Origin of the sequence: Ellagibacter sp. (assembly GCF_048412355.1) — a bacterium.
GTDB lineage: Bacteria > Actinomycetota > Coriobacteriia > Coriobacteriales > Eggerthellaceae > Ellagibacter.
Genome location: NZ_DBFSAP010000046.1, coordinates 1 through 43647, shown reverse-complemented (window position 1 = coordinate 43647; position 43647 = coordinate 1). Strand labels below are relative to the sequence as shown.

Annotated in this window: 41 protein-coding genes, 3 tRNA genes, 1 other RNA gene and 1 riboswitch; of the genes, 8 read left to right on the top strand and 37 right to left on the bottom strand. The window is 61.7% G+C overall.

The window, feature by feature from the left end:
• Positions 1 to 582 (top strand): transposase (locus ACMRQN_RS06800; RefSeq protein ID WP_418734350.1); only part of this gene is annotated, 582 nt, incomplete at its 5' end.
• 372 nt (positions 583 to 954) lie between these two features.
• Here ACMRQN_RS06800 and ACMRQN_RS06795 read toward each other — a convergent pair.
• The 6 genes from ACMRQN_RS06795 to ACMRQN_RS06770 form a co-directional block, all read right to left on the bottom strand.
• Positions 955 to 1031: transfer RNA gene (locus ACMRQN_RS06795), tRNA-Glu, on the bottom strand.
• A 23-nt stretch (positions 1032 to 1054) separates the two neighbouring features.
• A tRNA-Gln gene (locus ACMRQN_RS06790) sits at positions 1055 to 1128 on the bottom strand.
• Positions 1129 to 1267: 139 nt separating this feature from the next.
• Positions 1268 to 2053 (bottom strand): bifunctional hydroxymethylpyrimidine kinase/phosphomethylpyrimidine kinase, encoded by a 786-nt coding sequence (gene thiD / locus ACMRQN_RS06785; RefSeq protein WP_418734349.1) that lies wholly within the window; start codon positions 2051 to 2053, stop codon positions 1268 to 1270.
• Positions 2054 to 2062: 9 nt separating this feature from the next.
• Positions 2063 to 2659, bottom strand: a complete 597-nt coding sequence (locus ACMRQN_RS06780; RefSeq protein ID WP_277013540.1) for a cysteine hydrolase family protein — start codon at positions 2657 to 2659, stop codon at positions 2063 to 2065.
• A 21-nt stretch (positions 2660 to 2680) separates the two neighbouring features.
• The gene (gene thiC / locus ACMRQN_RS06775) at positions 2681 to 4012 is read right to left on the bottom strand and encodes a phosphomethylpyrimidine synthase ThiC (protein WP_418734348.1); all 1332 of its coding nucleotides are present in this window, start codon (positions 4010 to 4012) and stop codon (positions 2681 to 2683) included.
• Positions 4004 to 4129: riboswitch (TPP riboswitch) on the bottom strand. It overlaps the preceding gene by 9 nt.
• A 66-nt stretch (positions 4130 to 4195) precedes the next feature.
• Entirely contained in the window at positions 4196 to 4867 is a 672-nt protein-coding gene (locus ACMRQN_RS06770) for a thiamine diphosphokinase (RefSeq protein ID WP_418734347.1), read from the bottom strand.
• A gap of 54 nt (positions 4868 to 4921) precedes the next feature.
• Here ACMRQN_RS06770 and rnpB point away from each other — a divergent pair.
• An RNA gene (gene rnpB, locus ACMRQN_RS06765) (RNase P RNA component class A) lies at positions 4922 to 5261 on the top strand.
• A gap of 84 nt (positions 5262 to 5345) precedes the next feature.
• Here the strand turns inward: rnpB and ACMRQN_RS06760 are convergent.
• The 22 genes from ACMRQN_RS06760 to ACMRQN_RS06655 all read right to left on the bottom strand — a co-directional run bounded on the left by ACMRQN_RS06760 (position 5346) and on the right by ACMRQN_RS06655 (position 30122).
• Complete coding sequence (locus ACMRQN_RS06760) at positions 5346 to 6152, bottom strand: DivIVA domain-containing protein (protein WP_418734346.1); 807 nt, start codon at positions 6150 to 6152, stop codon at positions 5346 to 5348.
• 32 nt (positions 6153 to 6184) lie between these two features.
• Positions 6185 to 6445: a YggT family protein gene (locus ACMRQN_RS06755; RefSeq protein ID WP_158050198.1), complete on the bottom strand. Its 261-nt coding sequence runs from the start codon at positions 6443 to 6445 to the stop codon at positions 6185 to 6187.
• 48 nt (positions 6446 to 6493) lie between these two features.
• Positions 6494 to 7450, bottom strand: coding sequence for a cell division protein SepF (locus ACMRQN_RS06750; RefSeq protein WP_418734345.1), 957 nt, complete (start codon positions 7448 to 7450; stop codon positions 6494 to 6496).
• Positions 7451 to 7559: 109 nt separating this feature from the next.
• The gene (locus ACMRQN_RS06745) at positions 7560 to 8252 is read right to left on the bottom strand and encodes a YggS family pyridoxal phosphate-dependent enzyme (RefSeq protein WP_418734344.1); all 693 of its coding nucleotides are present in this window, start codon (positions 8250 to 8252) and stop codon (positions 7560 to 7562) included.
• 7 nt (positions 8253 to 8259) lie between these two features.
• Positions 8260 to 9102, bottom strand: coding sequence for a polyphenol oxidase family protein (locus tag ACMRQN_RS06740; protein WP_418734343.1), 843 nt, complete (start codon positions 9100 to 9102; stop codon positions 8260 to 8262).
• A gap of 14 nt (positions 9103 to 9116) precedes the next feature.
• On the bottom strand, positions 9117 to 10235 hold the full coding sequence (gene ftsZ / locus ACMRQN_RS06735) for a cell division protein FtsZ (protein ID WP_158050201.1): 1119 nt from the start codon (positions 10233 to 10235) through the stop codon (positions 9117 to 9119).
• A 152-nt stretch (positions 10236 to 10387) separates the two neighbouring features.
• Positions 10388 to 11272 (bottom strand): cell division protein FtsQ/DivIB, encoded by an 885-nt coding sequence (locus ACMRQN_RS06730; protein WP_418734342.1) that lies wholly within the window; start codon positions 11270 to 11272, stop codon positions 10388 to 10390.
• A 76-nt stretch (positions 11273 to 11348) separates the two neighbouring features.
• On the bottom strand, positions 11349 to 12275 hold the full coding sequence (gene murB / locus ACMRQN_RS06725; protein ID WP_418734341.1) for a UDP-N-acetylmuramate dehydrogenase: 927 nt from the start codon (positions 12273 to 12275) through the stop codon (positions 11349 to 11351).
• A gap of 3 nt (positions 12276 to 12278) precedes the next feature.
• Positions 12279 to 13688 carry a UDP-N-acetylmuramate--L-alanine ligase gene (gene murC, locus ACMRQN_RS06720; RefSeq protein WP_418734340.1) on the bottom strand — a complete coding sequence of 470 codons (1410 nt, stop codon included), beginning with the start codon at positions 13686 to 13688 and terminating at the stop codon, positions 12279 to 12281.
• Positions 13689 to 13731: 43 nt separating this feature from the next.
• Positions 13732 to 14853, bottom strand: a complete 1122-nt coding sequence (gene murG, locus ACMRQN_RS06715) for an undecaprenyldiphospho-muramoylpentapeptide beta-N-acetylglucosaminyltransferase (RefSeq protein ID WP_418734339.1) — start codon at positions 14851 to 14853, stop codon at positions 13732 to 13734.
• A gap of 4 nt (positions 14854 to 14857) precedes the next feature.
• A complete protein-coding gene (locus ACMRQN_RS06710) occupies positions 14858 to 16204 on the bottom strand; it encodes an FtsW/RodA/SpoVE family cell cycle protein (protein ID WP_418734338.1) in 1347 nt (448 codons plus the stop codon).
• Between the two features lie 14 nt (positions 16205 to 16218).
• A complete protein-coding gene (gene murD / locus ACMRQN_RS06705) occupies positions 16219 to 17718 on the bottom strand; it encodes a UDP-N-acetylmuramoyl-L-alanine--D-glutamate ligase (protein WP_418734337.1) in 1500 nt (499 codons plus the stop codon).
• A 30-nt stretch (positions 17719 to 17748) separates the two neighbouring features.
• Positions 17749 to 18786 carry a phospho-N-acetylmuramoyl-pentapeptide-transferase gene (gene mraY, locus ACMRQN_RS06700; protein ID WP_418734336.1) on the bottom strand — a complete coding sequence of 346 codons (1038 nt, stop codon included), beginning with the start codon at positions 18784 to 18786 and terminating at the stop codon, positions 17749 to 17751.
• Positions 18786 to 20255 carry a UDP-N-acetylmuramoyl-tripeptide--D-alanyl-D-alanine ligase gene (locus ACMRQN_RS06695; RefSeq protein ID WP_418734335.1) on the bottom strand — a complete coding sequence of 490 codons (1470 nt, stop codon included), beginning with the start codon at positions 20253 to 20255 and terminating at the stop codon, positions 18786 to 18788. Before ACMRQN_RS06695 ends, mraY begins: the two co-directional genes overlap by 1 nt.
• A 1-nt stretch (position 20256) precedes the next feature.
• Positions 20257 to 21756 (bottom strand): UDP-N-acetylmuramoyl-L-alanyl-D-glutamate--2,6-diaminopimelate ligase, encoded by a 1500-nt coding sequence (locus ACMRQN_RS06690; protein ID WP_418734334.1) that lies wholly within the window; start codon positions 21754 to 21756, stop codon positions 20257 to 20259.
• A 10-nt stretch (positions 21757 to 21766) separates the two neighbouring features.
• The gene (locus ACMRQN_RS06685) at positions 21767 to 23419 is read right to left on the bottom strand and encodes a peptidoglycan D,D-transpeptidase FtsI family protein (protein ID WP_296061538.1); all 1653 of its coding nucleotides are present in this window, start codon (positions 23417 to 23419) and stop codon (positions 21767 to 21769) included.
• A gap of 393 nt (positions 23420 to 23812) precedes the next feature.
• Entirely contained in the window at positions 23813 to 24268 is a 456-nt protein-coding gene (locus tag ACMRQN_RS06680) for a cell division protein FtsL (RefSeq protein WP_418734333.1), read from the bottom strand.
• Between the two features lie 78 nt (positions 24269 to 24346).
• Positions 24347 to 25303 carry a 16S rRNA (cytosine(1402)-N(4))-methyltransferase RsmH gene (rsmH, locus tag ACMRQN_RS06675; protein WP_158050219.1) on the bottom strand — a complete coding sequence of 319 codons (957 nt, stop codon included), beginning with the start codon at positions 25301 to 25303 and terminating at the stop codon, positions 24347 to 24349.
• 12 nt (positions 25304 to 25315) lie between these two features.
• Entirely contained in the window at positions 25316 to 25810 is a 495-nt protein-coding gene (locus ACMRQN_RS06670) for a division/cell wall cluster transcriptional repressor MraZ (protein ID WP_418734332.1), read from the bottom strand.
• Between the two features lie 373 nt (positions 25811 to 26183).
• The gene (locus tag ACMRQN_RS06665) at positions 26184 to 27074 is read right to left on the bottom strand and encodes a site-specific tyrosine recombinase (protein WP_418734331.1); all 891 of its coding nucleotides are present in this window, start codon (positions 27072 to 27074) and stop codon (positions 26184 to 26186) included.
• Entirely contained in the window at positions 27067 to 28674 is a 1608-nt protein-coding gene (locus ACMRQN_RS06660; RefSeq protein WP_418734330.1) for a CTP synthase, read from the bottom strand. The genes ACMRQN_RS06665 and ACMRQN_RS06660 overlap by 8 nt, the downstream gene beginning before the upstream one ends.
• A gap of 188 nt (positions 28675 to 28862) precedes the next feature.
• The gene (locus tag ACMRQN_RS06655; RefSeq protein ID WP_418734329.1) at positions 28863 to 30122 is read right to left on the bottom strand and encodes an S-layer homology domain-containing protein; all 1260 of its coding nucleotides are present in this window, start codon (positions 30120 to 30122) and stop codon (positions 28863 to 28865) included.
• Positions 30123 to 30506: 384 nt separating this feature from the next.
• Here ACMRQN_RS06655 and ACMRQN_RS06650 point away from each other — a divergent pair, with 384 nt between their 5' ends.
• From ACMRQN_RS06650 to panD, 4 genes are all read left to right on the top strand, one after another.
• Positions 30507 to 31988: a DUF1846 domain-containing protein gene (locus ACMRQN_RS06650; RefSeq protein WP_418734328.1), complete on the top strand. Its 1482-nt coding sequence runs from the start codon at positions 30507 to 30509 to the stop codon at positions 31986 to 31988.
• Between the two features lie 228 nt (positions 31989 to 32216).
• Positions 32217 to 33053 (top strand): 3-methyl-2-oxobutanoate hydroxymethyltransferase, encoded by an 837-nt coding sequence (gene panB / locus ACMRQN_RS06645; protein WP_418734327.1) that lies wholly within the window; start codon positions 32217 to 32219, stop codon positions 33051 to 33053.
• 24 nt (positions 33054 to 33077) lie between these two features.
• Positions 33078 to 33923, top strand: a complete 846-nt coding sequence (gene panC / locus ACMRQN_RS06640; RefSeq protein WP_418734326.1) for a pantoate--beta-alanine ligase — start codon at positions 33078 to 33080, stop codon at positions 33921 to 33923.
• A gap of 21 nt (positions 33924 to 33944) precedes the next feature.
• Positions 33945 to 34331, top strand: coding sequence for an aspartate 1-decarboxylase (gene panD, locus ACMRQN_RS06635; RefSeq protein ID WP_296061518.1), 387 nt, complete (start codon positions 33945 to 33947; stop codon positions 34329 to 34331).
• A gap of 91 nt (positions 34332 to 34422) precedes the next feature.
• On the opposite strand, the gene ACMRQN_RS06630 is transcribed toward panD, so the two are convergent.
• Positions 34423 to 35388, bottom strand: a complete 966-nt coding sequence (locus tag ACMRQN_RS06630) for an NAD(+)/NADH kinase (RefSeq protein WP_418734325.1) — start codon at positions 35386 to 35388, stop codon at positions 34423 to 34425.
• A gap of 64 nt (positions 35389 to 35452) precedes the next feature.
• Here ACMRQN_RS06630 and murJ point away from each other — a divergent pair, with 64 nt between their 5' ends.
• Together murJ and ACMRQN_RS06620 are read left to right on the top strand one after the other, a co-directional pair.
• Positions 35453 to 37456, top strand: a complete 2004-nt coding sequence (gene murJ / locus ACMRQN_RS06625; protein WP_418734324.1) for a murein biosynthesis integral membrane protein MurJ — start codon at positions 35453 to 35455, stop codon at positions 37454 to 37456.
• A 27-nt stretch (positions 37457 to 37483) separates the two neighbouring features.
• The gene (locus tag ACMRQN_RS06620) at positions 37484 to 38779 is read left to right on the top strand and encodes a carboxylate--amine ligase (protein WP_418734323.1); all 1296 of its coding nucleotides are present in this window, start codon (positions 37484 to 37486) and stop codon (positions 38777 to 38779) included.
• Here the strand turns inward: ACMRQN_RS06620 and map are convergent, their stop codons facing one another.
• The 8 genes from map to tuf form a co-directional block, all read right to left on the bottom strand.
• A complete protein-coding gene (gene map, locus ACMRQN_RS06615; RefSeq protein ID WP_418734322.1) occupies positions 38780 to 39577 on the bottom strand; it encodes a type I methionyl aminopeptidase in 798 nt (265 codons plus the stop codon). It abuts the gene before it with no gap.
• Between the two features lie 107 nt (positions 39578 to 39684).
• Positions 39685 to 40395, bottom strand: coding sequence for a 50S ribosomal protein L1 (gene rplA / locus ACMRQN_RS06610; protein WP_276996039.1), 711 nt, complete (start codon positions 40393 to 40395; stop codon positions 39685 to 39687).
• Between the two features lie 67 nt (positions 40396 to 40462).
• Complete coding sequence (rplK, locus tag ACMRQN_RS06605) at positions 40463 to 40954, bottom strand: 50S ribosomal protein L11 (RefSeq protein WP_158049736.1); 492 nt, start codon at positions 40952 to 40954, stop codon at positions 40463 to 40465.
• 112 nt (positions 40955 to 41066) lie between these two features.
• Complete coding sequence (nusG, locus tag ACMRQN_RS06600) at positions 41067 to 41597, bottom strand: transcription termination/antitermination protein NusG (RefSeq protein WP_158049737.1); 531 nt, start codon at positions 41595 to 41597, stop codon at positions 41067 to 41069.
• Positions 41598 to 41600: 3 nt separating this feature from the next.
• Positions 41601 to 42023: a preprotein translocase subunit SecE gene (secE, locus tag ACMRQN_RS06595; RefSeq protein ID WP_418734321.1), complete on the bottom strand. Its 423-nt coding sequence runs from the start codon at positions 42021 to 42023 to the stop codon at positions 41601 to 41603.
• An 81-nt stretch (positions 42024 to 42104) separates the two neighbouring features.
• Positions 42105 to 42181, bottom strand: a tRNA-Trp gene (locus tag ACMRQN_RS06590).
• Between the two features lie 23 nt (positions 42182 to 42204).
• Positions 42205 to 42354 (bottom strand): 50S ribosomal protein L33, encoded by a 150-nt coding sequence (gene rpmG / locus ACMRQN_RS06585; RefSeq protein ID WP_158049739.1) that lies wholly within the window; start codon positions 42352 to 42354, stop codon positions 42205 to 42207.
• Positions 42355 to 42465: 111 nt separating this feature from the next.
• Positions 42466 to 43647 (bottom strand): elongation factor Tu (gene tuf / locus ACMRQN_RS06580; RefSeq protein WP_418734320.1); only part of this gene is annotated, 1182 nt, incomplete at its 5' end.

Below are 43647 nucleotides of genomic sequence, written 5' to 3'. Positions count from 1 at the left end.
AAGTCGATTTCTTTCGGCGAGAAGGCGGACAACGACGCGCTCGCCTTCTACGTCGACGCGGTGAGGCAGGCCGAGGAGGACAAGAGGCGCTTGGAGAAGCTGGTGGCCGACGAGGCGTCCAAGCCGAGGTGGAGGAAGAGGGTCGACTCCCTGCGGTGCCTGAAGGGCGTCGACGTCATGACCGCGGCCGACATCGTCTTCGAGGCCGGCGAGTTCGCGAGGTTCCGCAACGCGAGGTCGTTCGCCGCGTGGCTCGGGCTCGTCCCCTCCGAGCACTCCAGCGGGGAGAAGGTCGCCCGGGGCGGCATCACCAAGGCCGGCAACAAGCACCTGAGGAGGGTGATGGTGGAGGCGGCGTGGCACTACCTGGCCGCCTCGCCCCATTCGAAGGGCCTGGCCCCGGGCCAAGCCCCCGACCCGGCTGCCAGGCGGCATGCGTCGAAGGGGGTGCGGCGGCTCGCCGGGAGGCGCGCCGCCCTGCTGGAGCGCGGGGTCCACAAGAACAAGGCGAACGTCGCCACCGCGCGCGAGCTGGCGTGCTGGTGCTGGGCCGTGGGCTCGATGGCGGAGGGGGCGCGATAGGACGCGGAAAACCCAGCGAAGACATACAGCGCCGTCCTCTCAAGCCGCGGTCCGATCCGAGGCCGTTGAGGCGAATCCCAGTCTCTTTTTTTGCGAGCGCCGAAGGCGCCACCCGCGTCAACAGACTGTCGAATCGACGAGGTAGCCTCAGCCGTAGCAACGGATTGCCCAGCGAGCGATCGCCACGGGCGGATATTAAACTGCAAAGACGAGCGTCGGAAAGACACGCCGAAGTCGCCACAGCATGGGTCGATATAGAGGAAAGGGCCTGACTCCAGCGAAAAAGCTGGGGCCAGGCCCGATTTTGCCTCTTGACAATGTCCTGCTCAGATTAGAAAAAGGCCAGGGCAAAAGCCCTGGCCTGTTGTTTCTTGGTAGCTCCGAAGGGATTCGAACCCTCGACCTCCGCCTTGAGAGGGCGGCGTCCTAAACCGCTAGACGACGGAGCCACATAAGCGCTTTGGAATCGTAATGGCTGGGGTGGAAGGAGTCGAACCCTCACATACGGCACCAGAAACCGCTGTCCTGCCATTAGACGACACCCCAACTTACTGCCGGTGCGTCTCTTGCTGTTCTGCAAGGCGCAAGCGCAGGAAAGTATATTACGCGCATTTCCCTATGCCGTCAAGCCTTTATTTCAACTTTTTTGAAAAATTTGAAAGGGAACGGCGATACATTACTCTTATCAGGAGTTTTGCCACATATGATCAAGCGGCCCGCTCCCCTTTCCCAGATCGAGGCCCGCCGAGAGTGCGCCCGTGAGGTATTCCTTGGCAGCCGCAACCGCGTCGGAAACGGATAACCCACAGGCAAGACCGCATGCGATGGCGGAAGAAAGCGTGCATCCCGTCCCGTGGGTGTTGCTCGTCGGAATCGCCTCATGGCGGAACCAGTGGACCTCGCCCGAACGGGTTGCGAGGACGTCGTTGGCGTCGTGGGCACCGTGCCCTCCCTTCACCAAGACGTTGACCCCAAGCGAGCGGGCAAGGCTTACAGCCGCGCGCTCACATGATTCCTCGTCCGACAACTCGCAACCGCAAAGGACCTGTGCCTCGGGAATGTTCGGGGTGATGACGCTCGCCCGGGGAAGAATCTCCTCGATAAGCGCCGACACCGCGTCTTCGCCGATAAGGCGCGCGCCGCTCGTCGCCACCATGACGGGATCGACCACGATGTTTTCCGCATGCCACTTGTCGAGGCCGCCGGCAATCGCGCGGATGATCTCGGCCGACGACACCATGCCGACCTTCACCGCATCGGGGCGGATGTCGGAGAAGACCGCGTCGATCTGCTCCGAGACGAACGCGGCGGGCACCTCGTGCACCCCCGTTACCCCAAGCGTATTTTGCGCGGTGAGCGCGGTGATGACCGTCTCGGCGAACAGGTGATGCGCCGCTATCGTCTTGATGTCCGCCTGAATGCCCGCGCCGCCGCTTGAGTCCGATCCGGCTATGCTCACGACCGCCTTCATGCGCGCCCCCTACTTCTCGAGCAGCGCTACGACGTCGTCGGTAGAAAGAACGCAGGCGGCATAGCAGGTCTTGAAGTACTCAAGCCCCTCCTCCTGGTTCCCCACAAGAAACGTCGCCGTCGCGTCGCCCGCAACGATAAGGTTGTAGTTGTTGAAGTACGCGTCGGCAAGCGTATGGCGAACGCAGATGTTAGTATCCATTCCCGTGCAAATGAGCGTGTCGACGCCGAGCTCGTCGAGCAGAAGGCGCAGTCCCGTCTGGAAAAACGCGCTGTAGCGGCGCTTCTCGATGGTGAAATCGCCCTCCTTGGGGTCAAGCAGCGGCGAGGTCTGCGCCTCGGGGGTGCCGGCGATGCCGTGATCGCCCCAGAGCAGCAACTCGCGATCGAGACCGGGGATATGGGCGTCGTTCGTGAAGATGACGGGGATGCCTGCGCGCCGGGCAGCCGCCGCAATGCGGGCGGTGTTCTCAATTGCGGGCAGAAGCGTCTGCTCGAGCGGGGTTCCCGTCGGGTCGCCAAGCTCGTCGATCACGAGCAGTGCCGTCTTCTTCGCATCGAAGTTCGCGAGGTCGAACAGCTCGTTGTTGTTCTCGTCTCCAAGCATTGCGTCTCCCTTCGTCGTTTACTATTCGTTGTCGAGATCGATGACCAGGCCATCCATAATCTTGTTCACCGTGCGGACCGCGCACATCTTGCCGCACATCGTGCAGGTCCCCTCGTTTTCGGGAGGGGCGCTCTCAAACACCTTGCGCGGGCGCACCGGGTCGATCGCAAGCGAGAACTGCTCTTCCCAGTCCATGCGACGACGAGCATCCGACATGCGCGCATCGCGCTCGCGCGCGCCCGGGATACCCTTCGCGATGTCTGCCGCGTGCGCTGCGATCTTCGTCGCGACAAGGCCCTCGCGCACATCATGGGCATCGGGAAGGCGAAGGTGCTCGGCAGGCGTGACGTAGCACAGGAAGTCCGCGCCGGAGCTCGCCGCGATGGCCCCGCCGATAGCTGCGGTGATGTGATCGTATCCAGGGGCGATATCGGTCACGAGCGGGCCGAGCACGTAGAACGGCGCGTTGTGGCACAGACGCTTCTCGAGCTTCATGTTCGCCGCAATCTCGTCGATCGCCATATGCCCCGGCCCCTCGACCATGACCTGCACGCCAGCATCCCACGCGCGCTTGGTGAGCTTGCCGATCTCGATAAGCTCGGAGATCTGGCCGGCATCGGTCGCGTCGTAGTTGCAGCCCGGGCGCATCGCGTCGCCGAGGGAAATGGTCACGTCGTGCTCGTGCAGGATATCGAGCACCTCGTCGTAGTACTCGTAGAACGGGTTCTCGTTGCCCGTCGCCTCCATCCACGCGAAGATGAGCGAGCCGCCGCGCGACACCACGTTCATGAGCCGCCCCGTTTCCTTGAACGATTCGATGGTGCGGCGATTCATGCCCGCATGGATTGTGACGAAGTCGACGCCGTCCTCAGCGTGGCGGCGAACGACGTCGAGGAAGTCCTCGGCAGTGATGGAGATGAGGGCCTTCTCGAGGTAGCCTATGGCGTCGTACATGGGGACGGTGCCGATCATCGCAGGCGACTTCTCGATCAGCCGCGTGCGGAACGACTGCGTCTTCCCACTGTTCGACAAGTCCATGATCGCCTCGGCGCCAAGCTCGAAGGCGATGTCGACCTTCTCCCATTCGACCTGCTCATCGGCAAGATCGCCCGAGATACCCAGGTTCACGTTCACCTTCGTGCGAAGCCCCTCGCCCACGCCTTCGGGAGAAAGCGACGTGTGGTGGATGTTCGCAGGGATGGCAATGCGGCCGGCTGCGACCCCCTCGCGGATGAACTCGGGCGCGCGGCCCTCCTTTTCAGCGACAATGCGCATAGCGGGCGTGATTTCCCCTGCGCGCGCGAAATCGATCTGCGTGATTTTGGTATGCGAAACTACCTGGCTGTTCGCCATTATCCGACTCCCTTCGTTGGCATTATCCACATCAGGTTTCGGGTCGAAGCGAAAGCGCGCTTCCTCTCAGCCCGCCGCGCAGCATAGCGCCACATGCGAGCTCCCCGGTTATGCAAAGATGCTAGGCGAATTATACGACAGAGGGAAAGGTCCGCCGCGCGATCGCCGAAAAGCCGACAAGCGTCACACGGTGGCGGGCGACGGCGCGGTGGCAGCTTCGCCCGTCGCGAGCGGATAGAAGACGTAGAGCGTGCCCTCCTCGACGCTCACCGCCGCCGGCTTCCCCGTAAGCTCGTTTGAGAGCCCAAGCGACGTGCGGTTGGAAAGCGGCTCGTCGTCGAGCGAGTATTCCAGGCCGCGCTCGATGACACCGCGCGCCGTATCGTTCGCCGAGAACACCGACACCACGCCCGTATCGAGCCCCTCGGGCAGCTCGAAGACGTCGGGCCCTGTGACGCAGCGCACCGCGAAGTCGTCTCCTACCCCCGTGACGTAGATGCCCCGCTCGGAGTAGCGCGCGAACAGCTGCAGGTTCGCGATCGTGTGGTCGAGGCGCTTTGCGAGCGCACCGTAGACGAAGAGCTCCTGGTTGTCCCAGAAGACGGCTTTCTCCATAGCGAGCTCCATGTCGCTTTTGTCCTTCTTCACCGGATGACGCGACACGCGACGACACCGGGGCACGTAGCCAAGGGAGTCGAAGTCGCCGATCGCCATATCGGCTTCGCGCCCGATTGCCTCGAGGGAGGCAAACCCGGCATCGACTGCGATTACGAAATCGAAGGCGCCTGCGGCGTCCATCGCCTTGAAATGCTCGGCGTTGAAGTCGACCGCACCGACAAGCGCACAGGTTCCCATGGTTGATTTGTCCTTTCCGTCACTTTGAGCATGCTCGTGGTACACTATTATACGCGAGTGGGCCTGACGGTCGCGCGCCGCAAGGCGTGAGGAAAGTCCGGGCTCCAAAGGGCAAGATGCCAGCTAACGGCTGGGCGGGGCGACCCGACGGATTAGTGCCACAGAAAAGAAGACTCCCTCTTTTGAGGGAAAAGCTGAAACGGTGCGGTAAAAGCGCACCAGCGCGTCGGCAACGGCGTGGCTTGGTAAACCCCATCTGGAGCAAGCGCAAATAGGAACGCGATACGGTGCCCTTCCGTGCGCTCGGGTTGCGTGCTTGAGACGCGTGGCGACACGCGTTCGAGATAAATGGCCGTCCCAACGACAGAACCCGGCTTATCGACCCACTCGCGCTTTGAGGCGCAAAGCCCGCATCAGGGCATGAAAAAGGGGCCGTTCGCTTTTGAACTGCCCCTTTCGCGTTTCTTGGAAGATTCCCCTAGTCGAGCTCGTCGAAGGAGAAGTCATCGTCGGCGTCACCGAAGCCCGAAAGGTCCTTCTCCACCGCGGAGGGCATGGGGGTTGCCGCCGCCACGGCGACGTTGCCCGTCTGAGGGGTGGAATACGCCACAGGCTCGGCGTTCATGGGAACCTGGACCTGCGCCGTCGCATCGGTGGTGTCGGCGTAGTGCGCCGCAGCGACGGAAGCCTGAGAGCCGCCGCCGATCTCGGCGAGCTTGCGAGAAGCGTCGTTGATGAAGTCGGTGAGAAGTTCCTGATACTCCTCGCGCGCGTCCTCGCGATCGTCCTCGAGCTTGCGAATGGCATCGATGACGTCCTGCTTGTCGTTGTTGGCGCGGTCGATGATGCGCTGAGCCTCGTCCTTCGCGTCCTGAATGGTCTCGGCCGCGGTGTTGTTGGCCTTCGCGAGAATCTCGTCAGCGGAGCGCTGCGCGATGATGAGCGCCTGCGCGATGGCGTTGCCGTCAGCCTGCTTCTCTTCAAGCTGCAACTCGAGCTCGCGGATGCGTGCATTTGCCTCGTCGAGTTCCTGCGAGAAGTCCTGAGCCGGAGCAGACGCAGGCGCCGGCGCGGCGGCAGGGGCTTCCTCGATCGGCTTCGCTGGCGTGTCAAACCCGTCGAAGCGCGAATCGTTCAATTGATCCTGCAGGTCGGCGATCTGGTTGTTGAGATTATCGATCTCATCGGCGACATGCTCGAGAAACACATCGACTTCGTCGACGTCGTATCCCTTGCGGTCAATCGAGAAACTTTGGTTGTGGATTTCAGCCGAGGTGATAGCCATTCATCTTCCCTTCGCCAGCAAAGCCTGCATCTTTACAGCAAGCCTATCAGCAGTCTTACACCAAATTGTAATACAAGCAACGCAACGATTGGACTCACGTCCACCATTCCTCCAATCGGGGGAATGAACTTCTTGAAAAGGTTGAGATACGGATCGCAGATCTTGCCGAGGACCGTGTTGATGTCGGCAAGGATGCCGCGATCAGTCGGGAACCAGGACAGCATGACGTACACGAAGATGAGCATCGAGTACACGTCGGACAGCGATACGATCAGGTATTTCAGGCTCAGCACGAGATAGCCTCCCCAGCTGCGCGTTTCACGCTCGAGATGTTCACCACGTTATAGCACTCCCTGGTTTCGGAGCGCGAGCTTCTCCGCGTCGGTTAAGGCGTCGCCCTTCGTGATCGCGAAGACTTTGTCCCCGACGCATTCCACCCCCGCATCGAGCGCACTCGAGACGCCGAAGGAGAAATCAAGGATGCGCTTGGAAAGCGAGTCGGGCGTGTTGCGAAGCGCGAGGATGACCGCATCGCCGCCTTTAAGAGCCCGGGCGATTTTCTCGACCTCGCCGTAGCTCGCCGGCTTGAGCACCGTGCACGAGCGCTTTGCCACATAACGCGCGCCCTGCGCCTGGGCGTAGGCGGACTGGGGATCGTAAGCGGAGCTCGCCTGTACCGAAGCCTTCCGCGCAGTTTCGCTCATTGCCGCGGCGGCGCTTGATTGCGCGGGCTGGCGCGTAAAGGCGCCGAGAGAGCCTTCCGCGGACGCGCTCGTCGCACCGGACGTGACGCCCATATGCGAGGACGGGGTCGTGGTCGCGGCATGCTTGCCCGTCGGCTTCGCCTCGCCCGCCGTCGGCTCGAACAGCGAGTTCAGCCCTTCGGAGCGGGTCGGACGCGAAGCGGCTGCCGCAACGGCGGCCGAGCCCTCCGGCGTCATCGTCGGAGGCAGCGAGCTGTCGACAGTGGTGCGCTCACCGCGATACGGGGTGTGCGCTGTCGTCATGCGGCGCGCGCTGGACGTGGAGGTACTCGATGAGCCCTCCCCGCGCGAGTGCGCACGCACGTCGTTGATTGATACCAGATTCGAGATGGTGGAATTCGAGCGAGCACTGCGAGTCGTTACCGGGGCGTAAGGATCATAGTCGTTTTCGGAGTCGTCCGCGTATTCAGCGTATTCCGAGTAATCTTCCTCGTAGTCGCCGTAGTCATCGTCGTAGTCGTCGTACCGGTCGTTCGAGCGACCGCGCACGGCACCGCCGCCGAAACCGAGTTTCGATTTGAGTTCGTCCAACATGCCTTAACTCCGTTTCCTTTCTTCCTGGCAGCTCCAGTAGTGGGTTGTCCTGCATCGTTTACAAGCCGCTTTGCGTGCTAACCGCACGTCAGGGGTGGAAGGAGGCGACCTAAAACGAGTCGCTGAAAATCGCCCGTCCGATGCGAACTATGGTAGCGCCCGCACGAACCGCCTCTCGCCAATCTTCGCTCATGCCCATAGAAAGTTCATCGAACGCCTCGGCGCTTGGCGCGGGGAGGGAGGCGCGAACCTTCTCCGCAAGCTTCGCCAAACCCTCGAAGCAGCGGCTTGCGATTTCCAAGTCGCCTTGCGGGGCCATCGTCATGAACCCACGCACGCGCACGTTGGGAAGCGTCTCGCACACATCAACGAGAGCCTCTGCCTCATCGGGCGAGACACCGCTTTTGCTTTCCTCGCCCGAGACGTTCACTTCGATAAGGATGTCCTGTACGATTCCCTTCTCGCGGGCGACTTCGTCGATCTTGCGCGCATGCTTCTCCTGATAGACGGAGTGGATAAGCGATGCGGAGTCGACGATATCGCGGATGCGCCGCGACTGGATGTTGCCGATGAAATGCCAGTGGGCATCGGGGAACGCCTGTGACTTGGGAACGATCTGGTCGGGTCGGTTCTCGCCGAAGTCCCGCGCACCTGCAGCGTACGCCTCCCCCACGCCCTCGACGCCGACCGTCTTGGAGACCGCGACGAGTCGCACCTCTTTGGGGTCCCTCCCCGCAAGGGCGCACTCCTGCGCAAGTTCCTCTTCGACCTTTTCATAACGCTCGGCTATTCCCATTGCCATAAACTCCTTACCTTGAACGGAAAGCGAGTGCACCATGGCGACCGCATACGCCGCCCGACGCACGATACGAGAAGAACCTGTCGGGCTCGCACTTCGTGCAGGCGTGCGCAGACGCAATCCGCTCGCGCGAAAGGCCCGCCGATTCGAAATCGAGGATGAGCGCCTCTTCCAAATCGACATGGTGCGCATCGGGCACGCAGCCTGGCCCGATCTCGCTTGCGAAGCGCTGCGCCACATCGGGCCCCGTCTCGAAGCACGATGCGCAGATATGCGGTCCGATATAGGCGTTGAACTCGGAAGGAACCGGGGCATCATACCCGAGCTCGCGCGCATCGAGAGCGGCGAGGCGCTTGCAAGCTGAAGAGGCGATACGCGCCACGGCTCCGCGCCACCCCGCGTGGACCACCGCCACACGCCCCGTCGGCGATACGATGATCACGGGAACGCAATCAGCGAAGCAGAGGAGCGCAGCGACGCGAGGGCAGGAAACAACGAGCCCATCGGCACCCGCATCCGCGGCATCTTGGATGCCACACAGCGCTTCGGGGTCGGACGTCTCGATGTTCACCAGGTCGGTTCCGTGTACCTGGTTGGGCACGACGAGCGGCATATCGGGCTCGCTGAGCGCGCAAAGGAGCGCACGTCGGTTTCCAAGGACGACATCGCGGTCGTCGCCAACATGAGTTCCCAAGTTAAGGCTTGCGTAATCGCCCTCGCTTGCCCCTCCCGCACGGCCTGTGAAGGCAATACGAACCGACGACGCGCCATACAACGCGTCGTCGGTGAAAATCGGGATCGAATCGATTGTTCGGGCAGCGAGGTGCGGCAACGGCAGGCTTGATGCCACCATAGCCGATTACCTCCTTAGCGCTGACGCCTCAAGAAATCAGGGATGTAATCCTCGTCGGCGAAGCGGCCTGCGCTCGGCGTGGTCGAGAAAGTAACCGGAGCGCTGCTCGGCGCCGGGGTCGGATCCGTCGACGCGAACAGATCCTTGCGCGAGAAATCGAGCGAAGACTGCTGCGGGGCATTCATCTTGAAGCCGGTGGCGATGACGGTGATACGAACCTGATCGCCCATCGACTCGTCGATGATCTGGCCGTAGATGATGTTTGCATTCTCATCGGCGCATGCCTCGACGGTGCGCGCAGCCTCGTCAACCTCGGTCAGCGTGAGGTCGGGACCGCCAGCGATGGAGAACAGCACGCGGGAAGCGCCCGCGATGGATGCCTCGAGCAGGTTGGAGTTGGTCGCCTGCTGCGCCGCGTCGAGCGCGCGGTTCTCACCCGTCGCGATGCCGATGCCCATCATCGCCGTGCCCGCGTCCTTCATGACCGTGCGGATGTCCGCGAAGTCGAGGTTGATAAGGCCCGGGATGGTGATGAGATCGGTGACGCCCTGGATGCCCTGGCGCAGGGTATCGTCGGCGATGCGGAACGCATCGAGCATGCTCGTCTTCTTGTCGACGATTTCAAGCAGTCGGTCGTTCGGGATGACGATGAGCGTATCGACCTTCTGAGAGAGCAAGTCGATGCCCTGATCGGCCTGGTTGCGACGAAGGCGCCCCTCGAAGGAGAAAGGCTTCGTCACGATGCCGACGGTCAGCGCGCCGATTTCCTCGCGCGCGATTTCTGCGATGATGGGAGCGGCGCCCGTACCCGTGCCGCCGCCTTCGCCAGCAGTGACGAAGACCATGTCGGCCTCGGCGAGTGCCTCGCGAATTTCTGCACGCGACTCCTCGGCTGCCTGGCACCCCACTTCGGGGTTCGCGCCCGCACCGAGACCGCGCGTGAGCTCGTCGCCGATGTGGATCGTCTTATCGGCGTCCGACATGAGCAAAGCCTGGCGATCGGTGTTGACGGCGATGAACTCGACGCCCTTCACGCCCGCTTCAACCATGCGGTTCACGGCATTGGTACCGCCGCCGCCTACGCCGACGACCTTGATGACCGCCAAATGCTCGGAACCTATTGTGTTTGGCATTGTATCCTCCACACCTGCTGCGATTAAAATGCTGCGTTTCCCACTGTGGGTGCAGTTTTACCTGCGTTATTGTACACGATGATACCTCGATTGCAAATTGCACGGGTCGAGGCCTTCGGCCGAGTCCATGAAAGTGCCACTATTGGGCTACTTTACAAGGACCGCCACGTCGGGCGATCGACCACGCGCACGTTGATGTAGGCGACCTTGCCCGGGTTGTCGTTGAGAATCTGCAGGCACACTCGCTCTTTCTCGCGAATGTTCTGGGCGGGTCCGAACGCGATCTCCACGCCGCCTTCGAGCGTGAGCTTCGTTGATTCCGCATCGGTCGCGGATACGGTCTTCACCTGGTTGGCAAGATCGGTCGTCATACCGGAGACGATCGCAAGCGCGTTGTTCACGTTTTCGTCGGTGCACTTCGTCCCGGTTTCCGCCGAGGTTCCATAGGGCACGTCGGTGATGTGGAGCGCGTTTTGCGCATCGTCGTAAATGCGCTGGTTGAGCGATTGGCCGAGCTGAGTGTCCTGGTCTGGAATGGCCATAAGCCACATCCCGTCCGAGGAGATCGCCCAGGGCTGGGTCGACTTCGCATCCGATGTGGGAACCTCAACGACCGCGGCCACTGTGCGCTCGGTCACGACGATCTGGAGCGTATGGGGGAAGATGCGGTTGCACGAGACGCTTTTCACCCACGCATCGCGCAGAAGGCTGTCCTCAATCGCCTTCGTATCGACGCGCAGAAGCGTCTCGCCCTCGGGCACCGACACGAGCGCCTGCAGATCGGACTGGGTGAGGTGCTCGACGCCTTCGACTTTGACCTCGTCGATCGAGAAGACGCTCGAGAAGTACAGGACCGCGGCGCAGGCAATGAGTGCGGCGATCGCCCCGAGGACGACCCCGAGCTTCACGAGATGGCGATGGTAGCTTGCGCGCACGCGCTCGGCGCGGCTTGCGCGCTCGATGTCGCCCACGCTTCGGGAGCGATAGCGCACCGAACCGCCCTCAACCGCGCGCCCACCTTGGACGGAGCGCGGCATGCCCGAGCCCGGCGTGCGCGACGACTGTGGACGCGCAGAGGACCGTGGGCGCGGGGCCGGTGCGTTTTGGGGACGCCTATTCGAAGCCGAGGAGCTTGACTTCCGGCTTGAGCGCAACGCCATAAGCTTCCATTACCTTCCCCTGGACAAGTTCGATCAACGACAACACATCGCGGGCCGTCGCATTCCCCGTGTTCACAATGAAGTTCGCATGGACATCGGAGATGCGCGCGCCGCCGACGGCACTACCTTTGAGCCCCGCACGCTCGATCAAGTCGCCTGCCGACGCACCTTCGGGGTTCTTGAAAACGCTTCCGCATGAGGGCTGACGCAGTGGCTGGGTCGCCTTGCGGCGCTTGAGCGAGGCCTCCATCTTCCCCCTAATGTAGAAGGGATCGGCGGGCTCCATGTTGAGCTCGCACTCGACCAGTATCTCGTCGACGGGAAACGACGAGCAGCGATATCCCCACTCGATCTCGCTGCCGTGGCGACGCACAAGGCCCCCCTCGGCCGAGAACGAGGTGACGCTCTCCACGCGCGCTCCGAGCCATTCGTCTCGAGAGCCGGCATTCATGCGCAAGGCCCCGCCGACAGACCCCGGCGTGCCCACTGCGAACTCGAGCCCCGCGAGCGAGCGGCGAAACGCCTCCTGCACAGCAGCGGAAAGCGGCACGCCGGCGCCGAGCATGAGACGCGATTTCTCCTCGTCGTAGCGCATGCTGCGGAAGTCGCGCCCGAGCACGATGACCGCCGCGTCGACGCCCTCGTCAGCGACGAGCAGATTCGAACCCCGACCGACGATGTACCATTTCTCGCCCACAGCCTTGCAGGCGTCGAGCACGCGTGCGAGCGCACCTACCGAGTGGACGCGCGCGAAATAGCGTGCCGGCCCGCCGATGCGGTAGGTGGTATGGCGAGACATGGGCTCGAATGGGTTGATTTCCCCGTCGAAGCGCTCGTCGACGAGCAGCGCCTCGAGCGGCGAGGCGTGACGTGCGACCATGAGTTACTCCCCCGCACCAGCGTCCGCCGCGCCAAGCGCTTCGACAAGCTGCGGGCCGATCGCCGTGACGTCGCCCGCGCCCATTGTGATGACCAAATCACCCGGCTTTGCAAGGGCGGCCATATGGGGCACGACGTCGAGGCGGCGCGGAACATAGCTTGCCGCAGGATGCCCGCTGTGGTCGAGCACGACGTTGAGGAAGGTCTTGCCCGACACGCCGGGGACCGGCGCCTCGCCGGCAGGGTAGACGTCCATGAACGTCACCGTGTCGGCATCGTCGAACGCTGCGCCGAACTCGTCGTGGAGCACCTCGGTGAACAGCGGGGCACGCGAGTAGCGGTGCGGCTGGAACAGCACGTGAACATGGTTGAAATCGAGCGTCTTAGCAGCGGCGATGGTTGCCGCTATCTCGGTAGGATGGTGGGCGTAATCGTCCACGACGGTAACGCCCTGCGCCTCTCCCACCAAGTCGAAGCGACGACGGACGCCCGCGAAATCGGCGAGCACGCAGGCCGCCTTCTGCACGTCGAGCCCGAGCGCCCAGATGAGCGTGAGCACCGCCGCGGCATTGAGCACGTTGTGCACACCGGGATTCTGCTTAACCTTGCCTTCGACCCGCGTACCGTCGGGAAGCTCGAGCGTGAAGGAAGAACCCACGCCATGCGGGCCGTAAGACACGACGCGCGCGTCGCATTCCTCCCCCAGACCATACGTGATCGCGCGGGGGTGCACCTCGCGCGCCGCGCAGACGAGCGCTTCCTCCTCGCCGCACACGACGACGGGGCCGTCCTCGGGGACGGAAGCCATGAACTGCTTGAACTTTTCGAAGATCTCGCCGAGGTCCTTGTAGTGGTCAAGATGGTCGGCCTCAATATTGGTGACGATGACGCCCGCGGGAGAGAGGAACGTGAACGACTTGTCGGACTCGTCGGCTTCGACCACGTAGTACTTTCCCGTGCCGGAATGCGCGTTAGTCCCGTAGGAGCGGACGATGCCGCCGATGAGGAACGTCGGGTCGAGGCCCATGCCGTCGAGCGTACTCGCGAGCATGGAGGACGTGGTGGTCTTGCCATGCGTGCCCGCCACCGCGAGCGTGTCGAGCCGCTCGCCCAAGCGCGCGAGCATCTGGGCACGGTGGATGACGTTGAGGTTGCGGCGGCGTGCCTCTTCGAGCTCGGGGTTGTTGTCGAGGATTGCCGTCGAGATGACGACGGTGACATCGTCGCCTTCGGGCACGTTCTCCGCCGCCTGGCCGATGGCCACGGGGATGCCGTAGCTTTTCAGCTGCTTGGTGTAGCGGCTCTCCTTGATGTCCGAGCCGGTGACGACCATGCCCTGGTCATGCGCCACATGCGCGATACCGCTCATGCCCACGCCGCCGACGCCGATGAAATGCAAACGTTCAGTGCTCATAGTGATCGATCCCACCCGTTGGTTTCCCGTTATTCCAAAGAGCCTATTGTAGTCCATGGTCAGCCGAAGACGCGGCGCCCATCACAACATCAGCCAATTTCGCCGCCGCATCGGCAGTCTTCTGCTCACGAGCGGCCGCGGTCATGCCCGCACGCACATCCGCGTCGTCGATAAGCGAGAACACGAGCTGCGCAAACTTGTCCGAGCCCACCTCGGCGTCGGGAATCATCTCCGCGCACCCCGCCGCAACGTAGGCGCGGGCGTTCGTAGTCTGATGGTCGGCCGTCGCATGGGGGTACGGCACGAGCAGCGCCGGGATGGCGCGCGCCGAGATCTCGGCCAGGGAAGTCGCACCTGCGCGCGACACGATGGCGTCGGTCGCGGCGAGCGTCTCGCCCATGCGGTCCTGATACCCCATGACGTGCCAGCGCTTCGCCTCCTCCTCGGTGAGCGCGAGCTCGGCCGTCGTGCGATCGAGATCTTTAGGGCCCGTGATATGCACGACATGCAGGTTCTCCCGCGAGAGCAGTTCGGACTTGAGCGCTGCGATTCCCTCGTTGAGCTGGCGCGCGCCCAGGCTTCCGCCGAAAACGAGCAGCATGAGCGCATCGTCGGGTATCCCGAACATCCGGCGGCCTTCCTCGCGCGTTGCAAGCAGCACCTTCTTGCGCACCGGGTTGCCTGTCACGTGCACCTGAGTGGCAGTCGGAATGGCAACGCCCTCCTTCGCACACTCGTAGGTCAAACACACCGCACGTGCCTTCTTGGAAAGCTCCTTGTTCGCAAGGCCCATGACGGAGTTCTGCTCATGGACGACCACGGGGATGCCCATCTGCTCGGCCGCACGGGCGACCGGAATAGAGACATACCCGCCGAAGCCAACGACCGCGCTCGGCTCGATCTCGGAGAACCAGCTCTTGGCTTCCTTCGTCGAGTGAGAGATGAGCTTGAGCGCCTTCACGAGCGAGAGGGGATGTTTGCGGTTGAAACCGGACGCCTCGAAGGGCTGAAATGCGATGCCCGCTTCGGGCACAAGGCGCGACTCGACCCCGCGCGGCGTGCCAGCGAAACGCACCTCTACCCCCCGCTCTTCAAGCACCTCGGCGAGCGCAAGCGCAGGATTGATATGACCAGCGGTTCCCCCGCCCGACAGTACGACGAGCATACGACTACCTCCTTCGAGAAGACGACCGCCCTGCAGCCGTCTGAGATTCCGTGCGATTCGATGCGGCCCTCTGCGCGCGGCCGCCACCGTAGGACTGCTCCCGCGCGGACCTGCGAGCCCCCGAGCGGGCAGCGTCTCGCGGGCTATCGCCTACGCCGTCCTCCTCGCGCCTGACGACGCGCAGGCTCGAGCGGCGTCGATCGAACTCGTCGGAGGAGGCCGCATCGCGCGACACGGACAGGATAAGCCCCACCATGATGAGCGATGCCAAAATGGATGAGCCTCCCGACGAGATGAACGGCAGGGGCTTGCCCGTCGTGGGGAACACGCCGATGGCGCACGCGATGTTCAGAAACGCCTGGAAAACGAGGGCGATCGTGAGCCCGCCCGCAATCATCATGGAGAAATCGTCGCGCGCAGCGCGGGCGATGAGCGTGCCGGTGTAGAGGACGCCCAGAAAGAGGGCGATAACGGCAAGGCAGCCGACCATGCCGAGCTCTTCGCCGATGACCGCGAACACGAAGTCGCTGTCGCTCGCGAAAAGATACTGGTACTTCTCATGCCCATTGCCGAGGCCGACGCCGAAGATGCCGCCTTCGGAAAACGCAAAATACGAGTGCATGATGTTGTAACCGCTGCCGTAACCGCCCTGGCCGTCGTCCCAAGGGTTGAGGAAGGACCAGCGGTCGGCGCGGTAACCCGTGCCGAACATGGCAATAAGGCCGAAAACGAAGATGGCGGCGAGGATGATGGCAAAAATGCCGATAGGAAGCTCACCGTACCACAGCACCGCAAGTATCGCCACGATGCAGATCATCGTGGTGCCCAGGTCGGACTGCGTTTTGTAGATAATCGCAAGCGGCACAAGCACGAGCAGGAAAAACCCCCCGAGGCAACGTCCCCCGCTGATCTCGCCCGAAACGAAATCGGCGTAGATGCGCGCGGAGACCAAGACGAACACGATCTTCGCGAACTCGGAGACCTGAATCGTCACAGGACCGAGACGCAGCCAGCGCTTAGCGCCGTAGTTGTCGACACCAACGAGAGCCGTCAGCAAGATAACGACGACGAGCAGCGCTAATGCCGCCCAAAGCCACTTAGTTCTCCATATCGACACCGGAATGAAGCGGTAAATCGCGAACGCGATAAGCGCACCGAAAACGGCATACATCACCTGGTCGGTCAGGCTTTTGAGCGCATCGACTCCATTGTTGATGTTCGAGATCGACCCCGCCGAGTACACCATCACGAACCCGATGAGCACGAGCGCGAGCACGCAGAGCAGAAAGCCGATGCGCGGGCCGTGTATCGATGCGGGGACGGCGTTGCGGGAACGCTGGGTTCTGGGCATGCGAAACTACCCCGCTATGCCTCTGCCGAGCGGACGGCGACAAGTTCCTTGAAGACATCGCCGCGCTGCTCGTAGCAGGTAAACTCGTCGAACGAGGAGCATGCGGGGGAAAGCAAGAGCACATCCCCCGGCGCAGCTGCCGCAAGGCCCGCGTCGAGCGCATCTTCCATATGATTCGCCGCGATGACGGCAAGCACGCCGTCCTCGCCAGGGCACTCGCCGCCGAAGGCCGCAAGGAAGCGCTCGCGCGCCTCGCCGAAGATCACGACGGCCTTCGCATGCTCATGGGCGGCGGCAACGAGCGGAGCGAGATCCGTTCCCTTGTCGTGTCCACCGAGCAGCACGATCGGGCGCGTAGAGCCGAAGGCCGAGAAAGCCTTGAGCGTCGCGTCGACGTTGGTTGCCTTGGAGTCGTTGTAGCAGGCCACACCGGCTACGCTGCCGCAGGGCTCGATGCGATGTTCGAGCGGCGCGAAGGAGCGAAGCGATTGGGCGACAAGCGAGTCGTCAATACCGAGCGCGAGCGCGCAAGAAGCCGCGACAAGCGCGTTCTCCGTGTTGTGTTCGCCCTTGATTTGCAGCTCGGACGCAGCGCACAACCGATGCTCCACGCCCCGAAGCGCAACCGTGAGCACGCCATCGGGCGCGACAAAGGCAGCGTTCTCGGATCCGCAGCGGGCACGCATGTCACCAGCGATCCCGTCTTTGGTGCCAACGGGGACATAGTCGAAGCCGCGCTCGTCAGGCGTCATGGTGCGTAGCTCGCGGATACGCGCGCGAACCGCGTCATCGGTCGCGCAGAGAACGGCGGTGGAGTTCGGGACTTGCGAGAGGTTCGCTATCACCTTCCACTTCGCCGAAGCATAAGCGTCAAGCGTCCCATGCCACTCGATGTGGTCGGGGGTGATGTTCAAGAGCACCGCAACGTTCGGGGCGAAGCGCGAAGTCGACTCGAGCTGGAATGACGACACCTCGGCCACGTACACGTCGGTATCTCCCGCAGCCACGCGAGCAATGCAAGCGTCGCCGATGTTGCCGACTGCACGCGCTGCAAGACCCGCATCTTCGAGCAGATGGGCGGCGATTGACGTCGTAGTCGTCTTGCCGTTCGTGCCCGTAATGGCGACCCACGTGCTCGACTCGTCGGATTCGCGCCACGCGAACTCGACCTCGCTCACCAACTCGACGCTCGCCGCCTTCGCGGACTGGAAGAATTCAGAAATCTCGGGAATGCCCGGGCTCGCGATGCACAAATCGAACGAGCCGCCGACAGCCTGCACAAGAGGGGCCACGGCGTCGTTTCCGAACTCGACCGCGGCACCCGCCGCCTTCGCCCGCTCGGCGTCGGCACGGGCCGCCGGAGTATCACCGCCCGCCGCCACGGCAAGCGCATCCACACGCGTGCCCAAAAGCGGCAACAGGTAATCGAGGGCCGCATGTCCGCTTTTGCCCAGTCCCAAAACAAGGACGCGCCCCAGATGCTCGGGCGCGTATTTCTTACCTTCGATCAGCATGGACGTTCCTTCCAAGAAAACCTGCATGCGCTACGCCACCGCCACAAGGGACTCGGCGAAATAGATCGAGAATCCGATTGCCGCTAATACGCCCGAAACGATCCAAAAGCGCACGACGACCTTCGTCTCGCTCCACCCTTTCTTCTCAAAGTGATGGTGCAAAGGCGCCATGAGGAAGATGCGCTTGTGCGTCTTCTTGTAGTAGAACACCTGGATCATGACGGAGAGCGCCTCGGCGACGAACAAGCCGCCGATGATGACCGACACGAACTCGGTCTTGGTGAGGACGGCAAGGCAACCGAGCGCCATGCCAAGCGCAAGCGAGCCGGTGTCGCCCATGAAGATATCGGCTGGATAAGAGTTGAACCACAAAAACCCGATGCATGCGCCGGCAAGCGCACCGGCCACGATGGCAGAGTCGAGCGCGTCGGTGCGGTAGGCAATCGCTGCCATGACGATCATGACGATCATGACCGTGCCAGCGGCCAAACCGTCAAGGCCGTCGGTCAAGTTCACGGCATTGCACATGCCCACGAGCAGGATGTTCACGAAGATAAGATAGAGCCACGGGATGGAGAAGTCGCCAATCTGCGTGGTCAGAATGCCAAAGTCGAGGTTCACGATAAACGGGATGTCGACGGTGGGCTCGATGCCGAGGAAGTTCACCGCGACAAGGCAGAAGACCGTCGCGATGAGGAACTGCCCGATAAGCTTCGCCTTCGGGGTAAGCCCGAGCGAGCGTTCCTTCACGACCTTCTCGCCGTCGTCGGCTAGACCGAGGGCGCCGGCAAGCACCGTCGCGATGACGAGGGCGAACGTCTCAGCTGAGGGCGTGCCGATGAGCAGCACTGTGACCACAACTGCGATCAGCATGATAAGTCCGCCCATCGTCGGCGTGCCCTGCTTCACGAGATGGCTTTCGGGGCCATCGGCGCGAACCTGTTGGCCGATATGGTACGAGCGAAGCGCGCGAATGAACGCCGGCATGAGCGCCATCGTGATCACGATGGAAAGCACGACGGCGAGGAACACGACAAACGTGGGATATTGCGAGAATATGTTGAACATCAGTCGACCAATCCTTCAACGACCCTCTCGAGACCAACGGAATGCGACGCCTTCACGAGCACCGCGTCCCCTGGCCCGACGAGCCCCTTCACAACTTCAAGCGCACCCGCTGCGTCAGCAGTGCGGAAAACACGATCTTCGGGCATGCCGCCCTCTTCGGCGGCCTCGGCGATAAGGGACCCCAAATCGCCCACGCTCACGAGCCGATCTATGCCGAGCGCTGCCGCAAGAGCACCCATCTCACGATGGCCCGCAGGACCGAAATCCCCCAGCTCGCCCATGTCACCGAGCACAGCGATGCGGGAACCCGTGACGTGCATCGCGGCGAAAGTATTGAGCGCCGCGCGCATGGAATCGGGGTTCGCATTGTACGCATCGTTCACAATCGTGAAGCCCTCGCGCGCCGTGAGCATCTCCTGACGCCCCGACTCGGGCTTGGCAGCGCCGAGCGCCTCGACGATCACCTCGAGGGAAAGCCCCGCAGCGAGGCCGACCGCCGCAGCAGCACACGCGTTGTGGACGTTGTGCAGGCCGGAGAGCGCAAGCGAGCAGGTAGCGCTCGCGCATCCCGCATCGCCCGAGAACCCGCGCGCGAAAAGGGTAAACGAAGCACGGCCCGCATCGTCGAGCGAAATATCAGACGCCCAAACCGCGCGCCCCGCACGCCACCCGCGAGCCGCATCCTCACGATAAGCGCCCGACCCGTCGAAGCACACCGCGCCGACTCCGCGCTCGGCCCCCCGAGCGCACTCCCACACGAAGTCCGACATATCGTCGGCGCCGTTCAGAAAAGCAACTCCGCCTTCGGGAAGCGCGGCGATGAGCTCGGATTTGGCGCGCGCGATATTCTCACGACTACCCAGCAGCTCGATGTGGCTCTCGCCGACCTGGGTGACAATTCCCCAATCGGGGCGCACGAAGGAGCACAGCGAATCGATCTGGCCGCTGCCGCGCATGCCCATCTCGACCACAACGTTGAGAGTGTCGGCATCGGCGGCAAGCAGCGTGTTCGGCACGCCGAGCTCGTTGTTCTGGTTGCCGCGCGTAGCCGTAACGCTCCCTGCGCATGCGAGCACGTCGCGCACGAGGTTTTTGGTTGTTGTCTTGCCGTTCGAGCCGGTAAGGCCCACGATCCGACCCTGCAAGCGCCCACGCCATACGCGAGCGAGATCGGTGATGGCGACCTGCGCGTCATCCACAAGAAGAATCGCCGCCCCGAGCTCTTGCACGCGGGCGACCACCTCATCGGGGAGGGACCGTGTGACGAGCACGCAGCGCGCGCCTGCGGAAACGGCGGCGAGAACGTAGTCGTGCCCGTCGACTCGTTCACCAGCAAGCGCGACATAGAGCGAGCCCTCGCTGGCAGTGCGGGAATCCCACGTAACGGACGCAATCTGAGCATCCGGGTTCGGAGCCGCGACAATGCGCGCAGAGACCGCCTCTGCGATTTCGGTTACGGAAAGTTGCAAGCTAGTTCGCCTCCGCTGCAGCGCCGACAAAACGGCGCTCAAGTTCCTCGCGCGCAACGACGCGGTCGTCGAAGGACAAGACCTCGTCGCCTACAAGCTGGTAATCCTCATGCCCCTTGCCAGCGATGAGAACCGACGTGTTCGCGTCGGCAAGCTCGATCGCGCGGCGAATCGCGCTGCGGCGATCGGGCACGATTTCATACTTGTCCTGGGAATCGCCCATACCGGCAACAATGTCGGCGATGATGGCGTCGGGGTTCTCGTGGCGCGGGTTGTCGCTCGTGACGATGGCGTAGTCCGCAGCAAGGGCCTTCTTCCCCATGAGCGGTCGCTTCCCCGCATCGCGGTTGCCGCCGCAGCCGAAGACGACGATCGTGCGGCCGTGGCCGAGCGCCATGATGGAGCCGAGCGCCTTCTCAAGCGCATCGGGGGTGTGTGCATAGTCGACGTATACCGACACGCCGCCGTCGTGGGGCGTGCGCACACGCTCAAGGCGGCCTGGCACGGGGCTGGCATCCTCCAGCGATTTCGCGATATCGGCCGCGGGGATGCCCAGCATGAGGCCGACGCCGAAGGCCGTCATGATGTTGGAAACGTTGAAGCGCCCGACGAGCGGGTAGGAGAACGCGATTTCCTCGCCGCGAACGGACAGCACGACATCGGTTCTCGCCACGCCGTAGTCGACCTTCACGGGGTGGATAGCCGCCGACTCATCAAAGCCGGTCGTCACCACCATGTCGCCCGCCTCCATGCAACGGCGGTTAAGCTCGGCTCCCCACTTGTCGTCGATGCAGATGACGCGACGAGCCGGATAGTCGTGCGAGAACAGCAGCGCCTTCGCCTCGAAGTACGCCTCGAACGTGTGATGGTAGTCGAGGTGGTCCTGCGTCAGGTTGGTGAACGCCGTCACCGAGAAACGCGTATCCCACGTGCGGCACAGATCGAGCGCATGGGAGCTGACCTCCATGGCGACGCAATCGCATTTCGCATCGCGCATGCGCGCGAACAGGTGCTGTAAGTCGCTCGACTCGGGAGTGGTGTGCTCGGACTTCTCGTGCACATCGCCGATGGTTGTTCCGACGGTGCCGATGACGCCCGTCTTCTTCCCCGCCATGCGCGCAATGTGCTCGACGAGATAGGTCGTGGTTGTCTTGCCGTTGGTTCCCGTGACGCCAACGAGCGAGAAGGTGCGCGAAGGGTTGTCGAAGAACTGCGCGGCGGCATAGGCGAGCGCCTTGCGCGAATCGGCGACGACGACCTCGGTCACATCGGTCGCGTCGGCCAGGTAGAGCTTGCGCTCCACGATGAGAACCTTCGCACCGCGGTCGATCGCGTCCTGCGCGAAGGAATGTCCGTCCACGGCGAGGCCCACGATGCAGAAGAACGCATCGCCGGGCTGCACGCGATCGGAGCGATAGGCGATGCCCGAAACCTCTTCAGATGGATTGCCGAGAATGGTGCAATTGAAGCCTTCGAATAAATCCGCACACGTTTTGGCCATGTTGTCTACCTCACTCCGGCTGAATCTTGTATCGATCGATGGCAAAGGCCATTATATCCTTAAAAACATTCGACACGTTTCCTTGGCTTGGGACCTCATTGAGTCCCACAAAACAAACTAATTGACTCGACGAGTCGGGCAAAAATCCCTCGAAGCACAGGTTGTAGACCCCTTGACGGTACACGCCGCCCTCCGCGATTTCCGCAGTCGAGGTCTTGCCTGCCACCGAGTAGCCCTCTATCTGGGCATTCTTGCCCGTACCATCGGTGACCACCGTTTTCAGCATGTCGGTGATGGTCGGGATGGCAGCCTTGTTCTCGATCACGTCCTCGGTATCGTAGGTAGGAATCTCACCTGTTTGCGGCTTGCTCACCAAGAAGTGGGGCGTCACCTCGACCCCGTCGTTGGCAAGCGCCCCGTAGAAGCGCACAAGCTGGAGCGGCGTCACTGCGACGCCCTGGCCGAAGCTTACGTTCCACCCCGTGATCGTGGCCCAGTTCTCGAGCGGCTGAAGCGTGCCCGAAGCCTCGCCCGGGTAGTCGACGCCCGTCTTCTCGCAGAGGTTGTACTTCTGGATATGCTCATAGAGCTTGGTAAACCCGTCAGTCATCTTCTGCACCGAAAGCGAGATGCCGACGTTTGAGGACTGGTCGAGGATTTGGCGGAACGAGAAGGTCTGGTCGGAGCGCTCGTGCGCGTCGGAGACCTTGTAGCCGTCGGCCTCGATCACCGCGGGGCAGAAGAGCGTGTCGTCAGGCGTCATCGCCCCCTCTTCCAAGATGGTCGTTGCCGACACCGTCTTGAACACCGAGCCCGGCTCGAAGGCTTGCGTAATCGGTTTTACCTGGTCGGAACTAGATTTCGCGCTTGTCATGTCGGAGGGGTCCATGTAGGGCAGCGAGGCGATGGCATAGATTTCGCCCGTGCCCGCGTCCATCACGACCGAGGAGCCGCCAGCGGCGGTCATGTCCTCGGCGGCCTCGGCGACGCGATTCTCCACATATTCCTGCAGCTCGATGTCAATCGAGATCATGATGTCCTGGCCGTCGACCGCAGGCGTCTCCTCCTTGACACCGCCAGGGATGGGAAGGCCGTTTTCCCCGCGCTCGGCGGTGTAGGTGCCTGGCGTGCCGGAAAGAATGTCGTTGTATTGCAGCTCGAGGCCTGTGATACCCTCGCCGTCGACATTGCAGTAGCCGATAACCTGGCCGCCGATCTGGCCGCAGGGGTATTCGCGCCGCGTGTCAGCGATGAAGTAGACGCCATCGAGGGCAAGCTTCTTCACCTCGGCGGCGGCATCGACATCCGCCTGGCGCTTCACGTAGACGAAGGTGGCGGACTCCTTCGAGAGCAGTTCCCGGTACGTCGACGCGTCGCCCCCGAGCACGTTGGCGATAGCCTGCGCCTCCGCCGCCGCGTCGGTGACCTCGGCGGGGTTCGCATAGATCGTCGTCGCGTCGACGCTCTTCGCGAGCACCGTGCCATTGCGGTCGTAGATAGTGCCTCGGTGGGGTGTGGTGGTGAACGAGATCGTGCGCGCCTCTTCAGCCATCGCCGAATAATGGGCCGACTCGATGATCTGGAGATATCCCAAGCGCAGGAAGAAAACTGCGGCAATGGCGGCAAAGATAAGCAGAAGGACGAAGGGGCGGTTCGAATTCACCCTCTCGGCGGCATGGCTGGCGTTGATGCGCTCGGCAGCGCCGCCAACCGCTCTCCCAATGGAGCCGCCGACGACACCAACAGCGCCAATGATGTTGGAAAGCGTGCTTTGAGAAGAAGCCGCCCCGCGAGAGGCGCGCTCATCGCGGGGGCTGCGCGAACTCCTCGTGTCGCGGGCCGCTCGCGACGAGTCCTGATCGCGCGATGGTCGCTGCGTGCGTGATGGGGAAGACCCGCGACGCGAGCGCTCGCTCGGACGGGAGCTGCCCCTGCCCTGCGAGCGAGTGCGGGACGATCGCCCCTTGCTGCGAGAAGTATTCGCTCTCCCCCCTTCGCGCCTGCGGGGATAATCCCCGTCGCGCATGTCGCGTCTGCGGTCGGTCATATCCGCCCGCTAGCTCCGCGCGGCGGCGGCCAGACTCTGGGAAAGCGAGAGATTGCCCGAGCCGTCGGTCGCGACGATGTCTTCGGGCAGCACGATTTTGCTGGTCGACTCGGGCGCAGCCATGCCAAGGGCGGTCGCCTCGGATTTGATGCGGGACGGATTGGAAAGGCTGCTCTGCGCCACCTCGAGGGAGCTGCCCTCGGAGCGCGCGGTGTCGATAAGGCTGTCGTAGCTCTTCGACTCGATTTCGACGTTGACAGCAGCAGCAGTAAGCGCGATGCGGGCGAAGGCCACGAGCGCAAGCACCACAAGGGCTGCCGCCACCACCCGGGCGAGCGCGATAATCGCCGGAGAAAGCGTCTCGACATGGGGCTTGCCACCAGGAACGACAGAGATGCGGGGGCGTTCAGGATAACGCTCGGGCACTCGCTCTGCGGCGCGCGTATATGCAGGTACAGCGCTCATGCCCCACCCCTTTCTTTCGTTTAATCGGCATTTCAGGCAACGACGCCCCCGAAGGGGCGACGTGGGTTCGCTATTCGGTTAGAGCTTCTGCGCGACGCGTAGCTTCGCGCTGCGGGCCCGAGGATTGCTCTCTATCTCCTCAGGCGTCGGAAGTATGGGCTTCCTCGTGACAACCTTGAGTATCGGCTCTTTTCCGCACACGCAGACCGGCAGGTCCGGCGGGCAGGTGCACCGGTTCGCCATCGAGGCGAACGTGTCCTTCACAATTCGGTCTTCCAGCGAGTGATAGCTGATGACGGCTATCCTGCCTTTCGGATTCAGCCAGCGGATGGCGGCGTCCAAACCTCGACGCAGCACATCCAGCTCCGAGTTGACTTCGATCCGAAGAGCCTGGAAGGTTCGCTTCGCGGGATGCCCGCCTGCGCGTCTGGCCGAAGCGGGGATGGCGGCCTTGATGACCTCCACCAGCTGCCCGCTGGTCTCGAACGGCTCCTTCTCGCGCTCGCGCACGATGAAGTCGGCGATTCTCGATGCCCACTTCTCATCCGAATAGGCGCGGATTATCCGAGTGAGATCTGCTGCGTTGTAGGTGTTGACGATCTCTGCTGCGGTTTGAGTTTGTGTACTCGGATCCATCCGCATGTCAAGGGGGGCTTCTTCTTTGAAGGAGAAGCCGCGTGACGGCGTATCGATCTGCACGGAGGAAACGCCGAGATCGAACAGGATAGCGTCGATTCCGGGCACCTCGGCAGAGGTGAGAAGTCCATCGAGTTCCCCGAAGTTGCCGTGAAGCAATTCGAGCGCGGGGCGAGTTTGCTCCGGCAGCGACTCAAGCTTCTTGCGAGCGGCGGCAAGCGCCACTTCGTCTTGGTCGATACCGATGAGCGTCCCCTCGTGCCCAAGCCGCTTCGCGACTTCGAAGGAATGCCCTGCCCCGCCGAGCGTGGCGTCCACGAACGTGTGCTGTGTTTGTAGTGTAAGTTGTTCGAGGCACTCGGCGAGCAGGACCGGTGTGTGCCGATATTCGCTTGTCATTTCGCTCACGTCTTACTCCGCTAGGTCGAGCAACATCGAGATATCGGTGTCGTCGATCACTTCGTCGTAACGCTTCGCGTCCCAGATCTCGAATCGACCGGTGTTGCCGATGACGACGACGTCCTTGTCGATGCCGCATTTCTCGCGGGCATCGGCGGGAAGCATGATGCGGCCGGTCTTGTCGACCTCCACGTCCTTCGCAAGCGACTTGAGTTTCAGCATGATGTGCCGGCACTCACGCTTGGTGGGGTGCTTCTTCTCGACGAACGAATCGAACAGCTTGGTGATCCATGCCTCGAAATCGGGAGTTTCGAACACGTAAAGGCATTCGTTGTCCAGATCCCTGGCGACGACGAGCTGGGCTGAAAGCACTTTGCGGAATTTCGCGGGGAGAGACACGCGGCCCTTGCCGTCGACCTTGAAGCGGTATTCGCCGTTGAGAACCACGTCGCGACGCGGCGCGACCTCTTCGGTTACCTCCTCGATCTGTTTGGCATCGTCCGTCATCTGTTCCCTTCGAAACCCTGCAGTGGCTTCCAATGCATTGCATTCTATCCCACAATCTCCCACTTTTCAATCATTTCATGGGATTCGATGCTCATTTTGGGCGCTCTGAGCTGCACAGTCTTCATCGAACGCGTCGGGCAGCGCAAGATATGGGGCGAAAAATAAAACGAGCCCAAGATATGGGCTGTGCATCGTAGTGGGGCGATGTGGGGGGTTTGTGTGGGTGTGGGAGAAAGTGGGGGCCGCGAACGGCGAGTAGCAGAGCACAACACGCCCGCCTCCCGATACTTCATGGATGGTCGGAGGATGCGGCCTCAACGCGCGGGTGCGCTTGGCATGCCCTGCGTCTGGGGAAACAACTCCGAATACAACCTTACGCGCGCGGGTGTGCTGCGAGGTATTCCTCGCGGATGTGCGAGCGGTCAACGTGCGTGTAGATTTGAGTCGTCGAGATGTCGGAGTGGCCGAGCATCTCCTGGATAGCTCGCAAATCGGCCCCACCCTCGAGGAGATGAGTCGCGAAAGAATGGCGCAGCGTATGCGGATGCAGGTTCGTGACGCCGATGGAAAGCCCGGCGCGTGCGACGATCTTGTGCAGGCTCTGCCGCGTGATCCTCCCGCCGCGCACGTTCAGAAACACCGCACCGCTCGATTTCCCGCGCCCTCCGTCAAGAACCCGGCGCGCGTCGTCGAGATACATCGACAGCGTGCGTAGCGCGGCACCGGAGATGGGGGCGACGCGCTCCTTTCCGCCCTTTCCCCGAATGCGAAGATACCCTTCGTCGAGCGCGAGGTCGGCAAGATTCAAACCGCATGCCTCGCTCGCACGCAGGCCGCACCCGTAGAGTACCTCAAGCAAGGCGTGGTCGCGCAAGGAGGCGGGCGCGGAATCATCAGCGCACTCCATAAGCGCGCTCACCTGGGCGATCGAGAGCACATCGGGCAAGCGGTCGGGAGTTTTTGGCACAGCGATCAGGTCAGCGGGGCTCGTGGCGATGACTTCTTCCCTCACAAGATAGCGGTAGAGCCCTTTAATCGCCGAAAGCCGACGCTTCACCGACGTGGGAGCGAACCCACGCTCGGAAAGGTCGGCTTCGTAAGCGGCGAGCGCCGCGCGATCGGCGTGGGCGACGGACCCTAGCCGATTGCGCTCCAGAAACGACGCGTAATCGGCGAGGTCGCGTCCGTACGCCTCGATCGTCCGCGGCGAGCGCCCGCGCTCGATGCACAGGCAGGTCAGGTATTCCGAAATCGGATCAACCACGGTATTTGCCGATCGCGGCGGCGTGCACAAAAGCGCTGAACAGCGGATGGGGGCGCGTCGGGCGGCTCTTGAACTCGGGATGGCCCTGGCTTGCGACGAACCACGGGTGGTCGGGAAGCTCGATCATCTCGGTCAGGCGGCCGTCGGGCGACACGCCGGAGATGACGAGACCTGCCTCCTGAAGGCGATCGCGGAAGGCGTTGTTCACCTCGTAACGATGGCGATGGCGCTCGTAGATGATCTCCTCGCCGTACGCCTCGAACGCGCGCGAGCCCGGGGATACCTTGCAGGGGTAGGCGCCCAAGCGCATGGTGCCGCCCTTGTCCTCGATGTCCTCCTGCTCGGGCATAAGGTCGATCACGGGGAATTCCGCTTGCTCGTCAAATTCGGCCGACGTGGCACCCGGCATGCCGGCAACATCGCGGGCGAACTCGCATACCGCTGCCTGAAGCCCCAGGCAGATACCGAGGAACGGAACCTTGCGCACGCGGGCATAGCGCGCCGCGGCGATCTTCCCCTCGAAGGCGCGCTGGCCGAAGCCGCCCGGCACGAGGATGCCGTCCATCGAGCCGAGCATCTCCTCGGCGTTGTCGTCGGAAAGCTCCTCGCCATCGATGAGGTGCACTTCCACGTGGCGTCCCTCGTGGACGCCCGCATGCCCGAGCGCCTCGATGACGGAGAGATACGCATCCGGGAGCGAGACGTACTTGCCCACAACCGCGATGTCGACCTGGCCCTCGCAGTTGTCCGCCGCCTCGAGGAACGACTTCAGCGGCGTCAGGTCGATCGGGCGCACCTCAAGCCCGAGCTTGTCGAGAACCTTCACGTCGAAGCCCTGCTCATCGAGGGCAAGCGGCACCTCGTAGATGGACGGCGAGTCAACGCAGGCGAGCACGTCCTCGGTCGCCACGTCGCAGAACAGCGCAATCTTCTCGCGCACCTTGTCGGTAATCTCGTGGTCGGAGCGGCACACGATGAAGTCGGGCTGCACGCCGATGGAGCGCAGCTCCTTCACGGAATGCTGCGTCGGCTTGGTCTTTACCTCGTGAGCTGCGGCGATGTAGGGGACGAGCGTCACGTGAACGAAGAGCACATCGCCCGGATCCTTCTCTTTCTTAAACTGGCGGGCAGCCTCGATGAACGGCTGGGACTCGATGTCGCCGATCGTGCCGCCGATCTCGGAGATGACGATGTCGGCGTTCGATTGGGAAGCGATGCGGCGCAAACGTTCCTTGATGGCCTCGGTCACATGCGGGATGACCTGCACGGTTCCGCCGAGGAAGTCGCCGCGGCGCTCGCGCGCGATAAGCGTCTGGTAGATGGAACCTTGCGTGAAGTTGGACTCACGCGAAAGGGACTCATCGATGAAGCGCTCGTAATGGCCCAAGTCGAGGTCGCCTTCATGACCGTCGTCGGTAACGAAGACCTCGCCATGCTGGAACGGGCTCATGGTGCCCGGATCGACGTTCAGGTACGGGTCCATCTTCTGCATGGTTACCTTGTAGCCGCGCGCCTTGAGCAGATGCCCCAAAGACGCCGCCGTGATGCCCTTGCCCAATGATGAGACAACGCCGCCCGTCACGAAAATATGCTTGGCCATGATTCTCCTTCTGCTGCGCAACCGAAATGCTATCCAACCACATGAGTTACGGCCTCAGGCTGCGCGAGCCGATACGCTCGGACGCGGCCAGGCGAACTCCAAACGTTCGTTCATTTTACTCGAACGGAAAAATCGCGCGGGGAGCGCGCCTGGCATTTAACACATCAGTAACGAAGAAGAACGGCGCACTACCCCAGTGCCAGAACGTCGCGCGCGAGGACGGTGACCATCTTCGCCGTCGCCGCACGGTCAGCCACGAATTGCGGAAGAGCATTGTTCGAGCCGTTTGCGGGGGAACCCGTCAAAACGCCTGCCTGGGCACACCAGGCGACTGCGTCGCGCGCCCAAGGCGAGATCGCGTCCGCATCGTCGAAGATGTCCAGGTTCGACAGATCGGCCGCGGTGTTCGCACCTGCGATCTTGTTCGCGTAGTTCGAGATCATCTTGGCGAGCTGCTCGCGCGAGACCTCCATGTCGGGCGCGAAATCGTTCGTCCCGTCCCACCCGTTCACGACGCCGACCTCGCGCGCCCAGGTAAGCGCCTCGCCGTAGAAGTCCTCGTAGTTCGCGTCGTCGAACTGAGGCTTGTCGGAGGTGACCTGGGGCTTGCCCGCCACACGCCAAAGGATGGTGACCGCTTCCGAGCGCCTCAGGCCGTTCGCAGGCCCAAACAGGGTCGTGCCCGCATAACCGGTGATGTAGCCGTGGTCGAAGACGTAATCGACAACACCCGAATCGACGAACCAGTCGCCATAGAAGCAGTCGCTGAAATGCTCGGAGGGAACGCGCCCGTCGTCGACGTCTGCCGACGCATACGAGATGCGCACGTTGCCCATCCAGTCGCCGTAGCGCAGCGTGAGCCCACGCGAGGAGAGCGATTCCGGCTCGAGGCCGGAAGTCCTATCGGGGTCTAAGATGATGAAGTTGCTGGTGGAGAGATTGTCCGGATTGTCCACGCCCTCGTAGCCGATGACGGTGACCCAGTGCTGCGAGCCGCTTCCCGTGGTTACGTAGAGGACGACCGGGTGGCCGTCGTTGATGGCGTTATAGAGCGTGCGGAGCACCTCCGCCTCGCTCTCGATGACGCGGCAGTCGAACTCGTCGGTCATGTTCTTGCCGTAAAACCCGCTCTCGCCGTAGGCGCCGCCGTTGTAGTCGAACTCCGCCCACGTGTGCACCGTGCCCGTCGTGATGGTCTTCGCATACGCCGCGGCGTAGCCCAAACACGACCCGCCCGTGTGCTGAAGCCCCACCTGGTTGATAAGGGCCTGGTCGAACTTGAGCATGCGCCCGTTCGACTGCAGCGTGATGCGGGCCTGGTCCACGCCCGACGAGGAACCATCGCTTGCCGCCAGAGCGACAGGCGGAAGAGAAAGCGCGGAGGCGAGGGCTATCGTGCAGGTGACGGCGACGGGGCCCTTGAGAATGCGAGACGGTCGAGAAGCCATGAAACCTCTTATCCGGACGAAAGGCCGCGCCCCTCGTCCTGCAGCGGGAATTCGCGAAACCCGCCGATCGCGAGAACAAATAACAGCGTCGATTGTAGCATGAGGGCCCCTTTTCCCCGCCCGCACCTGCGCGCCGCCTCCATAACGCCAGATGAGAGCTCCTGCCCTATACTAACCGAGAGGAAAGCATCAATGTGCGCCTCGTTCCCAATTGGCGCGCGCCCCGTTCCCGATTACGACCCCCACGCGACGGAAGCAGCCCCTTTGCATCTTTGAATCTTCGATTCGAAGCGCAAGCCCGCGCGACGGACGCCGCGACCATCCTATATAATGGTTCGGTTCATGGATATGCAAGGGTTGCGGAAAGCGAAAGGTCTCGATCATATGCGCCAAGGATTCGACAACGACAAGTACATCGCACTTCAGGCAGAGCACATCAGGAGCCGCATCAACCAGTTCGGGGGCAAGCTTTACCTCGAGTTCGGAGGCAAGCTCTTCGACGACTACCACGCAAGCCGCGTGCTCCCCGGGTTCGAGCCCGACAGCAAGTTCCGCATGCTGAAGACCATGGTCGACGAGGTCGAGATCATCATTGCGATCAACGCGAACCATATCGAGAAATCAAAGACGCGCGGAGATCTGGGCATCACCTACGACGAGGAGGTCCTGCGCCTGCTCGACGTGTTCCGCTCGCGCGGGTTCGCCACCTCAGGCGTCGTGATCACCCACTTCGAGAACCAGCCTTCCGCCGTGGCATTCCGCTCGCGCCTCGACGGCCTGGGGATCAAGAGCTACCTGCACTACCCCATCGCCGGGTACCCCTACGACACCGCGCGCATCGTCTCCGACGAGGGCTACGGCAAAAACGAGTTCGTGGAAACGACGCACCCGCTCGTCGTGGTGACCGCACCCGGCCCCGGTTCGGGCAAGATGGCCACCTGCCTCTCGCAGCTCTATCACGAGCACAAGCGCGGCAACCTAGCGGGATACGCGAAATACGAGACGTTCCCCATCTGGAATCTGCCGCTGAAACATCCCGTCAACATCGCCTACGAGGCCGCGACAGTCGATCTGGACGACGCGAACTGCATCGACCCCTTCCATCTGGAGGCCTACGGGAAAACCACGGTGAACTACAACCGCGACGTGGAGATCTTCCCCGTCCTTAAGACCATGATGGAGCGGATCGCGGGAGAGAGCCCCTACCAGTCGCCTACCGACATGGGCGTGAACATGGCGGGACTCGCAATCGTGAACGATGACGCCGTGCGCGAGGCCGCGAAGATGGAAATCGTGCGCCGTTACTTCCAAGCCGCCGTCGACGCGCGCCGCACCGGCATTCACGAGGAACGCGTCAAGCGCCTTGAACTTTTGATGAACCAGGCGGGCATCGACTCGAGCTTCTCGCCCGCGCGCTCGGCCGCTCTTCTTAAAGAGGAGACGACAGGCGGCCCGGCAGGAGCTATGGTGCTCGCCGACGGGCGCGTGGTCACCGGCAAGACCTCCCCGCTTCTCGGCGCCGCATCCTCCCTTCTGATGAACGCGCTCAAGGCGGTCTCGGGCGTCGACGACGACGTCTACGTCATCAGCGACGACGTGATCAAGCCCATCTGCACGCTCAAGACCTCGACGCTGCATTCGAAGAACCCGCGCCTGCACTCGGACGAGACGCTGCTCGCGCTCTCGGTGAGCTCTGCGACCGACCCGCTTGCCCAGCAGCTTCTCGACCACGTGGACGACCTGCGCGGATGCGACGCCTTCTTCAGCGTGATCCTCTCCGCCACCGACGAGAGGCTCTATCGCACTTTGGGCATCAACGTCTGCTGCGAGCCGAAATACGAGCAGCGCCGCTACTACCACAAGTAAGAACACCCGCAAAGCCCCAACGATCGGCGCAAGGCCTCCTCGGAATGCACCGACGTCCCACGAATAACGAGAATCGCCCGCAGAATCACGTGTTTTGCGGGCGATTTCTCTTTTTCCCTTTCCCTTGCCAGCCGCACGACCTATACTGTCCAGCTGCACAAGGAGTGCGGGTGACCCGGCACACGGCCAGGCATCCAGCCTCGAAGCATACAAATGAAAGGGACGGCTATGCCTGTTTCCAAGCAGACCGTCGCCACGTTCCAGCGCGCGAAAGCCGAGGGCAGAAAGTTGGCAATGCTGACCGCCTACGACTATTCGACCGCGAAGCTTCAAGACGAAGCGGGCGTTGACGGCATCCTCATCGGCGATTCCTTAGGGAACGTCATCTTAGGGTACGAAGATACCCTCTCAGTTACCATGGAAGATATGGTCCACCACAGCCGCGCGGTTGCGCGCGGGGCCTCGCATGCCCTCATCGTGTGCGACATGCCCTTCCTCTCCTACGAGGTGAGCGTGGAAGATGCGGTGCGCAACGCCGGCCGCCTTTTAAAGGAAGGCCGCGCGAACGCGGTGAAGCTCGAGGGCGGGCGCGAAGTCTGCCCGCAGGTGCGCGCCATCGTGGCCGCAGGCATCCCTGTGATGGGGCACCTGGGCCTGACGCCGCAGTCGGTGAACGCCTTCGGCGGCTTCAAGGTGCAGGGCAAGACCGAGGAATCCGCCCGAGCGCTCCTCGACAACGCCTGTGCGCTTGAAGAAGCCGGCGCCTTCGCCATCGTGCTCGAATGCGTGCCCGCCGCCTTGGCCGAGCTTGTCACCAGCCGCGTCTCTATTCCCACCATCGGCATCGGAGCCGGCGCAGCATGCGATGGGCAGATTCTCGTCTACCAGGACATGCTCGGCATGACGAGCGGCTTCTCCCCCAAGTTCGCGCGGCGCTTCGCCGAGGTGGGCGACGTGATGCGCAAGGGCTTCTCCGACTACATCGAGGCAGTCGGCGCCGGTACCTTCCCCGCCGACAGCGAGACCTTCCACGCAGGCGACGACGTCATCAAGAAACTGTACTAATCGAGCAAGAAAGACAACTCTCCTATGAATATTGCAACAACCGTCGAGCAGGCGAAGCAGACCGTGCGCCAATGGAAGGCCGAGGGGCTGACCGTGGGCCTCGTCCCCACGATGGGATATCTCCACGAGGGCCACGAGAGCCTCATCAAGCGTGCCGTCGCTGAATGCGACCGCGTGATGGTGAGCGTGTTTTTGAACCCCATCCAGTTCGCGCCGAACGAGGATCTGGCCACCTACCCGCGCGATTTCGCCGCCGACACCGTGCTCATCGAGAACGCCGGTGCCGACCTGGTCTTCCATCCCGAGCCCTCCGAGCTCTACGCCCCCGATGCGTGCACGTTTGTGACCGTGGAGGAAATCACCTCGGAGCTCTGCGGCAAAACGCGCCCCACGCATTTCCGCGGAGTGTGCACCGTGGTCTCCAAGCTCATGAACATCTCGCAGGCCGACCGCGCGTACTTCGGCCAAAAAGACGCGCAGCAGCTCGCCGTCGTGCGGAGAATGGTTCGCGACCTGAATATGAACGTCGAGGTCATCGGGTGCCCTATCGTGCGCGAAGAAGACGGCCTCGCGAAAAGCTCGCGCAACACCTATCTCTCCCCCGCCGAGCGTGAAGCGGCGCTCGTGCTCTCCCGCGCGGTGCGCGATGGACAGCGTCTTATGGAAGAAGGCGAGCGCGACGCGAAGACGATTTTGGGCGCCATGCGTGCGATCATCGAAGCAGAGCCGCTCGCACGCATCGACTACGTCGAGATGGTGTCGTGGGACGGCATCAAACCCGTCGATGTTGCCGACTCCTCGGTCCTCGTGGCGATGGCGGTCTACATCGGCAAGACGCGCCTGATCGACAACTTCATCTTCGAGATGTAGCGCGCGGAAAGGAGACGACCCATGCTCTTGCATATGCTGAAGGGAAAGATCCACCGCGCGACGGTCACGCAGGCCGAGCTTAACTACGTCGGCTCGATCACCGTTGACGAGGCGCTCATGGAGGCGGCCGGCATCCGCGAGTACGAGAAGGTGGCGATCGTCGACGTGAACAACGGCGCGCGCTTCGAGACCTACGTCATCGCAGGCGAGCGCGACAGCGGCACCATCTGCCTGAACGGCGCGGCGGCACGCTGCGTCTCGGTCGGCGACAAGATCATCATCATGTGCTACGCGATGATGACCGAGCAGGAGGCGGACGCAAACCCGCCGCGCGTCGTGCTCGTGGGCGCGAACAACAAACCCGAGCAGGTTGCCCGCTACGAGCGCCACGGGGTGCTCGAGCAGTAAAACCATTCGAGGGCGGTGCCTACTCCGAAGCAGGCACCGCCCTCTTTTACAAGGATGTCGCTTTCCCGCTTTCTACCAGGGGAAATCCCCCCTAGAAGAACACCGACGACGCGTATTCGTAGAAGTTCTCGCCCTTGTAGCGTAGAAGCGTCGTCGGCTCGGCGCCACGGCGCACGTACATGTGCTTGATGGGCGACGGGAGTTTTGCGATGTCGCCGTCGATGAACAGCGTCGCCTCCCGCCCCGCCGCATTCTGCGACAAGTCCATTTCCACGACATCGTTTTCCGAGGTGAGCATCGCACGAGCGCGAAGCGAGTGCGGGGCTATCGGCACGGCGATCAGCCCGTTGAAACCGGGTGCCACAAGCGGTCCGCCAGCGGAGAGCGCATAGGCGGTCGAGCCTGTCGCCGTAGCAACCACAAGCCCATCGCCGCGCATGTCCGCGATAGGGACATCGGAGATGGAAAGCGAGAAATCGATGATGCGCCCGTTCGCACCGCGCGTCACTGCCGCCTCGTTCAGGGCGAAGAAGGTATGGCCCGGGGCATTCTCTGCCAAAAGGCCCGCGCTCGCATCCTCATCTTCGTCGAACCAAGTGGAAACCTTTTCATCGGGCAATTCGTCAAACAACCCGTCCGCATCGCTTGACGCCCACGGGTCGGCCTCCCCTTCGCAGACGATATCGACGCGCAGATTGCTGCGCCGCTCGCTCACCGTCTCTCCCGCGAGCGCCGCCGCCACGATGGCGACCACGCCGTCGTCGCTCTCGTTCGCGAGAAAGCCCAATCTCCCGAAGTTGATGCCCAAAATCGGGACGCCCGTCGTGCCGATGGCGCGCGCCGTGCGCAGGATGGTCCCGTCCCCTCCGAGAACGACCGCCAGATCAACGCCGCTGGCAAGCTGCTGCGAAACGAGAGGATTGGGATCGAGGCCCTCAAGGTCGGACGAATCGAATATCGCGTAGCCGATTCCCTGTGTTCCCAGGTAAGTGGCTAAAAGCAGCGATGCATCTATCGCTTGCGAATTGGAGTTATTGCGTACGATGAGCAGGTTCATGAGAGCGCTTTCGTTGTGTTTGCTAAGATGAGATGATTATATCCGAAGAGAATTGGTCGTTTGCATGTCAGACAAGCTCGCACGAGCTCAACATAGGCGCGCCCCTGAGCAAAACGGCGCCCATCGTGCAAACGAGACGCAATCAGCACAGCCTCGCACCTGGGAAGCAGGCGAAACCGGCCGCATCCCCGTCATCGGCAAGCACGCCGGCACCGATAAGGCGGCCGAACTCGACGCCCGTCGCGAGCGACAGTCACTCATGCGCAGTGCGGCTCCTGGCGAAACCTCGGCGATTCCCATCGTGAGCAAACACGCAGGCGTCGACAAGACGCTTGCCGCATCGTCGGGCGCCCGCACGAACGCGCCTGTCCAAGCGCGCGTCAAAGCGGGCAACAGCGTCTGCACCCCCACGCCCGCGCCTGCGCCCGATGTCACCATCGTCGACGAAGAGCCCGAAAGCAAGGCCTCTTCCGTCGGCGCGTCGGCGGCGCTCATGAGCGTCTGCGTCCTCTTCTCCCGCATCACCGGGTTCTTGAGAACATGGGCGATGGCCTTCGCGCTCGGCTCGTCGTTCCTCTCGAGCTCCTATCAGGTTGCGAACAATCTGCCGAACATGCTCTATGAGCTCGTCATGGGCGGCATGCTGGTCACGGCGTTTCTCCCGGTCTATATCTCGGTCAAGAAGAAATCAGGCACCAGGGCGGGCAACGCCTACGCGTCGAACCTACTCACGCTCGTGACCATCTTCCTCGGCGTGCTGTCTGTCCTCTGCATGGTCTTCCCCGCCCAGGTCATCTATACGCAGACGTTCTACTCCGACCAATCATCGAGCGCACTTGCAACGTTTTTCTTCCAATACTTCGCGATTCAGCTCGTCTTCTACGGCGCCTCGTCGATCGTGTCAGGCCTTCTAAACGCGAATCGCGACTACCTGTGGTCCTCAATCGCCCCGGTGGCGAACAACGTCATCGTCATCGCGACCTTCCTCATGTACGCCGCGATCGCGCCCGTAAACCCCGACGCCGCGCTCTACGTCATCGCCATCGGCAACCCGCTCGGCGTCTTCGTGCAGATGGCAATCCAGCTTCCCGCGCTCAAGCGAAACGGCATCCGCCTGCGCCCCCGCGTCGACCTTCACGACCCCGCACTTCGCGACACGCTCGCCATCGGCGGACCGACGTTTCTCGTGATGATCATCTCATTCGCGACCGTGTCGGTCATGAACGCGGCCTCCTATTGTTTTGCCGTTGACGGCCCCTCGATCCTCGCATACTCCCGTTTGTGGTACACGCTGCCCTACTCCTTCCTGGCCATCCCCATCACGACCGCCATGTTCACCGAGCTTTCGGAAATGAAGGCGGAAGGCGACATGAAGGGCGTCGTCTCGGCCATCACGAACGGCACAGCGCAGATCATGTTCCTGCTCATCCCCTTTGCGCTCTATCTCGCCGTGTTCTCCGTCCCACTCGTCACGCTCTACCACGTCGGCGCCTTCACGATGGAGAACATTCAGTCCATCTCGAGCTACCTTGTGGTGCTCGCCTTTGCGCTACCGTTCTACGGTGTCAGCTCCTATCTGCAGAAAGTATTCTCGAGCCTGCGCAAAATGGGCGTTTACGCGGCGCTGAACTTCCTCGCGGGCATCGTGCAGGTCGCGCTTACGGCCTTTTGGGCATGGACGACCTACAACGGGGACCCGAACCCCGCGACCATCGAGTCCATAGCACTCGCCTCGATCGCGTTTTACGTGGTGGGAGACGTAGCAATGTTCATTTACCTGAGGATGCACCTCGGTCATGTGGGCACGAGGAAGATCTTCGGCGCCTCATTTGCCGGCCTTCTGCTCGGAGGCATTGGCTCGCTCTGCGGCTTTGGGATCTTAATTGCACTCGAAACCTTCGTAAGCCCGCTTTCCGGGTCCCTTCTCCAAGCATTCGGCTACATCGTCGCAGGTGGGCTTGTAAGCCTTATCGTGACCTTTGGCCTTGCCCATAAGCTGCATATCCCCGAAGCGTCGTTTATCACCAACATCGCTGGGAAGGTTTTCCGCAAACTGCGCCGCCGTTAGCGCATGCTCACTATGAAAAGGAACGTCATGACCAACTTGAAGCCTCGTATCGCACGCAAAGAAGAAGTCGGGAAGCTGCTCAAGCCCATCGTCGTGGGAGGCGATATCCTCGCTTACAGCTACGTGCGCGAGCTCAATCGGGCGTTTGGCATCGGGCAAACCATCGTGCTTGCCGCCGCCGACATCAAGATGCTCTCGACGAGCCGCTTCACCGATTACCGCCTCACCCCCGACGTGCACAACGCGGAAGTGCTCTATGCGACGCTCGAGGGCATCGCCGCTGAATTCGCCCGCGAGAACCCCGACTTCGTCCCCATGGTGTTCGGTTGCGACGACTGCCATGCGCGCATGCTCTCCGAGGCAAAACCCCGCCTCGAGGCGGCGGGCATCGTCGTCCCCTACATCGACTTCAACCTGCTTGACGACATCACGCAGAAGCGTCGCTTCTACGAGCTGTGCGAAGAGCTCGACATCCCCTATCCCAAGACCTGGTACTTCGACTGTAGCGATGCGGGTCCCGACGAGCTTCCGCTAGACGAGCTTCCGTTCCCGCTTATCGCGAAGCCGTCGAACTCGGCACAGTTCCAGGATGCTGAGCCGACGGTGCGCGGATGGCGCAAGATTTACGAGATTGAAGACGCTGTTGAGATGGCCGAGGTTTGGAAGTCCCTGCGCGAATCGAGCTACAACAACCTCATGGTGCTCCAAGACTTCATCCCCGGCGGTGATGATGCGATTCGCACACTGACAACCTTTTCAAATGCGGAAGGCGAGGTTCGCTGCGTGTCGGGCGGCGTCGTGTGCCTGCAGGACCATGACCCCACGGCTATCGGCAACCCGCTGTGCATCCTCGGCGAAAGAGAGGACGCCATTGTTGAGTGCGCAAAGCGATTCGTGAAGCGCGTCGGATACTGCGGCATGGCCAACTTCGATATCAAGCTCGACGAGCGCGACGGATCGTTCCGCTTCTTCGAGGTGAACACGCGCTGCGGCCGCAACACCTATTACATGAGCCTTGGCGGACAGAACTTCGTCGAGATCATGGTTCGGCAGTTCGTTCTCGGCGAGGACATTACCTACCACGAGGCCTACGACCCGTTCGTATACTGCTGCGTTCCCGCATATGTGCTGAAGCGCTCGATGGAGAACAAGTCGCGTCTCGCCGAAGCGCTCGGACGCCTGCGCTCGAACAAGGAGTCCTATCCGCTGCACTATACGCCCGATACCTTCTCTCACAACCTCTGGGCGAAGATCATGTTCATGAATCAAGTACGCAAGTTCAAAAAGTTCTATTGGGATACGAAAGGCAAGCAGCTGAAGTAGCTATTCGCCCTCTTTCGAGACTGGCCGCTTGAAATCGGGTTCGGTCGTCAAAACGACGGGGCCGTCCTTGGTAATCGCCACGGTCTTCTCGAAATGAGCCGATGGTTTACCGTCCTTGGTACAGACAAGCCATCCATCAGGCATGGTAACGAATTTATGCGTCCCCGCGTTGATCATCGGCTCGATAGCAAGAACCATGCCCACACGCAGCGTGAGCCCCCAGTGGCGAAACCCATGGTTGGGAATATGCGGGCTCTCGTGCATATCGCGACCAATGCCATGGCCTCCGTAATCGCGAACAACGCCGAAGCCCGCCCCTTCGGCAATGCTTTGGATGGCATGACCGATATCACCTAGATGATTGCCCGCACGAGCAGCATCGAGACCAGCCCACATGCATTTCTCAGTCACGCGCAACAGTTTCTTCTTTTCTTCACTGACCTTACCGATTGGGAAAGTCCACGCGTTATCGCCAACCCATCCGTCAACCGTGGCGCCCGTGTCGATCGAAAGGATATCCCCATCGCGAAGAATCGCTTTCGCGGAAGGAATGCCGTGGATAATCTGATCGTTGATCGAGGCGCAAATCGAACCAGGGAATCCGCCGTAACCCTTGAAAGCCGGGATACCCCCTTCGGAGCGGATGGTCTCCTCCGCAATCTCGTCAAGCTCAAGCGTCGACACGCCTGGCTTCGCATGCTCGCCCAGGATTCGAAGCACCTTCGCAGAAAGGCGCCCCGCCTCGCGCATTGCGTCGATTTCGTCAGGAGACTTCAAGATCACAGCATTAGCTCTCATCGATACCATCCCTTTCGTTCGGCTACAAGCAGTATAGCCTGCAAAAACAAAAAGAGCGCGGCACGAATGCCACGCTCTTCTATCGATAGATTGAGTAGCCTAATAAGCTATTCAGCAGCTTCGGTGTACGCGCGGGTCACGGAAGAATCGACCGCAACGCCCGGGCCCATCGTAGAGGAGACGGAAATGGACTTCACATACTTGCCCTTGGCAGCAGCCGGCTTCATGCGAAGAATCTCGTCATAAACGGTGCCGTAGTTCTCAGCGAGCTGCTCAGCAGTGAAGCTGGCCTTGCCGAGAACAACATGAGCGATACCGTAACGGTCGGCGCGATACTCAACACGGCCGCCCTTGAGCTCCTTGATAGCCTTGGCAACATCGGTAGTCACCGTGCCGAGCTTGGGGTTCGGCATGAGACCGCGGGGGCCGAGGATCTTACCGAGACGGCCAACCTTGCCCATCTGGTCCGGAGTAGCCACAGCGGCGTCGAAGTTGAACTCGCCAGCCTGGATCTGCTGGGTGAGCTCCTCGGTGCCCACGATGTCGGCGCCAGCTTCCTTGGCAGCCTCAGCCATGGCGCCTTCGGCGAACACGGCAACGCGGACAGTCTTGCCAGAGCCGTTGGGCAGGGACACCGTGCCGCGGAGCTGCTGGTCAGCCTGGCGGGTGTCGATGCCGAGACGGAAGTGAACTTCCACGGTCTCGTCGAACTTCTTGGTGGCGACCTCCTTGACGACCTTCATAGCCTCAAGCGGGGCCACGGCCTCAGAAGGAACCTTCGCGATTGCCTCGCGATAAGCCTTGGATTTCTTAGCCATTCTTTAAATCCTTTCGTGGTATTGGCGAGTTGTTAGCTCTTCCACTTAAACAAACAGGTAGGTGCAATTAGGCATTGCCCTGGAGCATTGCGGCGACCTTGCGAGAAGGAACGTACTTGATCTTCATCTCGCGGCCCTCGATGCGAACGCCCATGGAACGAGCGGTGCCGGCAATGATTTCCTTCGCGGCATCGATATCGTTGGCGTTCAGGTCGGGGAGCTTGATCTCGGCAATCTCCGTGAGCTGAGCGTCGGTCAGCGTGCCGACGGTCTTCAGCTGAGGGATGCCGGAGCCGCTCTTAATGCCGAGCTTCTCCTTGATGAGCACGGCCGCGGGCGGGGTCTTGCACACGAAGGTGAAGGACTTGTCCTCGTAAACCGTAATCTCAACAGGGATGATGGTGCCGGACTGGTCCTGCGTCTGAGCGTTGAACGCCTGGCAGAACTGCATGATGTTGACGCCCTGCGCACCAAGAGCAGGGCCTACCGGCGGAGCCGGGTTGGCAGCGCCAGCCGGAATTTGCAGCTTGACGAAGCCGGTTTGCTTCTTTTCAGCCATCTGTACTACCTTTCAGATGAATCGCTTACTGGTTACTCTCTATCGCAAAGCATATACACGGTGAGAAGCCCCGGTCCACGCGGGCACCGACGCATACGCTAGTGCACTCAACTTAAATGCGAGCGACCTGATCGAAGGAAAGTTCGACCGGTGTTTCGCGACCGAAGATGGATACCATGACCTTCACCTTGCCGGATTCAGGCGCAACCTCGGAGATAACGCCATCGAACTCGGCCAAAGGACCGGAAACCACCTTGATAGTCTGACCCACTTCCAACGTGGTGGAAGTCTTCTTCGGAGCCTCATGGCTCGTGCGCTTCATGATCTTGTTGTACTCATCGCGCGTGAGCGGAGCGGGCTTACCATCACTACCGACAAAACCCGTAACACCAGGGGTGTTGCGAACCGCAGCCCAGCTACGGTCGTCGAGCTCCATACGGACGAGAACATAGCCGGGGAAAACCTTCTTCTCGCTTTCCACACGGCGACCGCCCTCTTTGATCTCAGTCACCATCTCCGTGGGGATTTCAATTGCAAACACGTTGTTCTCAAGCCCCATGGTCTCGACACGAATCTCAAGATTGGTCTTGACCTTGTTTTCATAGCCGGAATACGTGTGCAGCACATACCACTTCTTCGACATGACTTAAGCTCCCAGCCCCGAGACAAAGACGAGCAACGGCGTGGCAATCAAGTTGTCGAGAACAGCAACGTAGACACCGAAGAAAACCAAAGCGCAGACAACAACGACGCTCCAACGTGCGACATCCTGCTTCGTCGGCCACGTAACGCGCTTCATTTCAGCCTTCACATCGCGGAAGAACTGGAAACGCTTCTTTTTGGGCTTCGCGTCCTTTTTGTCCTTGGAGACAGCTTTAGCCGCCGATTTCTCAGCGGTTTCCTTCGAATCCGTATCCTTTTTAAACAAAGAACGCTTCGGCTTCTCCTCGACGGCCTCAGTTACATTCTCAGAGGCTGGCGATTCGTTTTCGAGCTCCTCGCGCGCCTGCTTGCGCTGGGCACGAGCAGCGGAAGCCTTCGCTCGTTGAGTCTTAGATTTCTTTGCCATGTGCTTCCTTTATTCGGGAATTTATCATTCCTTCTAAACGCCAAACAAGCAGCCTTTCAAGGCTGCTCGCATACGACAAGCTGGCAGGCCAGGAGGGACTCGAACCCCCAACAAACGGTTTTGGAGACCGCCGCTCTACCAATTGGAGCTACTGGCCTGTACCTGATTCTAAACCGATCCTCTAACGAGTTTCGCGATGCACGGTGTGCTTACCGCACCACTTGCAATACTTGTTAAACTCGAGGCGGTCGGGGTTGTTCTGCTTGTTCTTCTTGGTCGTGTAGTTGCGGCGCTTGCACTCAGTGCAGGCCAGGGTGACCAACGTACGCATTAATAACTCCTTTTACCAATCACTTCTAGCAAGCTGTCGCATACACATGAATTCGAACAGCGAGGGGATACTATATCGCATCCCCTCGCCATAAGCAACTACAAACTTAAGTTACTTGATGATCTTGGTCACGCGACCGGAACCAACGGTGCGGCCACCCTCGCGGATAGCGAAACGGAGACCTTCCTCCATAGCGACCGGGTGGATGAGCTCAGCGGTAATGGTGACATTGTCGCCAGGCATGACCATCTCGGTGCCCTCGGGCAGATGCGCAACACCAGTGATGTCGGTGGTGCGGAAATAGAACTGCGGACGATAGCCATCGAAGAACGGGGTGTGACGGCCGCCTTCTTCCTTGGTAAGGATGTAGACCTGGCCCTCGAACTCCTGATGCGGGGTAACCGAACCCGGCTTGCAGAGAACCTGGCCACGCTCGATGTCCTCGCGCTTGATGCCGCGGAGCAGGCAGCCAATGTTGTCGCCAGCCTGAGCCTCGTCGAGCAGCTTACGGAACATTTCGATGCCGGTGCAGACCGTGTTCTGGGTTTCCTTGATGCCGATGATCTCCAGCGGGTCGTTGACATGCAGAACGCCGCGCTCAACACGACCGGTAGCAACGGTGCCACGGCCAGTGATGGTCATGGTATCCTCAACAGCCATCAGGAACGGCTTGTCGACGTCGCGCTCCGGAGTCGGGATGTACTCATCGACGGCGTCCATGAGGTCCCAAATCTTCTGCTGCCACTCGGGGTCACCCTCGAGAGCCTTGAGTGCAGAGCCCTTAATGATCGGCAGATCGTCTCCGGGGAACTCGTACTCGTTGAGGAGCTCACGGGTTTCCATTTCGACGAGCTCGATGAGCTCTTCGTCGTCGACCATGTCGCACTTGTTCAGGAACACGACGATGTAGGGAACGCCGACCTGACGGGCGAGCAGAATGTGCTCGCGGGTCTGGGCCATCGGGCCGTCGGTAGCAGCGATAACGAGGATCGCGCCATCCATCTGAGCAGCACCGGTGATCATGTTCTTGACGTAGTCAGCATGGCCCGGGCAGTCAACGTGTGCATAGTGACGCTTGTCGGTTTCGTACTCGATGTGAGCAATCGAAATGGTGATACCGCGCTCGCGCTCTTCAGGAGCCTTGTCGATGTCCTCGAAAGCCGTGAAGTCCGCATGGGCAGTACCATGAGACCCGTCGTTCATGGACAGGGTCTTGGAAATGGCTGCCGTCAGCGTGGTCTTACCATGGTCGATATGGCCAATGGTACCGATGTTTACATGGGGTTTCGTTCT

Coding starts and splice junctions, on each gene's coding strand:
- rpmG (WP_158049739.1), bottom strand. CDS start 42,354: ATGCGTACGTTGGTCACCCTGGCCTGCACTGAGTGCAAGCGCCGCAAC.
- secE (WP_418734321.1), bottom strand. CDS start 42,023: ATGGCAAAGAAATCTAAGACTCAACGAGCGAAGGCTTCCGCTGCTCGT.
- ACMRQN_RS06655 (WP_418734329.1), bottom strand. CDS start 30,122: ATGGCTTCTCGACCGTCTCGCATTCTCAAGGGCCCCGTCGCCGTCACC.
- nusG (WP_158049737.1), bottom strand. CDS start 41,597: ATGTCGAAGAAGTGGTATGTGCTGCACACGTATTCCGGCTATGAAAAC.
- mraY (WP_418734336.1), bottom strand. CDS start 18,786: ATGTTCAACATATTCTCGCAATATCCCACGTTTGTCGTGTTCCTCGCC.
- ACMRQN_RS06780 (WP_277013540.1), bottom strand. CDS start 2,659: ATGCTTGGAGACGAGAACAACAACGAGCTGTTCGACCTCGCGAACTTC.
- ACMRQN_RS06740 (WP_418734343.1), bottom strand. CDS start 9,102: ATGGTGGCATCAAGCCTGCCGTTGCCGCACCTCGCTGCCCGAACAATC.
- panB (WP_418734327.1), top strand. CDS start 32,217: ATGCCTGTTTCCAAGCAGACCGTCGCCACGTTCCAGCGCGCGAAAGCC.
- ftsZ (WP_158050201.1), bottom strand. CDS start 10,235: ATGCCAAACACAATAGGTTCCGAGCATTTGGCGGTCATCAAGGTCGTC.
- ACMRQN_RS06730 (WP_418734342.1), bottom strand. CDS start 11,272: ATGCCGCGCTCCGTCCAAGGTGGGCGCGCGGTTGAGGGCGGTTCGGTG.
- rplA (WP_276996039.1), bottom strand. CDS start 40,395: ATGGCTAAGAAATCCAAGGCTTATCGCGAGGCAATCGCGAAGGTTCCT.
- rplK (WP_158049736.1), bottom strand. CDS start 40,954: ATGGCTGAAAAGAAGCAAACCGGCTTCGTCAAGCTGCAAATTCCGGCT.
- ACMRQN_RS06690 (WP_418734334.1), bottom strand. CDS start 21,756: ATGGCCAAAACGTGTGCGGATTTATTCGAAGGCTTCAATTGCACCATT.
- ACMRQN_RS06710 (WP_418734338.1), bottom strand. CDS start 16,204: ATGCCCAGAACCCAGCGTTCCCGCAACGCCGTCCCCGCATCGATACAC.
- ACMRQN_RS06760 (WP_418734346.1), bottom strand. CDS start 6,152: ATGGCTATCACCTCGGCTGAAATCCACAACCAAAGTTTCTCGATTGAC.
- murC (WP_418734340.1), bottom strand. CDS start 13,688: ATGAGCACTGAACGTTTGCATTTCATCGGCGTCGGCGGCGTGGGCATG.
- panD (WP_296061518.1), top strand. CDS start 33,945: ATGCTCTTGCATATGCTGAAGGGAAAGATCCACCGCGCGACGGTCACG.
- thiC (WP_418734348.1), bottom strand. CDS start 4,012: ATGGCGAACAGCCAGGTAGTTTCGCATACCAAAATCACGCAGATCGAT.
- ACMRQN_RS06770 (WP_418734347.1), bottom strand. CDS start 4,867: ATGGGAACCTGTGCGCTTGTCGGTGCGGTCGACTTCAACGCCGAGCAT.
- thiD (WP_418734349.1), bottom strand. CDS start 2,053: ATGAAGGCGGTCGTGAGCATAGCCGGATCGGACTCAAGCGGCGGCGCG.
- ACMRQN_RS06660 (WP_418734330.1), bottom strand. CDS start 28,674: ATGGCCAAGCATATTTTCGTGACGGGCGGCGTTGTCTCATCATTGGGC.
- rsmH (WP_158050219.1), bottom strand. CDS start 25,303: ATGACAAGCGAATATCGGCACACACCGGTCCTGCTCGCCGAGTGCCTC.
- ACMRQN_RS06745 (WP_418734344.1), bottom strand. CDS start 8,252: ATGGCAATGGGAATAGCCGAGCGTTATGAAAAGGTCGAAGAGGAACTT.
- murB (WP_418734341.1), bottom strand. CDS start 12,275: ATGGTCGCACGTCACGCCTCGCCGCTCGAGGCGCTGCTCGTCGACGAG.
- ACMRQN_RS06750 (WP_418734345.1), bottom strand. CDS start 7,450: ATGTTGGACGAACTCAAATCGAAACTCGGTTTCGGCGGCGGTGCCGTG.
- murG (WP_418734339.1), bottom strand. CDS start 14,853: ATGCTCGTCGTACTGTCGGGCGGGGGAACCGCTGGTCATATCAATCCT.
- ACMRQN_RS06680 (WP_418734333.1), bottom strand. CDS start 24,268: ATGAGCGCTGTACCTGCATATACGCGCGCCGCAGAGCGAGTGCCCGAG.
- murJ (WP_418734324.1), top strand. CDS start 35,453: ATGTCAGACAAGCTCGCACGAGCTCAACATAGGCGCGCCCCTGAGCAA.
- murD (WP_418734337.1), bottom strand. CDS start 17,718: ATGCTGATCGAAGGTAAGAAATACGCGCCCGAGCATCTGGGGCGCGTC.
- panC (WP_418734326.1), top strand. CDS start 33,078: ATGAATATTGCAACAACCGTCGAGCAGGCGAAGCAGACCGTGCGCCAA.
- ACMRQN_RS06670 (WP_418734332.1), bottom strand. CDS start 25,810: ATGACGGACGATGCCAAACAGATCGAGGAGGTAACCGAAGAGGTCGCG.
- map (WP_418734322.1), bottom strand. CDS start 39,577: ATGAGAGCTAATGCTGTGATCTTGAAGTCTCCTGACGAAATCGACGCA.
- ACMRQN_RS06650 (WP_418734328.1), top strand. CDS start 30,507: ATGCGCCAAGGATTCGACAACGACAAGTACATCGCACTTCAGGCAGAG.
- ACMRQN_RS06630 (WP_418734325.1), bottom strand. CDS start 35,388: ATGAACCTGCTCATCGTACGCAATAACTCCAATTCGCAAGCGATAGAT.
- ACMRQN_RS06620 (WP_418734323.1), top strand. CDS start 37,484: ATGACCAACTTGAAGCCTCGTATCGCACGCAAAGAAGAAGTCGGGAAG.